Annotated in this window: 49 protein-coding genes, 1 pseudogene and 1 other annotated feature (2 of these 51 only partly in view); of the genes and pseudogenes, 3 read left to right on the forward strand and 47 right to left on the reverse strand. The window is 48.5% G+C overall.

Translation table 11 applies throughout. The annotated features are described in order from the left end of the window. The 25 genes and pseudogenes from ACESON_RS01310 to ACESON_RS01430 all read right to left on the reverse strand — a co-directional run. On the reverse strand, positions 1–195 hold the beginning of the coding sequence (locus tag ACESON_RS01310; RefSeq protein WP_373108120.1) for an ABC transporter permease. It extends 654 nt beyond the left edge of the window; 195 of the gene's 849 nt are visible here — the first part of the coding sequence; its start codon is at positions 193–195; the stop codon falls past the left edge of the window. 23 nt (positions 196–218) lie between these two features. Next, the gene (locus ACESON_RS01315; protein ID WP_373108122.1) at positions 219–1,220 is read right to left on the reverse strand and encodes an ABC transporter permease; all 1,002 of its coding nucleotides are present in this window, start codon (positions 1,218–1,220) and stop codon (positions 219–221) included. Between the two features lie 59 nt (positions 1,221–1,279). Continuing rightward, positions 1,280–2,941 carry an ABC transporter substrate-binding protein gene (locus ACESON_RS01320; protein ID WP_373108125.1) on the reverse strand — a complete coding sequence of 554 codons (1,662 nt, stop codon included), beginning with the start codon at positions 2,939–2,941 and terminating at the stop codon, positions 1,280–1,282. Positions 2,942–3,252: 311 nt separating this feature from the next. Continuing rightward, on the reverse strand, positions 3,253–4,194 hold the full coding sequence (locus ACESON_RS01325) for a glycosyltransferase (RefSeq protein ID WP_177959467.1): 942 nt from the start codon (positions 4,192–4,194) through the stop codon (positions 3,253–3,255). A 14-nt stretch (positions 4,195–4,208) separates the two neighbouring features. Next, positions 4,209–5,054 carry a phosphorylcholine transferase LicD gene (locus ACESON_RS01330; protein ID WP_373108128.1) on the reverse strand — a complete coding sequence of 282 codons (846 nt, stop codon included), beginning with the start codon at positions 5,052–5,054 and terminating at the stop codon, positions 4,209–4,211. Positions 5,055–5,149: 95 nt separating this feature from the next. Then, positions 5,150–6,490: a lipopolysaccharide biosynthesis protein RfbH gene (gene rfbH, locus ACESON_RS01335; protein WP_373108130.1), complete on the reverse strand. Its 1,341-nt coding sequence runs from the start codon at positions 6,488–6,490 to the stop codon at positions 5,150–5,152. Between the two features lie 127 nt (positions 6,491–6,617). After that, positions 6,618–7,679, reverse strand: a complete 1,062-nt coding sequence (rfbG, locus tag ACESON_RS01340; RefSeq protein ID WP_373108131.1) for a CDP-glucose 4,6-dehydratase — start codon at positions 7,677–7,679, stop codon at positions 6,618–6,620. Positions 7,680–7,708: 29 nt separating this feature from the next. Continuing rightward, positions 7,709–8,482 (reverse strand): glucose-1-phosphate cytidylyltransferase, encoded by a 774-nt coding sequence (gene rfbF, locus ACESON_RS01345; RefSeq protein WP_177959471.1) that lies wholly within the window; start codon positions 8,480–8,482, stop codon positions 7,709–7,711. A gap of 13 nt (positions 8,483–8,495) precedes the next feature. Beyond that, the gene (locus ACESON_RS01350) at positions 8,496–10,373 is read right to left on the reverse strand and encodes a hypothetical protein (protein ID WP_177959472.1); all 1,878 of its coding nucleotides are present in this window, start codon (positions 10,371–10,373) and stop codon (positions 8,496–8,498) included. 49 nt (positions 10,374–10,422) lie between these two features. After that, entirely contained in the window at positions 10,423–11,205 is a 783-nt protein-coding gene (locus ACESON_RS01355; protein WP_373108135.1) for a glycosyltransferase family A protein, read from the reverse strand. Between the two features lie 117 nt (positions 11,206–11,322). Next, complete coding sequence (locus ACESON_RS01360) at positions 11,323–11,973, reverse strand: SIS domain-containing protein (protein ID WP_177959497.1); 651 nt, start codon at positions 11,971–11,973, stop codon at positions 11,323–11,325. A 12-nt stretch (positions 11,974–11,985) separates the two neighbouring features. After that, positions 11,986–12,546: pseudogene (gene gmhB, locus ACESON_RS01365) on the reverse strand (D-glycero-beta-D-manno-heptose 1,7-bisphosphate 7-phosphatase); the annotation flags it as partial. A 13-nt stretch (positions 12,547–12,559) separates the two neighbouring features. Further along, entirely contained in the window at positions 12,560–13,630 is a 1,071-nt protein-coding gene (locus ACESON_RS01370) for a GHMP kinase (protein ID WP_177959474.1), read from the reverse strand. Then, positions 13,624–14,349: a nucleotidyltransferase family protein gene (locus ACESON_RS01375; RefSeq protein WP_373108138.1), complete on the reverse strand. Its 726-nt coding sequence runs from the start codon at positions 14,347–14,349 to the stop codon at positions 13,624–13,626. The genes ACESON_RS01370 and ACESON_RS01375 overlap by 7 nt, the downstream gene beginning before the upstream one ends. A gap of 182 nt (positions 14,350–14,531) precedes the next feature. Then, the gene (locus tag ACESON_RS01380; protein ID WP_373108140.1) at positions 14,532–15,344 is read right to left on the reverse strand and encodes an ABC transporter permease; all 813 of its coding nucleotides are present in this window, start codon (positions 15,342–15,344) and stop codon (positions 14,532–14,534) included. Positions 15,345–15,362: 18 nt separating this feature from the next. After that, the gene (gene rfbC / locus ACESON_RS01385; protein ID WP_177959477.1) at positions 15,363–15,917 is read right to left on the reverse strand and encodes a dTDP-4-dehydrorhamnose 3,5-epimerase; all 555 of its coding nucleotides are present in this window, start codon (positions 15,915–15,917) and stop codon (positions 15,363–15,365) included. A gap of 148 nt (positions 15,918–16,065) precedes the next feature. After that, positions 16,066–17,760, reverse strand: coding sequence for a DUF2142 domain-containing protein (locus tag ACESON_RS01390; protein ID WP_373108142.1), 1,695 nt, complete (start codon positions 17,758–17,760; stop codon positions 16,066–16,068). Then, positions 17,750–18,127 carry a DUF2304 domain-containing protein gene (locus ACESON_RS01395; protein ID WP_373108143.1) on the reverse strand — a complete coding sequence of 126 codons (378 nt, stop codon included), beginning with the start codon at positions 18,125–18,127 and terminating at the stop codon, positions 17,750–17,752. Before ACESON_RS01395 ends, ACESON_RS01390 begins: the two co-directional genes overlap by 11 nt. Then, positions 18,124–19,068: a glycosyltransferase family 2 protein gene (locus tag ACESON_RS01400; RefSeq protein ID WP_373108145.1), complete on the reverse strand. Its 945-nt coding sequence runs from the start codon at positions 19,066–19,068 to the stop codon at positions 18,124–18,126. The genes ACESON_RS01395 and ACESON_RS01400 overlap by 4 nt, the downstream gene beginning before the upstream one ends. Next, positions 19,058–20,356, reverse strand: coding sequence for a lipopolysaccharide biosynthesis protein (locus tag ACESON_RS01405; protein WP_373108147.1), 1,299 nt, complete (start codon positions 20,354–20,356; stop codon positions 19,058–19,060). Before ACESON_RS01405 ends, ACESON_RS01400 begins: the two co-directional genes overlap by 11 nt. Positions 20,357–20,360: 4 nt before the next feature. Beyond that, positions 20,361–21,053 carry a glycosyltransferase gene (locus ACESON_RS01410; protein ID WP_177959482.1) on the reverse strand — a complete coding sequence of 231 codons (693 nt, stop codon included), beginning with the start codon at positions 21,051–21,053 and terminating at the stop codon, positions 20,361–20,363. Continuing rightward, positions 21,050–22,177: an aminotransferase class V-fold PLP-dependent enzyme gene (locus tag ACESON_RS01415; RefSeq protein WP_177959483.1), complete on the reverse strand. Its 1,128-nt coding sequence runs from the start codon at positions 22,175–22,177 to the stop codon at positions 21,050–21,052. Before ACESON_RS01415 ends, ACESON_RS01410 begins: the two co-directional genes overlap by 4 nt. Then, positions 22,170–23,207, reverse strand: coding sequence for an ATP-grasp domain-containing protein (locus tag ACESON_RS01420; protein ID WP_373108149.1), 1,038 nt, complete (start codon positions 23,205–23,207; stop codon positions 22,170–22,172). The genes ACESON_RS01415 and ACESON_RS01420 overlap by 8 nt, the downstream gene beginning before the upstream one ends. Before the next feature lies 1 nt (position 23,208). Then, entirely contained in the window at positions 23,209–24,654 is a 1,446-nt protein-coding gene (locus ACESON_RS01425; RefSeq protein WP_373108150.1) for a lipopolysaccharide biosynthesis protein, read from the reverse strand. A 23-nt stretch (positions 24,655–24,677) separates the two neighbouring features. Continuing rightward, positions 24,678–25,658 carry a glycosyltransferase gene (locus ACESON_RS01430; RefSeq protein WP_177959484.1) on the reverse strand — a complete coding sequence of 327 codons (981 nt, stop codon included), beginning with the start codon at positions 25,656–25,658 and terminating at the stop codon, positions 24,678–24,680. 161 nt (positions 25,659–25,819) lie between these two features. On the opposite strand from ACESON_RS01430, the gene ACESON_RS01435 reads away from it, so the two are divergent. Continuing rightward, complete coding sequence (locus ACESON_RS01435; protein ID WP_373108151.1) at positions 25,820–27,499, forward strand: L,D-transpeptidase family protein; 1,680 nt, start codon at positions 25,820–25,822, stop codon at positions 27,497–27,499. A 72-nt stretch (positions 27,500–27,571) separates the two neighbouring features. On the opposite strand, the gene ACESON_RS01440 is transcribed toward ACESON_RS01435, so the two are convergent. From ACESON_RS01440 to ACESON_RS01525, 18 genes are all read right to left on the reverse strand, one after another. Beyond that, a complete protein-coding gene (locus tag ACESON_RS01440) occupies positions 27,572–28,456 on the reverse strand; it encodes a glycosyltransferase (protein ID WP_177959485.1) in 885 nt (294 codons plus the stop codon). Beyond that, complete coding sequence (locus ACESON_RS01445; RefSeq protein WP_373108153.1) at positions 28,453–29,424, reverse strand: glycosyltransferase family 2 protein; 972 nt, start codon at positions 29,422–29,424, stop codon at positions 28,453–28,455. Before ACESON_RS01445 ends, ACESON_RS01440 begins: the two co-directional genes overlap by 4 nt. Before the next feature lie 19 nt (positions 29,425–29,443). Next, positions 29,444–30,442 (reverse strand): glycosyltransferase family 8 protein, encoded by a 999-nt coding sequence (locus ACESON_RS01450; RefSeq protein WP_373108295.1) that lies wholly within the window; start codon positions 30,440–30,442, stop codon positions 29,444–29,446. A 227-nt stretch (positions 30,443–30,669) separates the two neighbouring features. Continuing rightward, positions 30,670–31,020: an MmcQ/YjbR family DNA-binding protein gene (locus ACESON_RS01455; RefSeq protein WP_373108155.1), complete on the reverse strand. Its 351-nt coding sequence runs from the start codon at positions 31,018–31,020 to the stop codon at positions 30,670–30,672. A gap of 1,076 nt (positions 31,021–32,096) precedes the next feature. Next, complete coding sequence (locus ACESON_RS01460) at positions 32,097–34,211, reverse strand: glutamine synthetase III (RefSeq protein ID WP_177958552.1); 2,115 nt, start codon at positions 34,209–34,211, stop codon at positions 32,097–32,099. Between the two features lie 324 nt (positions 34,212–34,535). Next, a complete protein-coding gene (fba, locus tag ACESON_RS01465) occupies positions 34,536–35,399 on the reverse strand; it encodes a class II fructose-1,6-bisphosphate aldolase (RefSeq protein ID WP_177958551.1) in 864 nt (287 codons plus the stop codon). Between the two features lie 123 nt (positions 35,400–35,522). Further along, positions 35,523–37,010 carry a threonine synthase gene (thrC, locus tag ACESON_RS01470; RefSeq protein WP_373108159.1) on the reverse strand — a complete coding sequence of 496 codons (1,488 nt, stop codon included), beginning with the start codon at positions 37,008–37,010 and terminating at the stop codon, positions 35,523–35,525. Positions 37,011–37,249: 239 nt separating this feature from the next. Continuing rightward, the gene (locus ACESON_RS01475; protein WP_177958549.1) at positions 37,250–38,932 is read right to left on the reverse strand and encodes a phospho-sugar mutase; all 1,683 of its coding nucleotides are present in this window, start codon (positions 38,930–38,932) and stop codon (positions 37,250–37,252) included. Between the two features lie 180 nt (positions 38,933–39,112). Next, positions 39,113–39,577, reverse strand: coding sequence for a hypothetical protein (locus ACESON_RS01480; RefSeq protein ID WP_373108160.1), 465 nt, complete (start codon positions 39,575–39,577; stop codon positions 39,113–39,115). Between the two features lie 118 nt (positions 39,578–39,695). Next, on the reverse strand, positions 39,696–40,673 hold the full coding sequence (locus tag ACESON_RS01485) for a phosphotransferase (protein WP_177958547.1): 978 nt from the start codon (positions 40,671–40,673) through the stop codon (positions 39,696–39,698). 196 nt (positions 40,674–40,869) lie between these two features. Then, on the reverse strand, positions 40,870–42,387 hold the full coding sequence (garD, locus tag ACESON_RS01490) for a galactarate dehydratase (RefSeq protein WP_373108162.1): 1,518 nt from the start codon (positions 42,385–42,387) through the stop codon (positions 40,870–40,872). A 39-nt stretch (positions 42,388–42,426) separates the two neighbouring features. Further along, positions 42,427–43,272, reverse strand: coding sequence for a TIM barrel protein (locus ACESON_RS01495; protein WP_177958656.1), 846 nt, complete (start codon positions 43,270–43,272; stop codon positions 42,427–42,429). Further along, positions 43,260–44,387 (reverse strand): glycoside hydrolase family 105 protein, encoded by a 1,128-nt coding sequence (locus tag ACESON_RS01500; protein ID WP_373108164.1) that lies wholly within the window; start codon positions 44,385–44,387, stop codon positions 43,260–43,262. The genes ACESON_RS01495 and ACESON_RS01500 overlap by 13 nt, the downstream gene beginning before the upstream one ends. Before the next feature lie 21 nt (positions 44,388–44,408). Then, positions 44,409–46,475, reverse strand: coding sequence for a glycoside hydrolase family 28 protein (locus ACESON_RS01505; protein WP_373108166.1), 2,067 nt, complete (start codon positions 46,473–46,475; stop codon positions 44,409–44,411). Between the two features lie 10 nt (positions 46,476–46,485). Then, a complete protein-coding gene (locus ACESON_RS01510) occupies positions 46,486–47,577 on the reverse strand; it encodes a dienelactone hydrolase family protein (protein ID WP_373108169.1) in 1,092 nt (363 codons plus the stop codon). Further along, a complete protein-coding gene (locus tag ACESON_RS01515) occupies positions 47,567–49,090 on the reverse strand; it encodes a tripartite tricarboxylate transporter permease (protein ID WP_373108171.1) in 1,524 nt (507 codons plus the stop codon). Before ACESON_RS01515 ends, ACESON_RS01510 begins: the two co-directional genes overlap by 11 nt. Before the next feature lie 15 nt (positions 49,091–49,105). Beyond that, positions 49,106–49,573 (reverse strand): tripartite tricarboxylate transporter TctB family protein, encoded by a 468-nt coding sequence (locus ACESON_RS01520; RefSeq protein ID WP_177958652.1) that lies wholly within the window; start codon positions 49,571–49,573, stop codon positions 49,106–49,108. 85 nt (positions 49,574–49,658) lie between these two features. Beyond that, on the reverse strand, positions 49,659–50,726 hold the full coding sequence (locus ACESON_RS01525; protein WP_373108173.1) for a tripartite tricarboxylate transporter substrate binding protein: 1,068 nt from the start codon (positions 50,724–50,726) through the stop codon (positions 49,659–49,661). A gap of 319 nt (positions 50,727–51,045) precedes the next feature. Between ACESON_RS01525 and ACESON_RS01530 the strand changes: the two genes are divergently transcribed. Beyond that, positions 51,046–52,965 (forward strand): LysR substrate-binding domain-containing protein, encoded by a 1,920-nt coding sequence (locus ACESON_RS01530; RefSeq protein ID WP_177276122.1) that lies wholly within the window; start codon positions 51,046–51,048, stop codon positions 52,963–52,965. A 182-nt stretch (positions 52,966–53,147) separates the two neighbouring features. Here ACESON_RS01530 and ACESON_RS01535 read toward each other — a convergent pair whose 3' ends face one another. The 4 genes from ACESON_RS01535 to ACESON_RS01550 all read right to left on the reverse strand — a co-directional run bounded on the left by ACESON_RS01535 (position 53,148) and on the right by ACESON_RS01550 (position 57,035). Then, on the reverse strand, positions 53,148–54,398 hold the full coding sequence (locus ACESON_RS01535; RefSeq protein ID WP_373108176.1) for a CCA tRNA nucleotidyltransferase: 1,251 nt from the start codon (positions 54,396–54,398) through the stop codon (positions 53,148–53,150). A gap of 119 nt (positions 54,399–54,517) precedes the next feature. After that, a complete protein-coding gene (gene proS / locus ACESON_RS01540; RefSeq protein ID WP_177958649.1) occupies positions 54,518–55,951 on the reverse strand; it encodes a proline--tRNA ligase in 1,434 nt (477 codons plus the stop codon). Positions 55,952–56,163: 212 nt separating this feature from the next. Beyond that, positions 56,164–56,397: a binding site (T-box leader), on the reverse strand. An 83-nt stretch (positions 56,398–56,480) separates the two neighbouring features. Next, entirely contained in the window at positions 56,481–56,738 is a 258-nt protein-coding gene (locus ACESON_RS01545; RefSeq protein WP_177276125.1) for a TIGR03905 family TSCPD domain-containing protein, read from the reverse strand. Between the two features lie 21 nt (positions 56,739–56,759). After that, positions 56,760–57,035 (reverse strand): type II toxin-antitoxin system HicB family antitoxin, encoded by a 276-nt coding sequence (locus ACESON_RS01550; RefSeq protein WP_177276126.1) that lies wholly within the window; start codon positions 57,033–57,035, stop codon positions 56,760–56,762. 184 nt (positions 57,036–57,219) lie between these two features. On the opposite strand from ACESON_RS01550, the gene ACESON_RS01555 reads away from it, so the two are divergent. Further along, on the forward strand, positions 57,220–57,671 hold the 5' portion of the coding sequence (locus ACESON_RS01555; RefSeq protein ID WP_373108178.1) for a chromate transporter. The gene runs 127 nt beyond the window's last position; the window shows 452 of its 579 coding nt (coding positions 1–452); its start codon is at positions 57,220–57,222; its stop codon lies off the right edge, out of view.

Below are 57,671 nucleotides of genomic sequence, written 5' to 3' on the forward strand. Positions count from 1 at the left end.
CCAGTCTGTCCCAAAGGGATATTGAAGGCAGGGAGCCAGATTTTTTCTGGAAAAATCCACTGCCAGAGCTTCCTCCTGCCAACACCAGCCCCCCAGGGCTATGCCCCCCAAAAGCAGCAGACAAACTGCAGACAGGATCATCATAAGCTGCCTCCGGTTTCCTGATAATACACTGCTTTTTTTCGTTTTCTTCATGTCCTTCCTTCCCCGCTGCCTCTTTATTTTTTTTCCGCCATCCGCGGATCCACTGCTGCATACAGCAGATCGGCTGCAAGATTACCTGCAAACACAATCACCGCACTGATAAGAGTAATTCCCAGCAGCAGCGGAACATCTCCGCCCAGCCCCGCCGTTACTGCCGCCTGTCCCAGCCCTGGATAGGAAAATACCTGCTCCACAAGCACAGAACCGCCAAATATTTCACTGATAGAGGCAAACTGCAGAGTCATTGCCGGCAGAAGAATATTTCGAACTCCGTGCTGAACAAGAATCCGAAAATCTGACTCTCCTCTCGCTCTTGCAAACATTACATAATCGCTCTCCATAACCTGAATCATTTTTTCTCTTGTATGAAGAGCAATATTGGAAATCCCTGTAACTGACAAAGTTAAAACCGGAAGAACAGCATGAATCAGCCGATCCTGGATTGTTACTCCGGCCGTCTCCACGCCAATCGGCACACTCAGCCCAATCGGAAGCCATTTCAGCCACACAGCAAATACCATTAAAAATACCAGAGCCAGCCAAAAGGACGGTGTGCTGGCTGTTACAAGGGCATACCCGGAAATAATCCTGTCTGCAGCACTTCCCCGCCGGAATCCGGCGGCAATTCCCAGAAGAAATCCCACCAGGCCAGACAGAAGCCAGGCCGCTGCCATAAGCCACAGAGAGTTTGCCAGCTTTGTCTGAATGACTTCCATCACCGGACGGCGGTACAGCAGAGACATTCCCCAGTCGCCGCAAAGCAAATCTCCAAACCAGGAAAGGAAACGCTTCACCGGCGGAGTCCCTACTCCCCAGTATTCCTGAAGCTTTGCAATCTGTTCCTGGCTCATACTTCCAAGAGCCGCCTGCCCTATATTGGCTGAAAGAGGATCCAGAGGAGATATGGATACCAGCCAGAAGGTAGCAGCGCTGACCAGAAAAAGAAGCACTGCCATACGTATGCATTTTTTTCCTGCAAAAATGAAAAAACTCCTTCCTTTTTTGCTGCTTTCCATATGATGCTCCTCCTTCTCTCTGCTTTCTGCTTCTTTTCTGTCTCAGCTTTGTTTTCCAGTTACTCTGTTTTCCAGCTCCACTGATCTACATTATTTACAATCGACCAGCCATGACCATGGGGATGCAGCTTCTGCTCTGCCACCTGAAGATTTTCTTTTGCCCAGTAAAGATGATCAATATTAACCAGCCAGATCCAGGGGATATCTCCATCCTGGGTAATCCCTGTCCTTCCGTCCCACTGTGCCTTTTTCCACAGTTCATAGGATTCCTCCAGATCGCTGCAGCTCATAGCCTCATCCATATAACGATCAACATTCTCATTGGCATAGGGAGAATATCCTGCCAGCGCCTTTCCCGGAGCTGTGTGATAAATATTATAAAGCTCCATCGGAGTATGCGCTCCCCAGCCCCACATCAGCGGCTCACTCTGAGCTCTGTCATAGGCCTCATCCCAGCCAACGCCCTCAATGGTTACTTCAATGCCGATTCCTTTCAACTGGTTTGCTGTATCTGCTGCCAAAGCCTGACGCACCGAATCACTGGCCGGATACAGCAGCGGGAAGGCTGCCCGCACTCCGTTCTTTTCCCGAATCCCGTCTGCGCCGGTTTTCCATCCTGCCTTATCTAAAAGTTCTGCCGCCGTTTCTGGATCATAGGCGGTCTGAGACATTCCATTGTACCAGGGCATTTTGTCACAGACACTGTAAGCCGGACTTCCATATCCACTCAGTACATGCTCAATCATTGCATCCCGGTCAATGGCAAGATTAATGGCTCTTCGAACATTCACATCACTGGTAAAGTCATTGCCTATAGGAAGTCCGTCCTCTCCCGACACCTCTGCCCCTTCTTTCCGGGAAATGGCAGGAAGATTGAAGCCACGATTGTCCACCGTTGCAAAGCTTAAAAGCTCAAAGCCATCTATCTTCTGTTCTGCATAAGGCGCTGCCGTATAAGCCAGATCTACCTGTCCGGACTGGGCTGCAGCAAAGGCCGCATCCTCCTCCATAAACAGAATTGTCACCTTTTTCATTTTCGGTGCCTCTCCATAATAATCCGGATTGGCTTCCAGAATTACCTGCTGTCCTTTATCCCACTGCTTCAGCACATACCGGCCGGAGCCTATGGGATTTTCCCCATAATCCGGACCGTAGGCATGCTCTGGCACAATTCCCACGATCGCCATCGTGTAAGGCCAGATCGAATAGGGGCGGTTCATATGGAACACCACCGTGTCTCCATCTACTGCCTCTGCCTCCTTCAGCATCGTAAAATCATTGACGGAGCTGGTATCTCTCAGTGTATTGTAGGTAAAAGCCACATCTTCTGCTGTCAGCATCTCCCCATCTGTAAATTTCACATCATCACGAATATCTACAGTCCAAGTCAGCCCATCCTCGCTGGCCTCCATGGTTTTAGCCAAATCATAATCGATCTTCAAATCTGAGGTTGTTACAGTCAGCGTACTCTGAATCAGAGGCTCATGGACATGTTCTCCAGCTCCCCATCCATATGCCGGGTCAAAGCCTGCCTCTGGCTCTGAGGTGGGTCCCATCACTACAATAACATCTTCGCGGTTTTCCTGAACCGAACTGCTTTCTCCCTGAAGAATGTCAGCCTGACCGCTCTCTCCCTGTAAAACATTGGCCTCCTTCTGGCCACACCCTGTTGTCACTGCCGCTGCCATCAGCACAGCAAGCACCGGAATTTTTTTCTTCATCTTCTTTTCTCCTTTAATTTTCTATTCCTATGAAATCAAAACAGCCAGGAAAGATAAACGCGCTCCTTGGGAACACCTGTCACCTTCCTGGCTTTCTATTATCATAAGTCTTTCAAATAAGTTTTCATAATCCGGCGCTTCTGCACCCTCTGACCGCTTGTGCTGTCTTTTTTTAAGTATAATCGAAACCGTGTCTTCCGTCAAGACAGCTTTGCGCAAACGTTTGGGTAATTTTTGAGTAAACTTTTCCTGATTTTTATCAAACTTTTCTCAAAGCTCTCTTCTGCCCTCGCTTTGATCTTCCCGCAGAATTACTCCCTCCTCTGGCTTTCCAGATTCCAGGTTTTTTCCACAATATAAACCGGTCGATCCTTCAGCTCGCTGAACAAAATTGCAATATATTCTCCGATGATTCCTACAATCACAAACAGCATAGCAAACATAAAACAAATCAGAATTACAATGGTTGCATAGCCGCTGGGAGCCCCCTGTCTGGTACAGAGCGTGTAAATCATGACTGCCACCCCTAAGAGGGCCGCAAAAATCCCGGCATAAATTCCCAGTTTCAGGGGCAGGTTAGAAAAACACATAATCGTATTAATGGAAAAGGCAAGCAGCTTTTGAATACTGTATTTGCTCTCTCCGGCTACCCGATCGTGAGCCTCATACTCGATGCGGGCCTTTTGAAACCCGATGTTCTGCACATATCCTCTGAGAAACCGGATTTTCTCCCGATAGCTGGTCCGCAGCACATCAGCCGCCTGTCTGGAAACTGCAAAAAAATCCGATGCATTTACTTCAAATTTCACATCTGAAAGCGCATTGATGACGGCATAAAATCCTGCTGATGTAATATTCTTCAGAAGCCCCGCAGACGTATTTCTGGTTCTTACCATACTGATCACGCCGCAGCCCTGCTCCAGCTTTTCTACAATCTTTGGCAGACACTCCGGCGGATGCTGCAGATCCGCGTCCATGCAGACCACCCCGTCCCCGGATGCCCGATCCACACCGGCAATCATGGCTGCCTCATGTCCGAAATTTCTGGAAAAAGAAATCACCTTCACTCTGGAATTTTCTTCTGCCATTTTTTCCAGAATAGAAAGGCTCCTGTCTCTGCTTCCGTCATCTACAAACAGCAGCTCATAATCCCAGGGCAGACTTTCCAGAATCGGCCTGGTGGTCTCATAAAACGCCGGCAGCGCCTGTTCCTCATTATATACAGACACTACCACGGAAAGCACTTTTTTCATAGCTTCACTCCTGCCTACACTTCTTCGTCGAACACCTGAATCTGAATGGTGGAATGGGAGGGCACCCGTTTTTCCTTTGGAGGCAGAGTCATGTAATCTCCGTAAACCCAGGTCAGCACATCATGCCAGTATTTCGAGGCCATAAGCTTTGTATCGCAGAAGTCCAACTCTACCAGCTCCTCGCACCACTCCTTTTTCAGAGTCACATACAGATAATCCGGCTGATAATTACTGTAATACCGCAGATTGCTGCGTCCCTTTTTGTCTTTCTTTGCCACAAGCTGCTGAAGCCGGAACAAAAAATGCATGGGAATCAGCCTTCCCACAGTAGAACAGCACCCTACCGCCAGCTTATGGAAGGGACTGTATTTCTGATAATCCAGATGATATCTGTGCCCCATAGACAAAGCGTAAACTGCCTTATGCATCAGAAGTGTCAGCGCCGCTCCTCCCTTACTCTGAGGCAGTTCATCAATAATAAACAGATCGACCCACAGATGATTCAGCTTGCCTTCATAAAACTCCATCTCCTCTGTATTCTCATGGGTCCGGCTGTTTTTGTAAATAATTCTTGCCGTAAAATCAAAAAATACGCGGCCCTTCTGAAAGCTCCAGGGCATGATCAGCTCCATGGTATCCGGCAATTCCCGGCGCACTACCTTTAAAAACGCCTCATAATGATTTCTGGTAAATGCCACATCAGCATCATCGTCCCAGGGAATAAAGCCCTGGTGGCGCACAGCGCCCAGAAGCGTTCCGCCGTCTAACATATACTGAATTTTATATTTCCGGCAAATCCGGTCAATTTCCTTTAATATTTTTAGATTGGTCTCATGGACCCTGGTCAGATCGTATTCCATTCTTTTCCTCTTTTCCGCCGTCCGCACCGCCCTCCGGCGGACTCGTCCGTGCCGTTTCCCTTAAATCATCAGTCAGACCGCTCCTGTTTGATTCCTTATGAAAGGTTTACCGCCTCAAGAATTGTTTTGGCCATATAGTCAATCATTTCATCGCTCATACCCGGATATACTCCAACCCAGAAGGTATCCTGCATGATCTGATCTGCCACATGCAGATCTCCCACAATCCGGTATCCCTTCTTTTCTGCCCGCATCTGATCAAAGCAAGGATGCTTGGTCAGGTTTCCGGCAAACAGCATTCTCGTCTGGACACCCTTGTCCTCCAGATACTGAACCACCTGGTTTCTGTCAACACCGTCCCGGCAGGTAATCAAAAATCCGAACCAGCTGGGCCGTGAATTTTCACATGGCTCCGGAAGAATCAGTCTGCCCTCAGCCCCTGTGAGAGCTGCCTTCAGCCGGTCAAAATTGTGACGTCTGCGCTCTACAAAGCCCGGGAATTTATCCAGCTGAGCGCAGCCAACTGCCGCCTGCAGATCGGTTGCCTTTAAATTGTATCCAAAATGAGAGTATACATATTTGTGATCATACCCAAGAGGCAGCTCTCCGTACTGACGATCAAACCGGTGTCCGCAGAGATTGTCCCGTCCGGACGGACACACGCAGTCTCTTCCCCAATCACGGAAAGAGCGGATAATTCTGTTTAACAGCGGATTGTCTGTATAAACAGCGCCGCCCTCTCCCATAGTCATATGGTGAGGCGGATAAAAGCTGGAGGTTCCTATGTCGCCGACAGTTCCCGTAAACCGCTCTTCTCCGTCTATGGTATAGCGGCTTCCCAGAGCATCACAGTTATCCTCAACCAACCACAGCCCATGTCTGTCACAGAAATCCTTAACAGCCTTTAAATCAAAGGGATTTCCCAGAGTATGGGCAATCATCACTGCTTTTGTCTTTTCTGAAAGAGCTGCCTCCAGCTGGGTCACATCAATATTGTACTGGGGAATAGTCACATCCACAAATACCGGCACTGCCCCATACTGAATCATAGGCGTCACTGTGGTGGGAAATCCTGCAGCCACGGTAATCACCTCATCGCCCGGCCGTACCTGCCGCTCCTTGAGCAGAGGAGAGGTCAGAGCCATAAAGGCCACCAGATTGGCAGAAGAACCGGAATTGACCAGAGAACAATAACGGACTCCCAGATATTTTGCCAGCTTCTCTTCAAATTCATCGGTGTACCGCCCTGCTGTAAGCCAGAATTCCAGGGCACTGTCTACCAGATTTACCATTTCTTTTTCATCGTACACCCGGGATGCATAAGGAATTCTGTCTCCCGGCTCATAAGGCTTCTTATTCTCCAAATGATATTTTCTGCAGTAATCGGCAACCAGATCCAGAATCTGCTGACGGTCCTGCTCCTGTGATTTTTCCATATTTCTTCTCCGTTTCTATATAAACTTTCTTTTTTATTCCTGGCAACTATTCAGGACGGCGGGAGATCTGGCAGAAAAATTCTTGTAAAGCTTGCTTGTAAAGGAATTTTCCTGCCCTTAGACAGCTTTAATATTCCAGAATCTGTCGATCCGTCACTTTCTGCAGCTCCTGCCCCTCCAGGTATGCCTTAGACCATTCCACCGTCTTATCAAGCGCTTCCCGGATATGCCACCGGGGCCGCCATCCAAAAACGTGTTTGATTTTGGAACAGTCCAGTTTCAGGAAATTCGCTTCGTGGGGACCGTTCTCCGACTGATTCTCCCACGCTGCCCCGTCTCCCCAAAGTTCACAGAACATAGTCACCAGCTGGCCTGTGGTTACACAGTCACAGTCATCCGGTCCCACATTATAATATCCCTGGAATGCAGGATCCTCATACTGCTTCTGGGCAATCTGCAGGTATACAAACAGAGGCTCTAAAACATGCTGGAAGGGGCGGGTAGAATAAGGATTGCGCACCCCAATCTGTTTTCCCGCTTCCATCGCCCGAACACAGTCCGGAATAATCCGGTCATTGGCAAAATCACCGCCGCCAATCACATTGCCTGCTCTGGCTGTTGAGATGGCGCAGTCCCGTTCCTGGAAAAAGGACTTCTGGTAGCTGTGTGTCACCAGCTCCGAGCAGGATTTACTGTTAGAATAGGGATCATATCCGTCTAAGGGATCACACTCCCGGTAGCCATACTCCCACTCTCTGTTTTCATAAACCTTATCTGTCGTTACGTTAAGAACTGACTTCACAGAGGGAGTCAGACGCACGCACTCCAGCAGATTCACTGTTCCCATTACATTGGTTTCATAAGTATACACAGGCTCTCTGTAGGAATCCCGCACAATCGGCTGAGCTGCCAGATGAAGCACGATCTCCGGTTCTGTCTCCTCAAAAACCTTACGCAGCTGCGCCAGATCCCGTACATCGCCAATCACTGATGTCATTCCTGATGCCTCCATATCAAGAAGCCCGTACACTGACGGTTCTGTCGGCGGATTCAGGGAATATCCCGTAACCTTCGCCCCAGCCAGCATGAGAATCCTGCAAAGCCATGTTCCCTTAAATCCCGTATGGCCTGTTACCAGTACCCTTTTTCCGGCATAAAACTTTCTGCATTCTTCCAGATTATACCTCATCTTTTTTTCGCCTTCTTCCCGTCCGTTTTTTATTTCCAGATTTTCCAGGGCGCATTTCCTGACTGCCAGAGCGCCTCCAGCTTCTTCATTTCCCTTTGAGTATCCATACACTGCCAGAACCCGTCATGATAATAGGACATCAGCTGTCCCTCCTCTGCCAGCATCTGCATGGGACCCTGTTCAAAAATAGTAGTATCGTCCTTCAGGTATCCAAAAATTTCGGGATTCAGCACCATAAAGCCGCCGTTAATCACCGCGCCGTCATTGGCAGATTTTTCCCGGAAAGCATGAATCACATTGTCAGAGCCAATATCAAGGACTCCCTTCTGCTGTCCGATATTAACCGTGGTAATGGTCGCAATCTTTCCATGACTCTTGTGAAACTCCACCAGACCGTTTAAATCCACATTACATACCCCGTCTCCGTAGGTCAGCATAAAGGGCTCGTCTCCGATATACTGCTGAATCCGCTTCACCCTTCCTCCTGTCATGGTATACAGTCCCGTATCCACCAGAGTTACCTTCCACGGCTCTGAATAATTGTTCAGCACCTCCATCTGGTTGTTGGCCAAATCAAAGGTCACATCTGAGGTGTGAAGAAAATAATCTGCAAAATATTCTTTTACCACATACTGCTTATATCCAAGGCAGATCACAAATTCGTGAAATCCGAACTCAGAATAGTATTTCATAATGTGCCATAAAATCGGCCGCCCGCCAATCTCAATCATGGGCTTTGGCTTTAAATGACTTTCCTCACTGATTCTCGTTCCCAGCCCTCCGGCCAGAATTACAACCTTCATATTCTCTCCTCCGTTACTCCGCCTTCATCTCCAGCAGCAGCGCCAGTCTGGTAGTTCCTCTTTTTTCAAGTGCATTGGGCACATAAAAATTCGTCTCAAACCGAAGCATTACCGGCTCATAAGGGTCTGCCTTTATGGTTACTTCTTTTGTATTGGTATCAAAATTAATATATTCCCGGCCTTCTCCATTTACATAAACCGTCAGCCACTGATCCTCTGTCAGATCTCTGGGATAGTGGAAGGTCAGGTTAATCTCTCCGGTGCTTCCGGCCATCACCTGCACCTGCGCCCGCTCGTCAATCCATCCGTCATCGTAAAAGCCGTAAATAGGACGGCACTTCATGGTTTTCACCACATGGGTGATATCCTGATACCGGTTGTTGGCCGGATCCTCCTGAATCACCAGCATGTCATCTGTTACCAGACCAATATCCCGCACATCGTCAATGTGGACGATTTTCACACAGTCCTTCCGGCGCTGGCGGTCAAACACACGGAAGAAATGCTCTTCCGTAAACTCTTCCATTTCAAAATAATCCCCGATGATATACAGGGTTTTCCCGAAAATCTCATCTCCGTACTGGCCGTAGGTTTCCTCTGCCAGAGAATTGTAATGCTCCTGATCTGCCCAGTAATAGAGATTCGGGAACAGTCCCCGGTAATAATTTTCCACCGGCAGCATCAGTACTACATAAGCCGTAAACATAGCCAGGAAGGGAATTCCCTGCATCCAGTGTCCTCTCTGGGCTTCTCCGTCAATCAAAACACCGTACATCCAGGATAAAAACAGCAGGGCAGCGCCGTAAGACACATATACCCACCGCATTTCCACACGGATTGTTACGCTGGAGCAGACAATGCAGGCGCCGATAAACGCCACAAAGAGAAAGGCCGTCTGCAGATAACGGACACAGTTTTTTCTCAGCTGAATCAGCTTTAACAGAAAAGCCAGCACCAGAAGTAGAAGCATAAAATCCGCTACGCCAATGAGAATCATAATGCCCATAGGCGCTTCCCGGAAATTCTGTCCGTTTAAATGCTCCGGTCCCGCATTGATTCCAAACAGATAGGCAATCTGGCTCAGAACAAAATGAAGCACAGAAGCAGGGGACATGGTATCCACCACATCTGTACCGCCGGTTCCCGGCGGTGAAATGGTTCCAATGCTGATAAAACGCAGAAGCTGAACAAGAAGAAATCCCCCGGCAGGAGCTGCCCACAGCTTCCAGTCCTTTGTTTTCTTAAACAGCAGTACAAAGAAAAACAGCGGAAGCAGAACCATATAGCGTTCATGAACCAGACACACAGCCACATAGGTAACTGCTGCCAGGTAGAGGCGCTTTTCCTCTCTGCCATCCTCCTCATTCAAATATCCATAGAGCAGATATAAAATCACCAGAGCCATCCAGAGGGCCATGGACTCCATCAGTCCCAGAATCTGTCCAATCTGATAATAAGACATTCTGGAGGACAGAAAAATCACAGCGCAAAGCACTCCCACATAGATAGAGTGACTGAAGCGCCGGGACATTCTGTAAAGAGTGTAGGCGATCCCCACATTCAAAATAATATTAAAGGGCACATACCAGTTAATATGAATCCCGAACAGAGCCATCTCAATCCAGGAAACCAGGTTGTACAAAACCCGAAACCGGGTGCCTCCCATTGTAAATACTGCATCCCAGAAGGACTGATCATTGTAGCAGTACCACTGGTAAAGGTCATCCATATAAAGACATTCCAGCTTCATGTGGCGGTTAATAAAAAAAGCAAAGCCGGTCAGCATAAGAATAATAATTACTTCCATTTTCCAGAATGCAGCCCGCCTCATCCAGCCAGATTCCAGCTGTTTTGAGCCTTTCATTTTCGTATATTCAGACTTTTTTTCCATGTTCTCCTGAATCTCCTGTATCAATTTCTTTCTTCCTGTTTCACTCCGGTTACTGGTACGCCCTGTAGGCTTTCCTGTAAAACCACATAATCACCCGAACAACCGGCTCCGGCCAGATTTTCCGAAACATGGCCTCTTCCTCCTGTGCTCTTCTGTGATTTTCTATACACTCCTTGGTTGTCGCTCCGCTGTGAATCCGATAGCTGATCAAAGGCTTCTCCTCACAGATAAAACGTCCCGGCCTTTCGGCCAGCTTCCACATGGTATCCCAGTCCAGCGCAAATTTATAGGGAGAGTCAAACAGCGGTTCCCCCAGGGCCTCCTTATCATACGTACAGGACGGGCAGATAATGGGATTTCCCAGAATTAGAGGCAGACGCTTTATCCAGGTTCTGTCTGCCAGACCATGGAACCGCAGCGGCACCCGCAGCAAATGCTTCACAAACTGAACCATCCCCGGATTCACCGGATCCGAATTACGGAGAATTCCGCAGTCTGTTGTAAAAACCGTTGTATCCGGATACTGCTCCCAGCACTCCTGCACATACTTTCCGTAATTCTTATGATAACAGTCATCCTGATGGGCAATCGTCACCAGTCTTGTTTTTGCCTTGCTGTAGGCAAAATTCCAGTCTGCCTGAATATCACTTTCCCCGTCCCGCACATAAAGAGGCAGACCAAAAATCTCAGCCATAGCCTGAATATATTTGCTTGGCGTGGAGGTACACAGAATAATCTCTGACGGCACAGACTGCCGCTTCAGGGATCTGATACACTCCTCCAGCCAGGGAGAATCTTTATAAGCGCAGATCGCATATGTGTGACTCAGCATAAAAAACTCCTTCATTCTAAATAACAGCTCCGCCATGTTTCCCGTCCGCTGGATACAGACAAGAAACTCCATGGCCCAACGGCTGCATTTCTTATAACAACGTTCCGGTGCTTCTGTTTAGAAAAACCGCTCCTCCAGCATCAGGCAAAGAACATGATAGATAGGCAGATGCAGTTCCTGAATCTTAAAGGTTTCTCTCTCCGGCACAATCACAGCCACATCGGCCCTCTGTCCCAGACGTCCTCCATCTTTTCCCGTAAGCCCAATGACCTTCAGCCCCTTCGCCTTAGCCACCGTCACCGCGTAATCCACATTGCTGGAATTGCCGGAAGTAGATATCCCCAGAAATACATCTCCTGGCGCACCGTATCCACACAGCTGCTGGGCAAGAATCATTTCTCCGTCCACATCATTTAAAAACGCTGTAGACAGTCCCGGATGCCCGGTCAGGGCAATCGCCGGAAGACTTCCCTGGAGACCTTCTGCCAGTTTTCTTCCCTGTTCCCCGCCGATTTCCTCCATTCGCCGGCGCAGCTCTTCCGGAAGCCTGCGGCTTTTTATAAAGCCCTTCATCAGCTCTCCTACAATATGCTCTGCATCTGCGCAGCTTCCGCCGTTTCCGCCTACCAGAAGCTTACCGCCGCCTGCATAGCACTCCTCCATCATTCTGTAGGCGTCAAGAAGCTGCCCGCGGACAGCTTCCAGACAGGGGTATCGCAAAAACAGCTCATCAAAAATCTCCTGCTGCTTTTCTGTCAGTTCTGTCATCATATCTGCATCCTCCAAAATCAGTCTGACTGCTGTCTCCAGATCCTCTGCATAAAAATCAAAAGGCTTTTCTCTCTGAGCCTGGATTTTCTCTGCCTCAGCTCTTCCGTATCCGGTTCCCACCAGCACAGTTCTCACTCCGTAATTTCGTCCGGCCTCTGTGTCAATCAGCTTATCTCCAATCATCCAGGAGCTTTTCCGATCTACATCAAACAGAGCCTCCGCCTGCTCAAACATACCTGTTCCCGGTTTTCTGCAGAGGCAATTCTTTTTATAATCTCCGATTCCATGCTCCGGATGGTGAGGACAGTAAAAAAATGCGTCAATTTCCGCCCCATCTGCCGCCAGAATTTCATTCATATACCGGTGAAGAGTATCCACATCCGCTTCTTTATAGTATCCGCGGGCCACCCCCGCCTGGTTCGTTACCACAACAAGCTTATAGCCAGCCTCTTTCAGTCTCCGAAGAGCCTCCGGCACTCCGGGAAGCAGCTGCAGATCCTCCGGCCTGTGAAGGTAATTTACCTCCGCATTCAGTGTTCCGTCCCGATCCAGAAATATTACTTTTTCCATTGTCTTTTCATCCTCAGAGTGCAAAATGATAATCTCCATTGGGAAGATGCACCTTTACGCTGCTGTAATCCCAGCGGTTCTCATCTGCGATCCACGCCTGAGCGCCCCGCAGTTCAAAATTCCAGTCTGTCAGCTGGCCGCCTACCAGCTCCATCCGCGCTGCCACCTTATGCTTTACATTGTAGGGGCAGTACATCAGCAAATATCCTCCTCCGCCGGCGCCTAACAGCTTTCCGCCCAAAGCGCCCGCCTTCAAAGCTTCTTCATAAAGCTCATCAATCTGCGGATTAGTGATCTTGCTGCTCATCCGCTTCTTACTCTGCCAGCCATAATCCAGCAGCTTTCCAAAGCTGTGAAGATTTCCCCTTAAAAGCTCGTCCTTCATAGCATAGGCCAGGGCTTTTACCTCACACATGGCGTCAAAGGCATCCTTTTTCTCATAATTCTGAACCTGATCCTGGATAATATTCGCTGACACATGAATATTTCCCGTGTAGCAGAGAAGCAGATTATACTGAAGCTCATGAATAATATCCTTTTTGATTCGCAGAGGATTTACCACGACATTATTCCGACCATGGAATTCAATAAAATTAAAACCGCCAAAGGTAGCTGCATACTGATCCTGATAGCCTCCTGCAATCTTCAGATCCTCCCGCTCTACCTGATAGGCCAGGTCTGCCAGACGATAGCCGTCCATTTCCACGCCCTTCCACCGGGCCATAGCAATCAGAAGCGCCACCATCACCGTAGAAGAAGTACCCAGGCCCGATCCGGGAGGAGCATCACACTGCAGATAAACCTCACAGCCCCGGTCAATCTCCATAGCCTTCAAGGCTGCCTTTACCAGATCCAGCTTGCCGTCATAAACAAAATTTTCTCTGGTATTGTACTTTACCGTCATATCAAAGTCCAGAGAATGAACAATAATCTGATCATCCTCTCTGGGAACGATTGAGCAATAGGCGTACTTATTGATCGTACTTCCGATAATCGCTCCCCCCTGTTCCACACAGAAAGGCGCCACGTCCGTACCGCCGCCGCCAAAGCTGACCCGCAAAGGAGCCCGTCCTCTGATTACCATACAACAACTCCTTTCTGGACATCTTCAATAAACTGATAGTATGCCTCGGGAATCCCGATATCAATAAAATATCCGTCGTGAACAAAACCGCCCAGCCTTCTGTTTTCCTTCAGCCAGCGGGGAATCATCTCATTTTCCAGAGAAACCTTTCCCTCCGGAATCTCCTCAAGCAGCTTTCTTGTCATCAGATAAATTCCCCCATTGATAGAGCCGGGTCTTGCCTCTGCCGTTTTTTCATTAAAGCCAGTCAGACGCCCCTCTGTCAGCACAGCTTCCCCGTACCGGGAAATATCCGGCACCTGGCGAAGCACCAGGGCCATGTCTAACTCCTCCTTCTCCTGGAGAGCTGTCAAACGGCTGTAATCAATCTGATAAAAGGTATCTGCATTGAGAACAAAAAACCGATCCTCTGTTACAAATCTGCCCGCATTTTTGATGGCTCCCGCTGTCCCTAACAGCTCCTCCTCGTAGGCATAATGAACCGTCAGCGGCGTTCCGTCCGGCGCCGCAAAATTCCTTCCATCCTGGAAATACTCCTCTACCATGGTTCCCTTATATCCAACTGCAAAAATAATATCTGTCACGCCGTATCTGGACAGTTCGTGGACTACATACTCCATAAACGGCCTGTTTTCAATCAGCGCCATGGGCTTAGGCCGATCGCTTACTACGCTGCGAAGCCGCGTTCCCAGACCGCCTGCCAGTAAAATCGCCTGCATTTTTTCCTCCTGTCCTGCCCGTTTTCTAAAAGGGCAGAAAACTCCATAATCATGTTGCATTATACCATTTTCCATAGGATTCCGCTACTATCTTTATAAAATAGTAAGCAATCGCAAAGGAATGATCAGAAAAGGCGGCCACCGCCGCCATTTCTATCCTGATTCCGGCATCCGCCTCTCTCCTACAGAACGTCTGAGAAATGAGGGCGCAGCCGTTTAAACACCTTCAAACCTGCAAATCCTATCACAAGAGTTACCACCCAGAAATACACGGTCAGGGTTGGACGCTCCCAGAACCAGTTTCCTGTCAGAATACTGTCCCGGTATCCGGCAACTATATAATAGAAAGGATTCAGCTTCAAAACCGTAACAATCCATGGATAATCCGCAGAAAACATGGTTTCCTGATACATAATTGGTGACAGCCACATTCCGAACTGCAGGCAGATGCTGACAATCTGAGCCATGTCCTTAAAAAACACATGAATTGCGCTGGTCAGATAGCCAAAAGCCAAAGCCAGCATGGAAGCCGCAAAGGAATAATACAAAATCTGAATCCAGGTTGCCATAGGCAGCTTTCCAAAGCAAAGCGCCATGATCAGCATAATCAGAAGGAAAAAGCCGTGAACCAGAAGACAGGAAATCAGTTTAATCACGGGCAGAATCTCCACCTGAAACACTACCTTTTTTACCAGATAGCTGTACTCCTGAAGACAGCCTGTAATACAGTTTAAAGCCTCGCTGTAGAAAAACCAGGGCACAATTCCTGGCACCAGCCAGAGCACATAGGGCACTCCCGGCACAGGCGGAACACTTTTAAACCCCAGCTGAAAGATGAAGAAATAAATCAGCACCGTCACCAGAGGCTGGACAAACATCCATACCATTCCAAAATAAGAGCCTACAAACCGCTTCTTAAAATCTGCCTTTGCCAGATCCCATATCAGCTTCCTGCGTGTTACAATCTCCTTCAGAAGGGAAATTAAATCATTCATACTGTTCTTTTCCTCTCATCAGAATCGGAACGTGTCCTTTAAGCCGCTCCACTTTTTATCCTTATCGGAAATAATCAGCTCCACACCATCCTGCAGCGGCCACTCAATACCAATCTCCGGATCGTTCCAGGCCAGGCCGCCCTCATCGCCGGGATGATAGAAATCGGTACACTTATAGGCAAACTCTGCCTCATCTGACAGCACCAAAAATCCATGGGCAAAGCCCTCCGGAATATAAAACTGCTTTTTATTTTCTGCAGTCAGCTCCACACCAAACCATTTTCCGTAGGTTTTGGAATCTGCCCGCAGATCCACTGCCACATCAAATACAGAACCGCGGACAGCCCGTACCAGCTTTCCCTGAGGAAACTGCTTTTGAAAATGAAGTCCCCGCAGCACTCCGCGGACAGACATAGACTGGTTGTCCTGGACAAATACCATGTCCAGTCCCGCCTCTTTAAAATCATTCTGATTGTAGGTTTCCATAAAGTAGCCACGCTCGTCGTTAAATACAGCCGGCTCAATCACATACAATCCTTCAATATCACAGGCTGTTACTTTAATTTTTCCCATTTTTTATCTCCTCTTCTGCCGGCTGGCCTTCTGGCCCTGCCGACGGTTCTTTATCAAAACGTAACGATTCCGGAAGCTCCTCTTCCCAACTGATATCCCTTCAGGAAACAGCGGATGTCCCTGTCGTTACTGCCGTCTCAGGCTGCCTCTACAGCCGTATGCTGACAATGGCATACAGACGCAGCAGCTCATACCCATTCAGACAGCACATCAGATACAATATACTACGGTTTCTCTCCTTTGTCAAAACCACCCAGTCATTTTTCAACGCCAGAAGCAGCACTGGAAGGAAGGGCAGAAAATACCGTCCCTGCACACCATTAATGACCCGGGAGCTGAGAGGTGTCCAGGCAATCAGCATAGACAGCATCACTGCAGAAGCGCAGGCTGCACAGACTGCAAATACCCACATCCGTTTTCCTCCTGTGATGGAAAGACTCTCTCCTGGCTTTCGCAGAGCCAGCCCCAACAGGCACAAAGTAAAAAGAACTACCAGCACATAGGGAACATCCAGCACCGGATCCAGATTTCCCAGGTAGGCGCCGATCATAGTCAGATGATAATGCTGGGCCTGCCACAGCAGAGTCTGATAAAAAATCTTAATCAGGCGCATGGGCTGGTGAATCAAAAGGCTCAGACTGTAACCGCTTTCCCCTGCCCACTGGACATAGCTCTCTGTCTCTGTGGCATAGGAAACAATCACCTGACTGTTGACCAGATACATGGCCCCGGCCCAGGCTCCCGCCACACAGGCGGCAGAAATAAACCACCTTCCCCAGCCGCCGAATTTTTTCACAGGAATCAGCAGGCACAGCCCCATCATGACAGCGTACACCATTTTGCAGGGACCTGCCGCAGCCATAACAAGAGACAGGACAGCCACACCCTTCCACTCTGCCCGTTCCTTCTCATAAGCCAGATCCAGGCACACGGCAGTGAAATAAAACATACATCCCATAATCATCGCATCATAGGAAAAAGAGGATGACAGATGAAGGGTCATAGGCAGAAGGGCTGTTCCAAACAGCACCTCCTTTCCAAAGGGAAGCCGTTTCATGGCCAGCCAGGTCATAAATACAAAAAATACCAGATTACAAAGACGCCCCAGGTAAAGAAGAGGCAGAGTTCCCCAGTCCATGGCCCTTACCAGAGCCATTCCCAGGGCCTGGGGTCCATAGGCCACCGGCGTGGTTGTAACCGGCGGATACATGGAACCCACCATTTTTCCCTCCAACGCCTCAGCCCGTCCCGGTTCATACTGCTTATCCGGCGCCAGCTCCCAAATCAGATGGTACACAGACTGATCCAGAGGATCTCCCAGCTTTCTGCTGCCCTCAGAGCTTTCCAGAACCACTTTTAAATTGCCTGCCTCATCTGGTTCATATTCATAAACACCGTCCAGATCCTCCACCCACACATCCTGAGGTCTTAAAAGCACACGGCCATTCGGAGCATTGGAAGGCATTCCCAGGATTTTGCTGGAAAGCTGGTAGGCGCTGACATAATGGCTGATTTCATCCGGCGCTGACAATGGAGGAAGGACAAAAAGAAAGAGAAGTCCCAGAATCAAACCGGCTGCCGGATAAATCTGCTCCAGTCTCCAGCCCGCCTCTGTCTTCGACTTTTTCCGGAATATCCAGCTAAAAGATGCAGGGGATTTTCCTGAAAAAGCCAGTCCGGCTCCAGCCAGAAACACAAGCACTGCTGTAAGAAGCGCCAGATACCACCCCCTCATCCAGGCGTCCCCTACAGCCACAGCTCCTTCCTGCACCTCCAAAAAATGCCACAGACCTGCCCCGGCCACAGCCAGAAGGGCTACAGGCCAAATACACTTATTTTTCATGCGCCCCTCCCGTTTTCTCGGCTTCCTTCTCCTGACGCATTTTCTCATCCAGAGCAATTCTCTGAACCAGCTCCTTTACCTGGCTTTCCAGCTGAGAAATATGAACAGACATATAAAATACTTTTACAATCAAAACAAAAATCGCAAACAGAAACAAAAAGTTTGTGGTTGCATAAATTCCCAGAACGCCAGAGCAAAAATCTGCCACCTGGGGAAACAGACTGTATACTACCAGAACCAGAGAAAGCACAATCCAGAAAATGGCGCTTTCGATCTGCATTTTTGACTGACGGATTTTCCGCATAATCAGACAGCAGGTGCCCAGAGAAACGAAAATCAGAGCAGCCCGCAGAGTCGTTGTCATCATCCCCGCTTCCTCCATTTCTTCTCCCAGTAAACAGGACTCATGGAACACCAGAGAACCATTTTTCTGGGTAATTTTTCATACTGTTTTCCCAGACGGTAACCCAGATACTTACAGCCGCTGGTCACTGCCAGAGACGGAAGGAGCCAGAACCTGCCCTTTTTTAACAGCCACAAAGCGGTCTGCTTCACCAGGCGGATTCCCTCGCTCTCAGAACGGATTTCCGCAAATATCTCCGGATGCTCTGCCTGAGACACAGCCATATCAAAATTACGCCGAAACTGCTGCATGGGAGAAAGATTGTGAGAATGGATTACCCGCGCCTCCGGCACATAAGCAACTCCATAGCCAGCCTGAATGGCTCCCGCAGCGTAAATCATATCTTCGTTAAAAATGGTTCTTCCGGTAAAGCCTTCCAGCTTCTCGAAAATATCCTTTCGGTAGGCACAGCACACATTGGATGCGAAATACGTTTTAATCCCCAGCTTCGGCAGATCCTTTTTCGTCTTAATGCGCCCCTCCTCCGGATAATTAAAGCTTCTGGTATACCGCTCAATCAAACGGCAGTCCTTTGCCGGAAGCTGTCTTGCATAAGCCACAGCCACCGTCTCTCCCTCCGGCCCTTTTTTATCGAATGCTTCTGTCAGACGTTCAATCAGATGCTCATCCTGAGGAACCGCGTCATCTGTCATAAAAATCATAATATCTGCATCCGAATACCAGGCTGCCAGATTTCTCGTGCCGCCATGGTCAAATTCCTCTTTTTTTACGTGATACACCTTCAGTCCCGGAATCCCCTGATACCCTCCTGGATTCCAGTATTCCTTTTCTGTATTTACCACAATAATTCTGTCCGGTTTTCGCGTCTGCTGCTGCAGCATCTGAAGAAGTCTTGCAAAAACCCGATCCGGCTTGTACACCGGAATCAACACATCAACCGTCATGCTCCACACCTCGCTTTCCCTGACGCAGGCCAATCAGGGTCCAAAGGACAAAGCCCGCTGCCATAAACGCCATTAAAATCAGATACGAAAAAGCCGCGCCGGAAATTCCGTTTTGGATGACCGCCGCCGGCGCCAGAACAGCCGCCGCCCCTGTCATAACCACATAAATTCCCAAAATCGTTTTCTGCCGGCGCATGATTACCAAAGCGTAATAATAAAGATTTAAAAGCGCATAGAAGCCGCCTCCCAGCACAATCGCTGCAAATGCCCCCGAATAAGGCGTCAGCTTTCCGGCATACACTGGCCCCAGAATCCATTCCAGTACAGACAGCACTGGACGGCCCAGAATCAAAGTTCCCCCTACCGCAAGAATGCTGAGCGCTGCGATGACTGCCGTCAGCCGCCGAAGCTTCTGCGTAAACTCGGAAAATCTCTGGTTGTTCCAGCAATCGGTCAGGCTGGTCAGAAACGGCCGAATCACAAAGCCTGCCGCCAGATTGATCACTAAGGTCGGCATAAAAATCACATTAAAATACCCGGAAGCCGCATCATTCATATGGGCATCAATGGCATATTTCGATGCAGAAAAAATATAAAAGTCCAGGAATACAGACACAAACAGAAGAATCGTAGACATAGTCAGCTCCCGCAGGCTTCCCTTTCTTCTGCTGTAATCCACTCCCTCCAGGCAGCGCAGCACTATCACGTCAAACAGATACACACCCACAGCCTGTCCGCAGACTGCCGCCACACAGGCCACAGCCAGATTCTTTCCCACTGTCAGTGTTATCAGAAATACACCCACAGAAAGGATTGTTCGGAAGGTATTGGATTTTCCCGTCAGATACAAACGGCCATTTCTCTGAAATTCTGACTCATATACATCTGCAAAGCCGTCAATCACCTTATATCCAATCAGCAGAAAAATAATCGCTGCCTTTTCTGCCCGGTATCCGCTGACTGCCAGCCGCAGCAGTCCCAGCAGCATAGCTGCTGTGCAGGTCAGATACCGGTGATGCAGATAATCACCAAACCGGTACTGAACGGTACCATCCGTAATATGAAAGGGACGGATTCCAAAATACGCCAGCAGAAACATCTGCTGTCCTACTGTGCTGAACCCAAATGCAAAAATCCCTCCCTGTTCCTCTCCGGCCAGATGCATCACCAGAAAAGAGAGTACCATACTGGAAAAGGCATAGCAAAAGCTTCCTGCCATATTCCAGAGCATATTTGATTTTTCCCGGTTGGATCCGGTTTTTAACAGGGCCGCCGTCCACTGATTCATGGCTCTATCCTTTCTTCTTTCGGAAATTTTGTATCAGTAAAATGGAAATCATCATCCGCGCCATATAGCTGACTGCTACAGCAGGCTTCAGATAGCTTTCCCCGCCCAGACGATCCCCAATCACCACCGGAACCTCTGCCACCCGGGCTCCCTGCTTTAAAAGAAAGGATACGGTGTCCGGCTCTGGCCCGTAATTTAAGTTCAGAGCAAATTCCCGAATCATTTTCTGATTAAACATCCGCATACCAGATGTGGGATCCGCCACATGGACTCCCGTAGTCAGGCGAATGGCCGCTGCAATCATGCGGCTTCCAATCATACGCATGGAAAAGCTTTTTTTTTCATCAACAAAACGGCTTCCAATCACAATATCATAGCCCTCGTCCATTTTCTGCCTCATAGACTCTATATACTCCGGCCTGTGCTGTCCGTCTCCGTCAAACTGAATGGCATACTGATATCCCTTCAGGCAGGCATATTTCATCCCAGCCTGAAAGCATCCAGCCAGCCCCAGATTCACCGGCAAATCCAGAAGATGATATCCTCTGCTTCGGCATATTTCCGCAGTCTGGTCCTTGGAACCATCATTGATTATCAGATAATCCAGCTCCGGATAGTGCGTGATCAGCTCGTCCACCACCCGCTCAATATTTTCCGCTTCATTATAAGCTGGAATCACTACAAGCACCCTGTTCATTCATTCCTCCCGTTTCCCTGCGCCAGGATCACATCACAGATTTCATCTGCCACCTCCACCGGCATATCCGCATACAGGGGAAGCGTCAGTACCTGAGAGGCAATCCGTGCCGCCACCGGAGTATCCTCCGCCTGGAACTGTTCTCTGTAGCACTGATAGCTGTTGACACAGGGATAAAAATACTTTCGAGCAAAAATATTGTGCTCCTTCAAGGCCTCAAAAATCTGATCCCGATCTGCGCCATAGCCGTCAAATACCACAGGCATATAGGCATAGTTATATTTTATCCGGGGATTCTCCTCACAAAGCCGGATGCCCGGTATCCCGGAAAGCCGTTCCCGGTAATGTCTGGCCAGACGGCTCCGTTTCTCAATCTCTCCTTCAATGTGACGAAGATTGCACAGTCCCATAGCCGCCTGGAATTCATTCATTTTTCCATTGGCCCCCACATACTCCACGCTTTCATAGCCTGTAATTCCGAAATTTTTCAGCTGATACAGGAGATCCTTCAGCGCCTCGTCCTGAAACACGACTGCCCCGCCTTCAATACTGTGAAAAACCTTGGTGGCATGAAAGCTGAACATGGAAGCGTCGCCAAACTGCCCCACTCCCGTTCCATCCAATTCCTCTCCAAAGGCATGGGCTGCATCGTAAATCACTTTCAGACCATGCTTCTGAGCAATCTCATGGATCCGATCCACATCACAGATATTTCCATATACATGAACCGGCACAATGGCGCAGGTTTTCTCTGTAATCAGTCCTTCTATCTTCTCTGCATCCATGGTATAATCTCGGTCATTAATATCACAGAATACAGGAGTCAGACCATTTCGGACAATCGCATGGGTTGTCGATGCAAAAGTAAACGGGGTGGTAATCACCTCTCCCTGCAGATTCATGGCCTGCAGCGCCAGCTCCAAAGCCATATGACCATTGACAAAGAGCTCCAGCTCCGTTGCCTTCAAAAAGCGTTTCAGCTGACGCTTCAGTTCCTCATGATACTCGCCCATATTGGTCAGCCATGCGCTTTCCCAGATAGGCTTTAACATTTCCACATATTCCTCCAAAGGCGGCAGGGAAGACCTGGTCACCATAATTGGAGTCTCATGCTTCTTATTCATTGGTATCCTCCTTCATCCGGTACTCTGTATACCGTCTTGCAATATACTGACTCTGGATCCTCCCCGCAGGCTCAGGCTCCTCTCCCGCAAAGCACCGCAGATGATTTTTCACCATATCGTATCCAGCCATGCAGGAAAAAGCTACGCCCCCGGCAAACCGGGGATTGCACTCAAGAAAATACCACAAGACCTCTCCCTGCTCTGTGTGATGCTCAATAAATTCAAAATTGACACAGCCCTTTACGTTCAAAGCGCCTGCAATCGCTTCACAGATTTTTTCCAGAACCGGATCCCGAAATACCTGTACAGAGGTTCCAGCTCCGTTTAGTGTACGCAGAAGTTCTCTTCGAGGAAGGCACACACATCTTCCTGTTTCCGGGCTCCTTACTACATCTACTGTAGTAATCCCTCCAGAAATCATCGGCTGCACCAGATAATGTTCTGCCTGTTCCCTCAGCTGGCTGACTGCCAGCTCCATTTCCCGAAAATCAAAAATCCGCCGCAGACCCTGGCTGCTGCGTCCATCCTCCGGCTTGATAACCAGCGGATAAGAAAGCCCGGCAAGTCCCTCCTGCCCAGAATTTTCCAAAGTCTCTAAAAGCTCGGAAAGCCGTTTTCCCGGAATGGTCCGGCATATTTTCTGCGCATCCAAAAGCTGTGCCGCTCTTCTTTTGTTCCGGCATAGATGAATGGTTTCCCGATCAGACATACAGACCACAGCCCTTCCTCCCGGGCAATTCTGATCCTCCTGTCTCCACTGCTGAAACACATCGATCTCTATATCGGTCAGAGGAAGCACATAATCTATCTGCTCCGTTTCACATATCTGTCTGATAAAGCTCCGGTAGGCCTCTGTATCTGTGGCATAGGGCGCCCGGTAAAACACATCTACATCCATGGAGCTGACCACCCACTCTGCCGGATAAATATCACAGCCCACAATCCGAAAGCCCTCTCTGCGGCAGGACTGAATCACTGCATCTGCAGAAAAAGAACCGATAGCTGTCACAAGCACTGTATTTTTCATCATCCTACTTTTCTCCTCTCACCATTCCCACCAGATAGCAAAAGCTCTCCAGCCGGAATATCCACGCCAGCCCCGCATAAACGCCGCAGCCACATACAATCTGCACAGCCAGCTTCAGCCACACGGACATCTCAGGAAGCAATCTCCCCGCTGCCATAACAGCTACACACATAACAGCTGATAAAAAGGCCGGCGGAGCCACATCTCTCCACTGCTGAGCAATGCTGTAGCCCAGCAGTTTCTGATTGGGTGCTGCATTGACAAAGGTGCACAGAAAATCCTGAAAAGCCTTGATACATACCATAATAAACACATTAAACTGTATTCCCACCAGCAGAGCAGCCAGGCTCAGCCCTTTCTTCACCAGCTCCAGCTTCAGAAAAATATCACTTCTTCCCACCGCGTTAATAGCCTGAAGATTGGTAATATGAATCGGCCAGAAACAGTAGGAGATACACATAATCCGCAAAAACGGCACACAAACCATCCATTGCTCTCCCAAAAGAGCTAAAACCAGGGTATCTGCCACAGCAAATAACCCCATCAGCATAGGAAGCACAGCAAAGGAGCTTAAACGGATTGCACGGCGAACCATATCACGAACCGTTTCCCGGCTGTCCTGACTGGCAGAAAAAGCCGGAAGAAGCACTGCCTGAATCGCCGCCCCCAGATTCGATGCAATCAGCTTTGGAAACTGCTCCCCTCTGGTATAGCTTCCCAATAATTCTTCATTATATATCTTTCCAATTAAAAGTCCATAGAGATTATTAAAAACTGTATCCAAAAGGGAGGCACACAAAAGCTTCCAGCCAAAGGAAAACATTCCTCCCACCCGTTCCATGGAAAAACATCTGCGCGGCTTCCAGGAAACCGTCAAAAACAGCACTGCCATCAGACTGATATAATAGCTGATCTGCTGTCCCACCATTGCCCACACGCCCCAGCCTGCAGCCGCCATGGCAATACTCAGCCCTCCGGACACCAGGGACGCTGCCAGGGTGGAAAAAAACAGGCCCCGGAATTCCATGTTCCGGGACACATAAGCTGTCTGTACGGAAATAACTGCTCCGGGAAAAAGAACCACTCCCAAAACCCGTACAATATCACAAAGCACTGGAAGTCCATAAAAATCTGCTATCGATGGCGCCGCTCCATACAAAAGACCGTACACTCCAAGCGCTGCTGCCAGTTCAAAATAGCAGACAGAGGAAAAATCCACCTCATCTGCCTTCCGTTTCTGCACCAGAGCCGTAGAAAAGCCGCTCTGTACAAATACATTTGCAATCGTAATGAAAATCATAATAATTCCCACTACACCATATTCTGCCGGGGTCAGAAGCCGCGCCAGCAAAATGGCAATCACAAACTGCACTCCCTGGGCTCCGCCATTTTCCAGAAGCTTCCAAAACAGCCCCTTTGCCACCTTTTGTTTCATCTCTGTCTCTGCCACAATTTCACTCCTGTCATCTTCTGTTATCCATTTTTGTGAAACCAGCTCTGAAGCCTCCGGTAAATCCCCGGCGCGCCTGCCTCAAAACGGATAAAAAACCTGGTCCGCAGATTCAGCTCCCGGAAAAATTCCCGGTTCCGCGGATCCAGAACCTCTTCGTATTTCTTTGTATTTACCCTGGTCAGAAAAACAAGCCGCAAAATCGCACGCTCCACAGTTTCCTGAAACCGACCGCCTGTTTCCCGGTCAAAGCCCCGATACATCTTCTCCATGGCTTTGGCGTAATCTGCCTGCTTCTGCTCATAATTCCCCTGCTTCATAAGCGTTGTCCAGGAAGACGCTCCGCCCAGACGATACACACACATGGGCTTATCCAGATAATACCCCCATCCTCTGGCAGCAGCCAGAAGCTGAAGGGGAATATCCGCAATCGGCGCCTCTACATAAAATTCCGGCAAATGGTCTACCATTTCCCGGCGAAACAAAAGGGAAGCCGTCGGATAACCGGAGGTTTTGTCAATAATCTCCTCCGGCGTCACCCGCCTGTTTCCCCGGTATGGGCGCATCATGCGCTCTGTTACTGCCTTTCCCTGTACCTCTACAGCTGCGCTGTGAAAACAGATGGAACAGTCCGGATGGGCCTCCATAAAATCCACCTGCTGCTGCAGCTTATTCTCATCAGTCCAATAGTCATCTCCCTCGCACATAGCAATATAGCGGCCTCTGGCTCTGGGGAAATTAAAGGTTCCGCTGATATTGGTCAGCCCTTTGGAATACTGATTTTCCGTCTGAAGAATAGGAAAAATCCGTTCCGGAAAACGCTGCACATACTCCCGGATAATCTCTCCGGTTCCGTCTCCAGAGGCGTCATCATGGATCAGAATTTCATAAGAAAAATCCGTTTTCTGTTTTAAAAATCCCTCCAGTGCATCCCGGATATAATCTTTTTGATTAAAGGTAATACAGCAGATGCTGACCATCACCTCTGGTTGTTTCTTTTCCATCTTAATCTCCATTCATTTCCAAATCCATAACGATATTCTTACATTTTTCTTGCCATTACCTTTTATTTTACAATAATGGCCTGAAAATGTAAATCTCATATGGTATTTTTCACCGTATTGTGATAGATTAACAATAGAATGATCACAGGAGGATTTATTTTATGCACAGACATACAAAAGCAGGCATGATCATGCTTCTTTCAGGAGCCATGATGCTTAACACAGTCACCTGTGCGTTTGCAGCAGGCAATACAGACGGCTCCCCTACCGTTCTTCTTCAGGGACCTGGAGCAGCTTCTCCCGCTCCGGAAACATCTGTTTCAGACAATTCCCCGGATGGCAGCCCCGTCATTCACGTCGGCCAGACTGAGCAGGATGAAACCTCTGCCGGGGGTCCAGGCGTTTCTTCTTCCGGCACCATAGAACAGGGAACCGGCTCTCCCGCTCCTTCTGGAGGCGGTGCTGCAGCACCGGGTGGCAATACCGCCATGCCCGAGGGTACCCAGACTCCTTCCGGTGAAACGGCACCTGGAGCAGGAACCGGAGAATTGACCGAGGAGCAAGGCGCACAGCTGGAGGCCGAGCAGCAGGCAGCGCAGCAGGAAGCACAGCAGGAAAGCAATCCCCTGACTGTTCCTGGCAGAGAGCCCCGGCTTCAGACAACAGCTCTTCTTCTGAGCCAGCAGAACTGGTCTGTTCCTTATGTCAACGATCAGGAGATTACCAGTGAGGGAACTGGCTTCAGCGCCATCTCTACCTTCCTGGAAAATATTCACGGAGATCTGCTTTACCGTACCTACTCTGCCGCCAATGGCTGGTCTGACTGGGCGCTCAATGGTCAGCAGACCTCTCATGCAGCCACTATGGTTCCGGTGGAAGCCATTCAGTACCGGTTCAAGGGTCCGGTTGCTGATAAGTATGATATTTACTACATGACTACATTAAGCGACGGCACTCAGACCGGCTGGGCCAAAAATGGACAGACAGCAGGTACCATGGGCCGCGGTCTTCACCTGACCGGGTACCGTCTGGCATTCTTCGTTAAAGGAACTGCCGGAAACCTGAATACCTCCAATCCTCTGGCTGCTGCCACTGCAGACGGAATTCAGAATATTGACGGTGTGATGCGCTATATCCACGGTGCTGACGGCTCCAATTATACTGGCTGGGGCTGGCAGGAAAACAACCAGTATTACTTTAAGGATTCCTATCCAGTAACAGGCTGGCAGTACATTGACGGCTATAAATATTACTTCGGCGAGGACGGACGTTTGGTGACTGATGTAGAAGCTCTCCTTCCGGCAGGAGGTCCCTATCTTCTGAAAATCAACAAGGAGATGAACTGCCTGACTGTTTACGCCCAAGACGGCGGCAACGGATTTATCATTCCTGTTAAATCCTTCCTGACCTCCGTAGGCGATGATACACCTGTAGGAACCTTCAAAACTCCGGAGAAATACCGCTGGCGTCTGATGATTCACGATCTGTATACCCAGTACGCAACCCGCCTTCATGCTGGAATGCCCATTCTGCTGCATTCTATTATCTATGACCGGCAGAATCCGTTCAGCGTATGGGCCAGCACCTACAACAATCTGGGCATTGCCCGTTCCGCCGGATGCATCCGGCTGGCAACCATTGATTCCAAGTGGATCTACGACAACTGTGCGATTGGAACAACCGTAGTCGTTTACAACAGTCCGGATCCGGGCCCCTTTGAGCGTCCTACCATCCTGTACGAGATCCCCTTCGAACAAACCTGGGATCCTACCGATCCCAACCTGACCCAGGAGCAGATAGCAGCAGAAACCCAGCGGCTGATTGCACAGCTAGGGCAGTAATTAACAGAATTTATCCAAATTGAAAAAAGCCAAGCCGCTTGAATACGGCTTTGGCTTTTTTCTTCTTAAAAATCATATCTTTTTTAGGAGCGCCTCTGCTATCCTGACTGCCCGAATCTCCATCCGAATTCCCCAGAACCAGCATTTCGCAACCCTGATTTTCCATACACCTGCTGACAGATAATTCTTCATATAATAGAGCACGCTTTTCTCCCGCAAACGCTGCCTCTCCAGCTCTCCCTGAAAGGATTTACTGATAGACACAGAATGCTCATGGCGGTAGTGACAGTTTAACAAAAGTACGCTTCGGTATCCGGCCTTCCGAAAACGCTGTGCCAGCACTGCCTCCTCCTGATAAAGGAAAATTCCCTCGTCATATCCACCGCAATCCAGAAATTTCTTCCCGTCAACCATGAAAAGAGAGCCATGAACTGCATCGGTATACACAGCCTTTTTTCCCTGAAAGCGTCGATCCGGATATTCAAGAAAAGGCCGGAGCAAACGTCTGCTTACAGGTCCCATGGAAAACAGTTCTCCCCAGAAGCCTCTCAGCGGCCAGCCATTTTTCTGGGTTCCGTACTGGGCGTCCTCCATCCGGGCCGTCACCGCTGCCACATCTTTGTGAGTTTCAAAAATACGAAGCATTTTCTTCAGACACTCCTCAGAAAACACCACATCCGGATTGGATATAAGAACATAATCAGCCTGGTTTTCTTCTGCTGCAAAACGAACTCCTGCATTGTTTCCCTTTCCATAGCCTCCGTTTTCCTCCAGAAATACCAGCTGGATTTTTTCATGTTCACAGGCCAGCTGCTGAAGTTTCTGCCTGGAATCATCCTGAGAATGATTATCCACAAGGATTATATATTCTAAAACCTCATATCCACAAATACTGCGAACCAAAGTCTCGACGGTATCCGCGTCATTGTAATTTAAAATTACTGCGTTGACCTTCATTTTTTCTCTGTCCTTTTCTCCCCTGCATGAGGCATTGTCACGCACATTGCCGCAGTCTGTACCCGGGAGCTTTTGAAAAAACGATTTCTAACAATATTCTGACATCGTCCAGCCACAGACTGATAAGGAAGAGCCAGATAAGCCCGAAGAATCATTCTCTGCCGTCCGTCCAGCTTCTGCCAGAACATCTTTCCAAAGGCCCGGGCCTGCTCTATCATTTTCCGGTAATTTTCCTCTACCTCTTTCTGGCGGTTTATCCGCTCTCTGCAGTCCTTCAGACTTCCAGACGCCCTGGCTCCCAGTACATTATCCCCATGCTGACGATACTGAGAAAGAGACTCTGGCACAAAATCAATCACGCCAAAACAGGATGCAGTCAATGCTATCCACCAGTCATGCATAAAGCAGGCTGCCGGTTCCTTTTCCAGAAGCTTAAGCAACGCCCGGTTCATCATCAGGGCGCCTCCTGTTACCGGATTTTCCACCAGAATCTCTCCAAATGTACTTCTGGTCGGATTGATATGAGAATAGTGGAAAAAGCTGGGATCCAGTACATTCAGCTGGCTGTCTGTCACTTCCATATCGGAATGAACAAGAATCGGACAGGCCTCTCCCAGTCCCTTTTCCAGCTGCTTCATTCTTCGCAGAAGAGTTTTCACCTTATGATGGAACCATACATCATCCTGATCACTCAGCATGACATAATCACTTTTTCCTTCCTTCGCTGCCAGAGACAGCAGCCAAAAAAAATTTCCAGCAGCGCCATTTTCTCCGGAATTCTCTCTGGAATGTAAAAAAACCTGCTTCGGATACCATTCACAATACTGCTCCAAAAGCTCCCTTGTACCATCATCTGAGCCATCGTCAGACACCCAGATCCGCACAGGAACCGTCTGGGCCAAAATGGAGTCCAGCTGCTGCTCCAAATACTTTTTTCCCTGCCAGGCTGCCATTAATACTGTAATCATTTTTTCTCCTCCAAGCGTATTATTTTCTGTCCTTCTTTCTATTCTCTACAAAACGCATTCCCATGCTCTGGCTGATCGCAAACCTGGCCGACGGGCACAGCACCGTCAAATAATCCAGCCCATGATATGCCAGCATATACAGTCGTTTTCCTTTTTCCTTTGGAGTTTTGGCCCATTCTGTCTGAGCCAGATACCGTTCATAGGCCTTTCGGTAATGGTTCAGATTTCCTGCAATCCACGGCCTTTCATCCCCCATATAATGGATGATAAAGGGATGATGCTTTGCCTCCCGAAATTCAGCCCCGGTAACTGCCCGATAGGAAGGAGATACCCGAAGCAGACTCCGATAGAAAAAATACCGATAATTAGTAAAAAAGTTATATCTGGGAGGAAGCGGCAGAATTCTTCCCTTTAAAGTCCCATTGATCACATCCTGATCGCTGGCAAACAGCTTTCCTCCCTTTTCCTTCCAGAATTCCAGAAGTTTTTCCTGAATGTTCTCTTCCCGCCATTTCTTCAAATTCACCAGAAGCACACCGGAATTAAAATACCCGTCCTCCGGCCCCAGGCCAATCGATTCCTTTACTTCTTTATAAATCGTAGGCTCCATAACAGCGCCTGCGATCCTGTCTCCAAGACGTACATTCCACAAATGCTTTAAGGACTGAGCCACCACGGTATCACAGTCCAGATACAACACTCGATCCAGATCCTTTGGCAGCGCTTCTGCCATAAAAAGGCGCAGCATAATGCTGATATCATAGCCGCCCGTATCCACTGGGTGATCAAAACGGCCTTCCAACGCCTCTATTTCCACAAAAATCAATTTCCGCTCATATCTGTCTGCCAGCCTCTGCAGGCGGGCCTGGTTCTCCCTGGAAATTCCCATGCTTAAAATATGAACTCGAATTTCCTCCATATCCTGATTTCTGTCCAGCAACGAACAGAGAGATACCCCTAAATGTCTGGCGTAACCGTCATTTGAAGCATAAACTACTTCCAGAGCATTCTGTTTCATCAATCTCAATCATCTCCCGCACTTTGAATCTATGCAGCAGCATGTCTCCCTCTTCTGCTGCATTCTCATTATGAATACTTACAATATACTATAATCCCTGGGAAATGTAAACGCATCCCCCGGGCACACTTGATTTGAAGTAACAGCCATACGAAGATTCAGACAGAAAAAACGTTGAAAGCTTGTTTTCATAAGATTTTTCCTGTCTCTCATTTCTGGTAATGCTTTTATTCAATCAAATCATAACTCATATCCAAAAAATCTAAAACTTTTTCCTCACTCACAGTTCCATCCAACAGCATTGTAATCCAGTGCCTTTTATTCATATGATATCCCGGTAAAAATCCACAGATCTGTGTCAGCAGACCGACCATGTCAGGATTACATTTTACATCTATGATGTCTACTTTTGTATCTCCTTCTAATCCCAGCCTGGCTCTCTCAACCTCCATCAGCACCCCATACCATTTTCCATTCTTATGCCGAAGCACTGCACTTTTGGGAGAATCCTTCCAAAGGTATTCTGGCACTGTACCATATCGCTTTTTTACATATTCATAAATATCTTCCCTTTTCAAGTATTTCACTCCCCGGCTTTTCTATTTGAACATTCTGACAATGATGCATTTCTTGTCAGTAACAGGCAGGATATATGTCCTGCCTGCTTTCATATTATAACACTGTTCCTTTTCCCCTACAATCTAATCTGCGTTCTGTCTTTTGTACCTTTTGTATTCCGCATTTATTTCAACTCCTGCAAAACCTTGGCTGCAGTTGTGCAGGTTCCGTCTTCTCCCACCTTAAATGCAAAATCTCAACCTCGGATTGTGCAGGTTCCTCCTTTTTCCTCCTTAAATGCACAATTTCAACCCCGGATTGTGCAGAATTCGGCTTTTTCCTCCTTAAATGCACAATTTCAACCCCAGATTGTGCAGAATTCGGCTTTTCCCTCCTTAAATGCACAATTTCAACCCCAGATTGTGCAGAATTCGCTCTTTTCCTCCTTAAATGCACAATTTCAACCCCGGATTGTGCAGAATTCGCTCTTTTCCTCCTTAAATGCACAATTTCAACCGGATTGTGCAGGATTCGCTCTTTCCGGCTCTAAATGCATAATCAGTCCCTGGAATTATGCAAAGCAGAGAATGTCCCTCGGCATTTCCTCTCGCCAGAGCGCAGCTCTTGTCATTAGCCATTTTCCTCAGGCACACACGCCTCATCCTTGCGAAGTGTTTTTGCTTTACAAAAGAAGCTTGTCCTTTAAAACAAACAAGAAAGAAGCTCGCTCACAAGCTTCTTCGCCTGCGGCGGGTCGTCTCATCAGCCCAATTCTCTTCCAACCCATGGCGATCCTCGCGGAGCGTTTTTATGTCATAGGACGCACTGTCCTATGACATAAGAAAAAACGGCGAAGCCTGTCCTATACCAAGACATATTCCGCCGTTTTTTCATTAGATTGTAACTGTTCAGGACGAGGCATCTTGTCATCCGGCAAAGTCGAACAAGAAGCATCGGAAATTCCTCCGATGTGAGATTTGGCTGGACAATCCGCTTACAAGCAAGCTTGATACAGATTTTTCCGCCATATCTACTGCCGCCCTGAATAGTTGTATTAGATTATTCTATTTTCCTCTATGTTTCCTCTGATTTACAGTTATACCTCAAAAATCAAATCTCCATAGCTGGGGAAAGGCCACAGATCCTTATCCACGATCATTTCCAGACGATCTGCCGGAGCGCGAAGTGCATCCATTGCCGGAACTACCTTCTCATGGTATGCATGAGCCTGCTCTGCACTTTCCAGTCTGGAGCAATTCTCCAGGGCCTCTTCCAGAGAAGCCAGCGCAACCTTCATATCAGACAGCAGGGCAGAGGTTTCCACCAGAAGCTCTGTCTGAACACTGACATCAGCCTCCGGACAGGCATTTTTCACCGCCCCCAGAGAACCAGCCAGCTGCGTCGTATATTTTATCACAGCCGGAATAATCTGCTTGCTGGCCATATCAATCATGGTTTTTGCCTCAATATTAATTACCTTGGAGTAATTCTCATACTCAATCTCCGCACGGGATTCCAGCTCCGCTCTGGTAAACACACCAAACTGCTCATACAGTTTGACTGACTTCTCTGTTGTAATAGAAGGAATTGCATCTACCATAGAAACAATATTGGGAAGACCTCGTTTTTCTGCCTCAGCCACCCACGCGTCTGAATAGCCGTTGCCATTGAAAATAATTCTTCTGTGCTCCTTCAGAAGCTTCTTGATCATGTCATGAACTGCTTCAGAAAAATCCTCAGCATTTTCCAGCTCGTCGGCTGCTTCCTGGAATGCCTCTGCCACAATGGTATTCAGAACCACATTGGCTGGCGCAACAGAATCAGAAGCTCCCACCATGCGGAATTCAAACTTATTGCCTGTAAAAGCAAAGGGTGAAGTACGATTTCTGTCTGTAGCATCCAGATCCAAATCCGGAAGAGTTGCCACGCCGGTCCTTAAAGTCCCACCCTGCTTGGAATGAGTCGCCTCACCAGTGCTGCACAGCTGGTCAATCACGTCCTCCAGCTGATCTCCCAAAAATACAGAAATAATCGCCGGCGGTGCTTCATTCGCCCCCAGGCGGTGATCATTTCCTACATCTGCCGCAGACTCACGAAGCAGATCTGCATGAACATCCACAGCCTTTAAAATACAGGCCAGAACCAGCAGAAACTGGATATTTTCATGAGGAGTATCGCCAGGACTTAACAGATTAATGCCGTCATCGCTGATCAGAGACCAGTTGTTATGCTTTCCGGAGCCATTCACTCCAGCAAAGGGTTTCTCATGAAGAAGACAGGTCATTCCATGACGTCCCGCAACCTTTTTCATCGCCTCCATAGTCATCTGATTGTGATCCACAGCCAGATTTGCCTGCTCATAAATAGGTGCCAGCTCGTGCTGGGCCGGTGCTGCCTCATTGTGCTGTGTCTTGGCTGTCACGCCCAGCTTCCACAGTTCTATATTCAGATCTCTCATATAGGCGCCGATCCGTTCCCGGATAGCTCCGAAATAATGATCATCCAGCTCCTGTCCCTTGGGAGGCATGGCTCCAAACAGGGTTCTTCCTGCATAAATCAGATCCTTTCTCTGGAGATACTTGTCCCGGTCTACCATAAAATATTCCTGCTCTGATCCTACAGAAGGAACAACCCGCTTGGCTGTAGTATTCCCAAACAGGCGAAGAATCCGCAGAGCCTGCTTGTCAATAGCCTGCATGGAACGCAAAAGCGGTGTTTTCTGATCCAACGCCTCGCCCCGGTAGGAACAGAACGCGGTCGGAATACAGAGTGTCACTCCACAGGCATCCTCTCTCAAAAATGCCGGAGAAGTGCAGTCCCAGGCAGTATATCCTCTTGCCTCAAAGGTTGCCCGCAGTCCGCCAGAGGGGAATGAAGATGCATCCGGCTCACCCTTGATCAGTTCCTTGGCAGAAAACTCCATAATGACCTTTCCCGCAGCATCCGGTACAGAAATAAATGAGTCGTGCTTCTCAGCCGTAACACCTGTCAACGGCTGAAACCAGTGGGTATAATGAGTAGCGCCTCTCTCCATCGCCCATTCCTTCATTGCATGAGCCACTACACCTGCAATGGACGGATCCAGCTCTGCCCCGTCCTCCATGGTTTTCTTCATTTTTTTAAATACATCCTTTGGCAGACGCTGCCTCATAACAGATTCATTAAATACGTTTTTTCCGAAAATCTCTGCAGCATTCAATACTTCGCTCATAAATTTTTCTTCCTCTCCTCTGACTGAATTTTCCCTTTTTTGAATCCCTCTCCGCGCGTCTGTATCAGATGCTCTGTTCCCGCGCCTTTGTATTTTGGTGCTTTCTTACTGTGATTTCTCGTCTTTTAGTAACTGTTCAGGACGGTCATCTTCTTGTCTGGCAAAGCCGTTCAAGAAGCATCCTGCGTTTAACAGCTTCCGAGTATCTAAAACCTGAAAAACGATGGTGCTTCTCCTGCCGAAAAAACACCATCGCTCCGTATGAAAATTCATTCGTAACCATTCAAAGCGGCATACCGCCCTGTATGCTACGTCCGTTCAGGCTCACGCTTTGCCAACAGAACCGAACAGCTCCATCTTTTCTTTTACAGTTGCCTTAATTGCCTCTGCGCCGGGAGCCAGCAGCTTACGCGGGTCAAAGCCCTTGCCCTGCTGATCCTTGCCAGCCTCAATGTACTCACGGGTTGCAGCTGCGAAGGACAGCTGGCACTCGGTATTTACATTGATCTTTGCTACGCCCAGATCAATAGCCTTCTTAATCATATCAGCCGGGATTCCGGTACCGCCGTGCAGAACTAACGGCATAGCGCCAGTCTTCTGCTGAATAGCATCCAGAGTCTCAAAGCTTAAGCCCTGCCAGTTCTCCGGATATTTTCCGTGAATATTGCCGATACCTGCTGCCAGGAAATCGATACCCAGATCAGAAATAGCCTTACACTCATCCGGATCTGCACACTCACCCATACCAACAACGCCGTCTTCCTCGCCGCCGATGGAACCAACCTCAGCCTCGATAGACAGACCCATAGCATGTGCAACTTTTACCAGTTCTTTGGTCTTCTCTACGTTCTCCTCGATCGGATAGTGAGAACCATCAAACATGATGGAAGAGAAACCTGCCTTAATGCACTTATAGCATCCGTCATAAGAACCATGATCCAGATGCAGAGCTACCGGAACGGTAATATTCATCTCTTCGATCATAGCCTTTACCATAGCTGCTACGGTCTTAAAGCCGGTCATGTATTTTCCTGCCCCCTCAGATACGCCCAGGATAACCGGGGAGTTCAGCTCCTGCGCTGTTGCCAGGATTGCCTTGGTCCACTCCAGGTTATTAATGTTAAACTGACCTACTGCGTAATGCCCCTCTTTTGCCTTTTTCAGCATTTCTGTTGCAGATACTAACATGTCAAAATCCTCCGTTTTCCTTTATATTCGGGATTATCCCCCAATGCGCGGACTGAGAACCTGTCCACCCCGCATTTCTGTATAACAGTATAATACATTTTCCGAAATTTGGGAAGTAGTTTGTTACAGTCCCAGAATCTCCGCTACGGTCTTCTCCATATCCTCCACATCGCTTTCCCGCTTATGGCGAATCTCAGCATTCCGGATCTCCTCCACTGCTGCCGGAATCTTCACACCAGACACAGAGCACAGCTCATCAATAATGGCAAACTCATCCTTACTGCCCTCATCTCCCCGAATAGCCTCCATCACGCTGTGAGAAAACTTATAGGGGCTGGCAGTCGATGCAATAACTGTAGGTGTCGTATCTCCAGTTTTTTCCGCATAAGCCCGATAAACGGCAGAAGCCACGCCAGTATGGGTATCAATCACATATCCCGTGTCTTCATAAACCTTCTTAATCTCAGCTGCATTCTCAGCCTCTGTAGCAAATCCGCCTGTAAAATCCTTCATGGCTTCCTTCATGGTTTCCGTAACCTCGTAAGAGCCCTGTGTATTTAGCTGCTCCATCAGGCTGCGGTTTGCTTCCGCGTCACAGCCTGTGCTCAGATAAATCAGACGTTCCAGGTTGCTGGAAATCAGAATATCCATAGAAGGAGAACTGGTAAGAATAAATTCCCTCTTCTTATCATAGATTCCTGTCCGGAAGAAATCATAGAGAACCTTATTGTCATTGGAAGCACAAATCAGGGTTTTCACCGGAATTCCCATCTGTTTTGCAAAATAGGCAGCCAGTATATTGCCAAAATTTCCGGTAGGAACGGTAATATTAATCGGATCTCCGTTCTGAATCTCTCCGTTTTCCACCAGCTTTGCATAGGCATATACATAATACACGACCTGAGGAACCAGACGTCCGATATTAATGGAGTTGGCAGAAGAAAGCTGGAAGCCCTTCTTAGCCAGCCGCTCGCCAAAGGCTCTGTCTCCAAAAATCTTCTTCACGCCAGTCTGAGCATCGTCAAAATTGCCGTGAATCGCAACAACTGCCGTATTGTCTCCCTTCTGAGTTACCATCTGCAGCTCCTGAACGCGGCTGACTCCTCCCTTGGGATAAAAAACAATAATCCGGGTGCCTGGCACATCAGCAAAGCCTGCCATAGCTGCCTTTCCCGTATCGCCGGATGTGGCTGTAAGAATTACAATTTCATTCTCCACATGATTCTTCTTCGCAGAGGTTGTCATCAGATACGGCAGAATGGAAAGTGCCATATCCTTAAATGCAATGGTGCTTCCATGGAAAAGCTCCAGATAATAGGCGCCGTCCGCCTTTACCAGAGGAGCGATTTCCTCTGTATCAAACTTACTGTCATACGCGCTGTTAATGCAGTAACGCAGCTCCTCCTCCGTAAAATCACTGAGAAACAGCTTCATTACCTGATATGCTGTTTCCTGATAAGACATCTTGGCCAGCTGCTCCATGGGAACCTCCAGCTTCGGGATATAAGTGGGCATAAACAATCCGCCGTCATCAGCCAGCCCTTTTAAAATAGCTTGGGATGCTGTCAGGCCACTTTCTGTGCCTCTTGTACTCTGATAGGATAAATTCATCTTTTTTCTCCCTCTCTTTCCTGTCTGCGCCTGCAGCAGATGCCTCCGGCAATTTCTGCTGCCTGTGTTTTCGTTGATTGTAGCATACTTTAAATCCCTGCGCAATTATAAATCGCAAAAAGAAGCGGCCGCCTCCTGATGTCCTCAGACATTTTGGAAGCGGCCGCCTTTTATCTTTTTATGTTTTTTCGTTCAGACCTTTTTCGCATTCGTTATTTTATGTCTGAGCCCTTTGACTTTTATGCCAGAATCGGCTTCATTGCCTCTGCCAGCTTGTCCTTCTGAGCCTGAGCCTCTGCCAGGTCCTTGCCCAGAGTTGTAAAGTAGGTCTTGATCTTCGGCTCTGTACCAGAAGGACGAACTACAACCGTTGCTCCGCCCTCCAGAGCATAAATCAGTACATTGGCTGCCGGAAGACCGGTTTCCTCAGGCTTCTGATAATCTGTTACCTTCTCTACCTTATAGCCAGCGAACTCAGTGGGAGGATTGTCCCGCAGTCCCTGCATGATTCCAGCCATCTTATCCATACCGGTCAGACCCGGGAATTCAAAGCTGTCAACCTTGTTCAGGTAACGGCCATACTCTGCGTAAATCTCCTCCAGACGCTGCTTAATAGAACTTCCAATGCTGCGGTAGTAGGCTGCCATCTCGCAGATCAGCATGGAGCCGATAACTGCGTCCTTATCACGAACATAAGGACCTGCCAGATATCCGTAGCTCTCCTCGAAGCCAAAGATAAACCGCTCAACTTCACCTGCTGCCTCCAGACCTGCAATCTGATCTCCAATCCACTTAAAGCCTGTAAGCACGTTTCTCATCTCAACACCATAGTGAGCTGCAATCGCGTCTGCCAGAGGAGTGGAAACAATAGATTTTACAGCAACCGGACGCTCAGGCATAGTTCCCTTCTCGATTCGTCCTGCACAGATATAATCAAGCAGCAAAGCGCCCATCTCATTGCCGCTTACCAGCTCATAGGAACCGTCCGGACATTTCATGGCAATACCCACACGGTCAGCATCCGGATCTGTTGCCAGCATCAGATCGGCATCTGTCTCCTTAGCCAGATTCAGTCCCAGCTCCAGAGCTGCAAAAATCTCAGGATTCGGATAACTGCAGGTGGTAAAGTAGCCGTTCGGGTACTCCTGCTCCGGAACAATGGTAATGTCCGTAATTCCCATGTCATTTAAGACTGTGGTAACAGGAACCAGTCCGGAACCATTTAAGGGGCTGTAAACCAGCTTCAGTCCGGCAGTTTTGCACAGACCCGGACGAACCTGGCGGGCTTCAATTGCCTCATAAAAAGCCTTCTTACAATCATCGCCAACAAAACGGATCATTCCGTTTTCCACTCCTTCTGCAAAGGAGATGTACTTTGCGCCCTCCAGAATATCCGTCTTTAAAATCTCATCATACACAATGGCAGCCGCATCATCTGTCATCTGGCAGCCGTCAGGACCATATGCCTTGTAGCCGTTATACTTGGCCGGATTGTGGGATGCAGTCACCATAATACCCGCATTACACTGGTAATAACGGGTTGCAAAGGACAGAGCCGGTACCGGCATCAGAGCATCGTAAATACGTACCTTAATACCATTGGCAGCAAGAACTCCTGCTGCGGTCTTTGCAAATACATCGCTCTTTAAGCGGCTGTCATAGCTGATTGCAACTGTCTGGTTGCCGCCCTGAGTCTTCACCCAGTTTGCCAGTCCCTGTGTTGCCTGACGAACCACATAAATGTTCATTCTGTTGGTACCGGCTCCCAGCACGCCGCGCAGGCCTGCTGTACCGAACTTCAGAGCTACCGCAAAGCGATCTTTGATTTCCTCGTCATTTCCTTCAATTTTTGCCAGTTCCGGCTTCAGATCTGCGTCTTCCAGATCTGCTGCAAGCCAGCGTTTGTAATCATCCAGATACATAACTGTCTCCCCCGAATTTCTTAGTAAAAATATGTGCAGGAACACAAATTTTCCTAACTTAAATATACACTTTTTTAAAAAATCTGTCAATCCGTATCATAGAAACCTGACCGTCGGCAATTCAGAAAAAGGGAGGGATAACACCATGACCCTAAGCGAAAAACAGACGCAGAGCAGCTTCTATTCTGCCAGAGAATATTTGATTCCCAGAAGATCTATTTCTCCAATCAGCTGTATTCCTACGGCCAGGAGCCACCAGAGGAAGCCCTGTATACAACTGCTGTTTATGTCCGACTCTCCCATGACAGAGCTGCTGTAATTGAACATTTTCGTATAAATGGCTTCTCCCCTCTGTGGCAGGACGGCTTTGCCCTTTTTCCAGATCCCATTCCCAATGAAGAAAACAGCCAGATTTCCGGTCAGCTCCTTTTTTCCAAAGGAAACACCGACTATACAGCTCCCATCTCCCGACTGCAAAAGGGCATACGTACAAGCGCCTCCCTGTTCGGCCCCAACTCCTCCTACTGTATTTCCGCCGCCTTCAGCTTTCCCTTCGGCTCCATCCATCAGAGAGGCTATATCCTGTATGAGACACAGCTTCCTGACCTTCAAAGTGTCTATCTGATGTCCTTTAACTACTATCACTCTGGACACCCGTTCCATATCCCCTACCGAAGAATGGATCAGGCGCTGATGAAGGGAGCCTCAGGCGGAATCGGAACACGGCAAATGCAGCATTACTCCACCTGCTGGACCGAAGATTTTACCGTATCTCCCGCAGAAACTGACGCCGCCCTGTCTCCTGCTCCTCCAGAAGTTTAAGCTTCTCCACATTTTTTTCAGGAATCCATGCCTTATTTGTATTCATATAATAATTCAACTGTTTCCAGTATTTCTCCGGATACAGAAACAGATAGTACAGGCAGGCCCGATCCTCCCGGCTGGTGGGAAGCACCCGATCATAGCTTTCCATCATAGACGCCCCCAGCCGCGGATCCCAGCCATGCTTTTCCATAGCCTTTCTCATAAAACGGTACAGATCCGTCATCTGATCTCCCAGGTGCATCTGATTAAATTCAATAAATGCTACATCCTGAGAACCTATCAAAATATGATGCTGATCCAGATCTCCATGGCACAAAAAAAGACGGCTTTGTCCCTGCTTCTTCTCAAGTAGTTCCAGTCCGTCCTGAGCCTCCAGCGCCTGTTCATAATAACAGTGAAAGTGCTGCATCACACACAGTTCAAACTCACTTTTCTTCCGTTTTTTCCGGATAAAGGCACTGGCCCGTTTCATTTCTCTGCTGTGTCTTTTCATCTCTTCATCCACCCCCGGCGGAACCATCGAACCAAGATCCCACTCCTCACGCCAGGAAATTTTCCGAAATGCCCGGTGCAGAGCCGCAATCCTGCTTACGGCTGTCAAGATTTCTCTGCTGTCCCGCAGACTGCATTCCCGATCCAGAAACCATTTTTTCAGAATGTATCTGCTTCCATCCTCCCCTGTGGCAATCAGCGCGCCTTCCCGGCTGCGCACATACTGATCCACCTGGTCGAATCCGGCGTTTTCCAATTCCGTTAACACCGCCTCCTCAAACTCCAGACGCCGCAGGGTTCCTCTGTATTCTTTTAACAGCCGGATCCCGTCGCTTTGCTCACAAATCCAGGCCCCGCGGCCTCTCCTCACATTGAGAGTTTCCCCCTCATACTGCTGCAAAACATCCATATAACTGTCGTTCACGCCCACCCCTCCGCTCTCTGCTTCATCATTTTGCAACAGTTCAGCCATGCATCTTCTTGCCCGCTTACAGCGGACAGGAAGCATTGTACGTTCGCCCTATGAACTGTTACATCATTTTGCCTGTCAGCTACTTCCAGAGTATGAAAAAAGGGAGGCGATTATGCCTCCCAATAAAAATCCTGTTTCAGACCATTTCTCAGGTAATCGGTGCCGGATTAAAAATGCACATATCATTATGAAATCCGTACTGATCACTATAGGGTGCCTTTACACCGCTGGCTACATCCAGGATCATGTCAAAAATCTCCTGCCCCACATCTGCAATGGTTTTCTCTCCTGTAGCCACTTCTCCAGCAGAAATATCAATTAAATCAAACCAGTGATTCTTCATCTCATTCCGGCTGCAGACCTTAATAACAGGACAGATATCAAGGCCGTAGGGTGTTCCCCGCCCTGTCATAAATACCTGTAAACCAATACCGCTGGCTACCTGGCTGGGACCGCATACAATGTCGCTGGCCGGAGTTGCCGCATAAATCAGGCCGTGTTTTGTCGGCTTTTCCGCCGGAGAAAGCACCTCCACAATCTGACTGGTTCCGCTTTTGGCGATACTTCCCATTGCCTTTTCTACAATATTGGCCAGTCCGCCCTTCTTATTTCCCGGGGTAGGGTTAGCGTCACGATCCACGCCCCCCTGCTCTAAATAATCATCATACCATTTCATCTCTTCTGCCAGACGATCTCTAGTATGAGCATCCGGACACCGTGCTGCCAGCATATGTACGCCGTCGCGGACCTCTGTCACCTCACTGAACATCACAGTAGCGCCGCCCCGCACCAGCATATCTGCTGCATAGCCCGCGCTGGGATTGGCTGAAATACCGGAAAAAGCATCGCTTCCTCCGCACTGCATGCCAATTAGAAGATCCTTTAACGGAAGCTCCTCTCTAGTTCTCTGATTCAGTCTCTGAAGCTTTTTCTCTGCCATTTCCAGAATCGCATTCATCATGGCATCATGTCCGGCATAGTCCTGCAGCGTCAGAACGTTTTCCGGAGTAATATCCTCCGGCGGAAGAACCCGGTCGTAGGTCAGCTTCTCACATCCCAGTCCAACCACCATAATCTCTCCGCCAAAATTTGGATGACGAATCACATTGGTAATTGCACGAATTGGGATGCAGGCCAGAGGCGCATTAATGGCAACTCCGCAGCCGTAGGGATGAGTTACTGCAACAACTCCATCCACATTGGGATATTTAGGAAGCAGCTCCTTTTTTATCCGCTCAACAGCTACCTTCAAGACCCCTGCGGCACACTGAACGGTTGTCACAATTCCCAGAAGATTTCTGGTTCCTGCCGGCCCCTCTGCATTCCGGTAGCCCATCCAGGTTGTTCTGGTGGGCACAGGAAGATCCTCCATTTTTACCAGATTGGTTCCGTATTCCATATTTTCCAGTGACGGGCTTTCTGGAAGTTCCAGCATATGCTCATTAATCCAGTCTCCCCGTTTGATGTCATGGATTGCATATCCAAGAACCACTCCGTACCGGATAACTGCTTCTCCTGCCGGTATATCGCACAGGGCAATTTTATGAGCCTGGGGAATGTCCTGATTCACAGTTAATCCCTCCATAATTTCTGTTCCTGCCTTCAATTCTTCAACAGCAACTGCCACATTATCCTGATCTTTGATTTTCACGTATAAACGTGCCATAAGGTTTCCTCCCTTTCTCCCTTCCGGGTTTTCAAACACTTAAACAGATTCGTAAAGCTCCCGCATCTTCTCTCCACAGAGCTTTGCATTTTCTGGCGTCGTATTTTCCAGGGTTCCGTAGATAAACGGTTTTTCTCTCTTAATATACCGCATAATCGGCGTAAAATCCATCTCTCCCGTACCTGCGCCCACGGCCTTTAAACCATAGCCCTCTTGGACACGGACAAAGTCCTTAAAATGAACCATCGCAATATCCGGCCCCAGCAGCTCTATCGCCTCTGCAAACACCTCGTCCCGGTGATCCACATTTTCCAAATCCAGAAGATTAACCGGATCAAACAGAATCTGAAGATTGTGAGAACCAACTTCATCCAGGACAATCCTGGCCCTCTTCGCATTATACACAATATGCCGCGCTACTGGTTCAATAGCAAGAATCACTCCAAACTGCTCTGCACACCGAACCACCGGCTTCAGATTGCGGATAAAGAGGGCAAGAGCCTCCTCAGAACGGCATTCCGGACAATATCGATATTCCGCATTAGGAGCTCCTGTCTCAGTTCCCACCATGCCGCAGCCCAACAGGGAAGCAAAGCGGATATGGGAATAGTATTTTTCCAGAGAAGCGCGAATCACGGCTTCGTCCGGATGAGCCAGATTCAGATAATTGCCAAGAACAGCAATATCCATCTCATTTTTCTCAAACAGCCGGCGCAGGTAATGAGCATATCCTGGTGTCAGCGCTTCCGGACCGCAGGGATAATCCTTCATGGCCTTGCTCAGTGCCAGATGGGCACATGTATATCCCTTTTTTCTGATAACAGGAAGCAGCTCCTCCATGGGAAGCTTCTCTGCATCGTGAAGACGAAGACCTAACTGCAGCATACCGATTCTCCTTTCTTCTTCCATCTCAGCTGTTCGCTGACAGCCATCATACAGGCACCTGTTCCGTGCTGATTATCTGTCATCTGCGCTTCACTGACGTAATACCGGGCAGTACCGTCCCGATCCTGACGGTTATGAGGATCTGGTCCCTTTCCCAGTCCTGCGCTGGCGCAGATTCCATGTAAATGAAATCCATCCTCTTCCTTTTTCAGATAGGTATCACGGATTCCGTCCAGAATCCGGCTTCCCTCTTCTCCCAAAGCTCTGTCCAGAACTCCAAGGCGCGCTCCTTTCATCAGAGCATACGCAATCATGGCACTTCCGGAGGTTTCCAGGTAATTTCCTGGATATTCTTTCTGCTCTACCACCTGATAAATCATTCCTGTTTCCGGATCCTGATAAGGCAGCAGTCCGCGAACCGCATTTTTCAGCAGTTCTCCCAGCTCCTTTGCACGGGGTGTATGATCTACAGCCAGCTCATACACATCAATCAATGCCATTAAAAACCATCCCTCTGCACGGCTCCACACACACTCGCTTCTTCCCGTTTCCGGGTCGGCCCAGTCTGCCTGACGGCTTACATCGCAGCCGTGAACATAAAGCCCCAGATTCTCATCCCACAGAAGACGGTGGGCACTCTGAAACTGATCCAGAATATCATCCCACCGTTCTTCTCCGTTTTCTATCAGGGTTTTTGCATAAAACGGCATTGCCATGTAAAGACCATCCAGCCATACTTGGTTAGGGTAAATATCCTTATGCCAGAAATTGCCTGATTCTGTTCTGGGATACTGTTTTAAAAAATCATATGCCTTTTCCACTGCCGCAGCATACCTGGCATCTCCCGTCAAATCTCTGAGAATTCGAAGAGACTTTCCAAAGCTTACTTTATCAATATTATTCTCTCCCTCTTTCCAGTTGGCAACTGTTCCATCTTCAGCCATCAGCCAGTGAGCATTTTTCGTAATATACCGGTTCCACTCTGGATTTCCTGTGGCATCAGACAGATCTGCCGCGCCAATCACACAAAGATCATCCTTGTAATTCCATACCTTTTCTTTTAAAAATTTTGGAAATGCATTTTCCAGATATTGAGCAAAATACTCTAACCACATAGATACAACTCTCCCTTTCCCTTACATTCCTGCAAAATCTGCTACTCTGTTTATAATCCGGACTGTTTCCTTCATTGTTACTGGAGCTGTTGGCCGGAATCTTCCAGCCTCATCTAATGTCATAAATCCAAAATACAAAGCTCTCGCCACATTAGTTCCGTAATTATTGCTCACCTCGGCGGAATCGGCACATACAGGCATGGTACTGGATGCATTTCTGTAATTCACACCGCATGCCTGCATCGCTACCGTAGCCATTTCCTGCCTGCTGACAGTTCTTTCCGGATGAAGGCCTCCATCCTCGGCTCGGGCCAGAAGCCCCTTTTGAATAGCCCGCTCTACCCATGATTCTTCAGCCGTATTTTTCTCCATCCCCTCATGGTTGCTTCCAAACGCAAGAAGAATTTTTGCCAGGGCTCCGCGGCTGAGCATCTGCTCCTCCCCTGTGTTATCATCCGTTTGTAGAAATCCGCGGCATATCATGCGTGCCCTCTCTGTATCTTCTTCAGGGTCTTTGTTATACTCCAGAACCCGGTATTCCCTGCTGTACTCGCAGTTTCCATAAGCGTCCCTGGCAGACACGCGGACTGCTGTACAATCAGAAGGAACCGTAAAGACGGCTTCTCCTCCGGCCTGCTCCCACCGCCCACAGGTAGTTTTCATTTCCCAGCAATAGTTGCACTCTGTCCTCTCTCCACAGAACTCTACCAGAGCCTTCAGGCTGGCGCCCTTATACGGAACGCCGGCAATCCGCAGCTTACCAATTCTTGGAAAGAATTTTCCGTTAATTACTACATTTTCAATTACCGGCTCCTTCCAGTTCATGCTTCTCATACACTGCTCTGCCCCGTCAATCCTGATATTTCTCAGAATCAGACCGGTAATGGGAACCTCTTCAAAGGCTTCCAGAAAAATTCCGTAATCCCCTCCGTGGGCCGTTACATTTTCAATCGTAATGTTCCGGAACACCGGCAGATCATCTCCATTTCTTCCATCCTCATAAAGCATGGTTCCATGAACCGCTGCACCGTGAACATGTTCCATTACGCTGTCTGCCAGAATGACATCCTCCACTTTTCCTCCGCGGCGGGCGTTGGTTTTCAAACGAAGAGCGTAGGTCAAGTTCGGGCTGCTGAAGCGGTTAAATTCTGCCAGTACACACCGAATTCCTCCGCTCATCTCACTTCCCAGAGCTATCCCGCCATGTCCATCTGCAAATTCGTTATTCTCAATCAGTATATACTCGCATGCCTTGTTTGCCTCCCGGCCATCCCGATCCCGACCTGATTTCAGGCTGATGCAGTCATCTCCTGTATCAAACCGGCAGTTCCGGATATAAACTCCATGGCAGCTTTCCGGATCACATCCGTCATTATTGGATCCGTGGCTGGAAAGCGTCACTCCATCTACCGTAATACTCTCACACATTACCGGATTCAGCTGCCACATGGGACTGTGTTTCAAAGTAAAACCCTCAAACAGCACACGTTTGCACCGAATCGGCTGAACAAAATTGGGTCGAAGATAATGGCCCGGCCCGAATACCCTCTTTTCAACCGCAACGCCTTCCTGGTTCATTTTTCTCAGCAGTTTTCTGTCCTCAAGCTGAAGATCCGGCAAATCCTCAGACCAGGCATTTTCAACCTGATGATGCCAGTTCCACCAGTGTGCTACATCTGCGCCTCCGTCAAATACACCCGGGCCTGTTACTGCAATGTCATGGGCATCGCAGGCATAAATCAGCGGAGAATAATTATAGCAGGGCGTTGCCTCCCAATGAGAAAACACCAGCGGATAATGCTTTTCTAGTTCTTCATTTACAAATTGAATCAAAGTATCCGCGCTTTCCAGATGAAGCTCCACCCGGCTCCTTAAGGTAATCGCTCCTGTCAGATACTTTCCCGCCGGAACACAGACAATTCCTCCTCCTGTTTCGCTGATATGGTCGATAGCAAATTGAAATGCTTCCGTCTGAATCCTGCTGCTGTCCGGCTCTGCTCCAAACTCCAGGACAGAATACCTTTTATCTGGTATCACCGGCTTTTCAATTTTCCTTAAAATTGTTTCACGCAACTTCAATCTGTCCATGAAATTCTTCCTACTTTCCTATATATTCCAGATATTTATCCAACCGTTCTCCATGCCACTGATGCCCGCCCTCACAGATATCATGGAAAGGCAGCTTTTCCGCGTGACAGAGCCGATAAGCCTTTTCAATGACTGCAACCTGCTCCACCGCATTGACAATTCCTCTCGGCCCGTTCAGTCTGTCCTGCCTGCAGGACTGAATCACCAGAGGCCGCGGCGCAATCAGAGAAGCAATATCCCCCATATCCAGGTACTCCCACAGACGGGGAATATAATTGCAGGAGCAATTGCGGTTCAGCTTCAGAAGCGCATCGCGGAATCCATACATATAACCGCTGATAACTGCATACTGAACGCGTTCGTCCAAAGCAGCCAGATACAAGGTCTGCATTCCTCCTCCGGAAAATCCGAGACATCCCAGATGTTCCATATCCCACTCACCGCGTAATTCCAGATAATCAATCAGACGCATCAGATCCCAGACCAGCATTCCTGCGACCGGGATCCCCAAAGGCTCTCCCATATGAGCCAGCCAATAACAGTCTCCCTTTAATCCTAAAACCGGATCCTGCGTGTCCTCTTTTGCCTCCCGCCGTTCTCCGAAGCCCCGGCAATCCGGACAAACTGCAGCAAATCCCCTCCGTGCCAGCTGCAGACCATAGTCATACTGATACTGGGTTATTTTTTCCTGAACTGCTCCGTATTTCGCCAGACCTGCCACAGTATATTTTCCTGCTCCATTATGGCCGGGAGGGCATAAAAAGAGCCGGGTGTTCGGACCGGCATCTGCCGGAACCAACAGATACATGGTCATCCAAACATCCGGCTCTGTCTGAATCCTGATATGCTCTCTGCGAATCCCTTCCGGAAGCATTTTCGTCTCCATAATCACAGGATTTAAATCACAGACTTCCATTTTTTCCAGTCCTAAAAGTTCTGAAAGAAGTATGCGTTCCCTTTTTCTCCACTCCTCAAATTCTTCCGCTGAATGCCCGCGGAAATAATCACGGCGGGCAAAGCGGTCAAATTTACGAAGCATAGACGGAAGTGTTCCATAACAGGTCTGTATCTTCGGAAGCCGTTCTTCTGGATCAGTCATCATTGACATCCTGATTCACAGATACAGCAGCTGCTGCTTTTTTCTTCTTCATATGCTCGGAGAACAGCGGCCATACAACACAGAACACTGCAATTGCCAGCAGGGCGGCAGACAGCGGTCTGGTGAAAAATTCCTTGTAGCTTCCATGCGCATAGCTGATTCCCTGACGGAAGTAGCGCTCCAGCTTACTGGACAGGATAAAGGCCAGCACCAGCGGAGAAGTAGGCAGTCCTGCAATGCTCATAAAGATTGCCAGCAGGCACAGAGCAAGCATCACATAGATATTGAACATGGTATTGGAAATTCCATAACCTCCGATATAGCAAATAACCAGGATTACTGTATACAGGTAATGATACGGCACCTTCAAAATGTACGGGAACCAGCGCTTTGTCGCAATCTGGATAATATAGGTAACAATCGCTGCTACCAGTACGCAGGCAAAAATCAGCATAGCCAGATCCGGCTGCTCTGTCATAAACAGGGGACCTGCCTGCAGTCCGTGAATCGTCAGTCCGGCAATCAACATCGCTGTAATACCATCTCCGGGGATACCAAGTGCCATCATCGGAATCAGAGCTCCACCAAGAGAAGCGTTGTTTGCTGTCTCAGAAGCCCATACACCAGCCGGATTTCCTTTTCCGAAGCTTTCCGGATCCTTGTTGATGCTTTTTGCATAGCCGTATGCAACCATATTGGAAATACCTGAGCCCATACCGGGAAGGAAACCGATCCAGAGTCCGCTTGCAAATGCAAAAACAATGGTTTTGATATTTTCAATAATATCCTTGAAACCAATTCCAAGCCCCTTGTTTGTTACCGTATCCACATCCGGCATTTTTGCCTCGCCCTTTGCAGAGTCCCGGATAATCTGGCACATTGCAAACATACCAAGCATCTGGGCTACCGTACTGATACCTGCAGTCAGATATACGTTTCCAAAAGTAAAACGGGTTGCTCCGTTAATCGGATCCATTCCGATGCATCCCATCAGAAGACCAATACCTGCCGCCATGACGCCTTTAAAAATATTTCCCTTAGACAGAGAAGCCACAAGAGTAATGGCGCAGAAGCAGAGAGAGAAATACTCCCAGGGGCCCAGATGCAGGGCAAATTCAGCAATAACCGGAGACAGCAAAGTAGCCAGAATAACAGAACCTACTGTTCCAATAAAGGATGCTGTCATACCAATGCCCAGAGCTTTTCCTGCCTGTCCCTTCTGAGTCATGGGGAAGCCGTCAAAGCAGGTAGCAATTGCAGAAGAAGAACCGGGAATACCAATCAGCACTGCAGAAATAAAGGTTCCGGATACGCCTCCGATCCAGATTGCCAGCAGCAGCACAAATGAGGTTTCCGTAGAAAGGCCAAAGGTAACAGGAAGTAGCAGGGCAATACCCAGCGTTGCAGAAAGTCCGGGAATCGCTCCAAACACAATACCCAGAGATACCATTGCCACAATCAGAAGAAGATTGATAGGCTCCAGGCATGTCATCAATGCACTTATGTATTCACTCATTTTGTCGTTTCCCCCTTATTCAAACAGAATTCCGGCCGGCAGCTTAATCTGGAAGCCATAGACAAACATGGCGTACAGCACTCCCGTCACCAGAAGAGCAATGATAATGGACGGAATCAGTTTTACTTTGCTGTTGCCTCTTAAGTCATAGATAAAAGCTACTGTTGCAAACGGCGTTGTAATCAAAAAGCCCAGCCAGGTCATGGCAATGGAATAAAGTACAAGCATCAGAAAACTCTTGCTGATTTTCAGAATACCGCCCTTGGGGAAATACGGTTTTTCTTCAATTTCCCTTTCTTTGATTCCTTTTATAATCAAAGCCACAGAGCTTACGGCAATCAGAAAAATCGCCACATAGGGGAACAGTCTTGGCCCTGGCTCCAGAAGCTTGGCCGGCTGTTTGATGGACTGGCTTGCAAATAAGAAAAACGCACAACCAAGCAGGCCTACAATTCCTGTTTTTGTATCTCTACGCATTTTCATCTTCAGAAATCTCCTCCTTATTTAAGATGTCCCGGAAAACTTATGTTTTCCAGGACATGCTGTTAAACCATTTTCTTCTGGCTGCCTATTCCTGTACGTACAGGTCCAGCTCCTTTGCAATCTCTACGAAAGAAGCATACTCTTCGTCACGAATCTTTTTGGACTCTTCCAGGTCATGCCATCCGGGAATATTACCGATAGAAGCAATCCCTTCACTTACAGTTTCGTCCACACACACTGCCTGCATTGCTGCATTCATTTCTTTCACCATTGTCTCGTCCATTCCAGCCGGTCCGTACAGATAGTGGTTTACATACAGAACGCAATCCTCAAAGCCCTGCTCCTGCAGAGTCTTGTAGTTATCCGGCAGCTCCTCCGGATACATGGAAATGGTATTGCCGTCAGAAGATACGGTACCGATTACTTTCAGCTTTCCAGCCTTCTCATATTCCAGAGCATTTCCCACACCTACAACACCGATATCAATGAATCCCCCTGCCAGGTTAGTCAGGCGATCAGACTCAGAAGCGCACTCAACAGAGTTTAACTCAATGCCTGTAGCAGATGTAAGCATACCAAACAGGAAGGTGTTCGCTCCGGCTGCCGGCATACCTGCATTCAGTTCTCCTGGATGAGCCTTTGCATACTCTACAAATCCGGCAAAATCATCATACGGGGCATCGGCCGGTACTGCCAGTGTAGAGAAGCCGTTGTCCTGCAGACATGCAATCAGAGTCAGATCCTTGGTGGGATTAACTTCTGCGTTTCCGGTAATATACTGAATGTTCAGTGCGGAAGTTGCCACTGTCAAAGTCGTTCCATCCGGCTTTGCGTTTGCCACGGTCTGATGTCCTACCGTATTGCTGTCATAGTTGGTTACGGTTGTCTTTAAGCCATACAGACGATTCAGCCCTTCGCTGTAGTACCGGATGCCAAGATCCGAACCGCCGCCTGCCTTGCCGGGAACTACCAGAGTAATCGTCTCATCCTTTGGAAATCCGATTCCGTCAGCGGAAGCAACCGTCTCCTGGCTTCCTCCTGCTGTAGTTCCTGCTGCAGTTGCTTCCTCTTTCTTGGAGCTGCATGCAGTTGCACCTAATACTGCTGCTGCCAGAATTCCCGATAACAAAATACGGCTCATTGCTTTTCTCATAACATTTTTCTCCTTCTTCTTTCATGCTTCAGGGAAGACGCTCCCCCAACCCTCTTGGAATTACATTGTGACATTTTCTCATAAAACAAAGATTTTTCAGGATTAACCTGTTGATTTTATCCTGTTTTTTTGCTCCATGTCATCTGATAGTTGTATTATACCTATTTTATATTTTTTTTACAAATCCCAAATACTTATATTTTTCATATCAATTTAGTTATATTTTTGAAATTTATTGTTGACAGATTCATCAAAAGATTTATGATAACAGTAACAGAACTTATGGAACCTGCAGAACCTTCAAAGGAGGAAAGCCCATATGACCACCAGACAGCTTTACTATCTTGTAACCATTGCCGACCAGGGAAGCCTTTCCGGAGCGTCCCGGGTACTTGGCATATCTCAGCCTGCGCTCAGCAAATTTCTTTCTGAATATGAATCGTCTCTGGGCTTTCTGCTGTTTCTACGCTATCACCGTCAGCTTACCCCAACTGCAGTGGGGCGTTATGTCATCGATGCTGCCCAGAAAATCCTGGATGAGCAGACAAGAATGCTTCAGAGTATGAGAGCTGTTACCGATTCCGATCATACCTTAATCCGGCTGGCTACCGCACCGAACCGGGGGGCTATTATCTACAGTCAGGTTTATAACCCCTTCTCCCGCCGTTACCCGGACATTACCCTGTCCCTGACAGAGCTTTATGCCAGCGAACAGCCGGGAGCTATCCAGCACGGTCAGATTGATCTTGCCATTGGTTCCGGAAAAACCTCTGACAAAACCACGGATCTTCCCTTTGCCCGTGAAGAACTGCTGATCTCTCTTCCAGTTTCTCACCCTCTATCTGGCCAAGAAAGCATTCGTCTGTCTGACCTGCGTGATACTCCATTTGTGCTTCAGGGACATAGGCACAGTATTCGTATTCTCGCAGAGGAGTTGTTTGAACAAGCGGGCTTCAGCCCCGTTGTAACCTTCGAATCCAATGATGTTATGCTGGTAGACTCCATGCTTCATCAGGCAGTTGGCGTTGGTCTTGTTTCCCAGGCTCATGTTTTCCCATGCGAGGAGCTTGTTTACCGTCCCCTCACCCCACCTGTTTATCAGACCCTGCACATCCGTTACCCGGCAGAGCATACGCTTACAGAGCCAGAACGATATCTTGCCGGACTTTTGATGAGAGAACGCCTTGCCGACAAACGTTACCAGCCGATTCCCAGTCCGGAAGCTGAAGAAATGATCCGCCTGACGGAGCATCCCCTCACTAAGGAACCTACAGGCTCCTACGAAATACCAGGTGAATCCCCAGCCGCTGCCCTGTCAGAGACTTATCCCCACAAATCCAGGCAGACCTATCACAGTGCTCCGCAGATTAGCCTGAATCCGCAGCTTCTCCGTTATATTATCGCCATTGTTGATGAAAAAAGCCTCAGCAAAGCTGCGGAGCGTTTTTATCTGACACAGCCTGCACTTTCCCGCTGCCTCCGCAATGCAGAGGATATGCTTTGTACCAGGCTTTTTACGCGGATTCACAACCGGCTTCAGCCTACCAATGCCGGAAAAATATTTGTAAACTTTGCCCGCAACATGCTTTTGATTGATTCTGAAATGGAAGAGCATATTCTTGCCTACCGCCAGGGGCATGGAGGCCACCTTCATCTGCAGTGCGATTCCTCTGTCGCTCCCATGATCCGGAATCAAATCTGCAATTCCTTCTCCCTTCTCTGCCCTAATGTCAGTCTGTCTGTCAGCGAAAACAGCAGAGATAAAATTGAAGAATCCCTGCTTAATGCATCTGCAGATCTGGGCATCTATTTTTCCAGCCAGGAAGTTCATCCTATTCTGGAGAGCAGAATCCTGGCCAGAACAAACCTGGTCTACTGCTGCGGCAACACAAGAGAAAACCCCTTAAGGATCATGACTGCCCTGCCAAATACCGCCTTTTATCAGGAACAGATGAGACTCTTTGACGAACAAAGTGAAGGTTCCCGAAGCATTGTGTGTGAATCGGAGCTTTCTATTTTGAGATTTCTTGCCGCCGTAGGAGCAGCCGACACGATTCTCCCTGCAGATCTGGTTCCGGAGGAAGCGAAGGAACGCTGTATGGATTTTTCACAGCCTCAGAACTACTATCTCCTCATGGTCTCACACCCAGGGCGTACCCTTCCCCCATCCGTCAGGGATCTGACTCATCTCCTGTATGATACCTTTGAAAACTGGTTTTTTCACTGTACTGCCAGATAAAAAGGGACTCTCTCGCGGGGTTCTCCGCCTGCGGCGGATCGTCTCATCAGCCCAATTCTCTTCCAACCCATGGCGATCCTCGCGGCCCGTTTTTATGTCATAGGACGCACTTTCCTATGACAAAACATAGGACTGCCGCAAAACAATTTTTCCTGTTTTGCGGCAGTCCCATTGGTTATCTCTTATTTCACAAACATAGACATCAGAATCTCTTTCTGGTTATTTTCAGGACGCTCCAAAACCTCCTGAAGCATCTTGTTCAGGATTTCTCCCATATCCTTTCCCGGCCGGACACCGGCGCTCATCAAATCCCGGCCATTCACAGCCAAATGCTTCAGATCCAGGCAGTCCCCGGCTGCGCGAATCTCTTTTGTCAGACAAAGAATCTCGTCCCCGTACTGATTCAGCTCCACCAGCGCATCCCAGACCTCCGGCTCCATTTTGCTCATAGCACGACGGACAGACGGCGCCTCTGGAAGAAGTTTTTCTCCGCACCAGGATGTCAGCGTTTTCACCCGTCCAATCGTTTCATTGTCCAGCTTCAGATCCCGGAGAATTTTTCCTCCAGCTCGAACTGCCTTTTCCCGTTCTTCGCAAAAATTTTTCCCTGCTGCTTTCTCACAGGATAAATCGGTCTGCCAGGAATCCTGCTCCGTCGGACATGCGCACCGGAGAAATGCCGCCCAGCGCACATACTTTTCTTTGGGCAGAGCAGGGGAAATCTCCGCCTTCTCCCAGGGAAGGCAGGAAAATTCTTCTGACACATACCGGCTGATTTCAGTCTCATATACCTGACGAATCTGCTCCGGATGATCCGAACACAAAAGCTTAGTCAGTTCCATCTGAACCCGCTCCCGGCTGACCTTAGCCAGATTCGGCGCAATCCGGGTAATCGCTTCTCTGGTTTTTTCCTCTATGGAAAAATCAAGCTGGGCAGAAAAACGAATCGCACGGAGGATCCGCAGCGCGTCCTCTTCGAACCGCTCCATAGGCTCTCCTACACAGCGAATCACTCGCTTTTTCAGATCCTCCATTCCGCCGAATGCATCCACAATTCCTGTTTCATGGCTGTATGCCATAGCATTGATAGTAAAATCACGGCGTTTCAGATCCTCCAGAAGATCTGAGGTGAATTCCACCTGTCTGGGATGACGTCCATCCTCATACTCGCCGTCAATCCGGTAAGTTGTTACTTCATAACCTGTTCTCTCCAGCATAACCGTCACAGTTCCATGCTGAATTCCCGTATCAATGGTCCGGCGAAACAGAGCCTTCACCTGCTCCGGTCTGGCAGAGGTGGTAATATCCCAGTCCCCTGGCGTTCTTCCCAGAAGGGTATCCCGGACACACCCGCCTACGGCAAAAGCCTCATACCCGTTCTGATTCAGTTTTCCAATAATATACTCCACATGGGAGGGAATCTGTATCCGCATAATCCTCCATTGCAACAGTTCAGAACGGCTTATATTTCACATTGGAGGAATCTCCAATGCTTCTTGTTCGGCAAAGCTGAATAATAAGCTGCCCCGTCCTAAACAATTATGATTCTTTATTAATATGCGCGTCCCCAGTAAACCATCTTTGTTGCCGGCTTACCGCAGCAAACACATTTATCAGACAGCTGCTCCTGCTTAAAGGGAATGCAGCGGGAGGTTGCTGCCGTAGCTTCCTTAATCTTATCCTCGCACTCCTTGCAGCCGCACCACATAGCCTTTACAAAGCCCGGCTTTTCATTGATGGTCTCTACAAACTCATCAAAATTGGTTGCCACATAGGTGTGAGCATCCCGGTGAGCTCTTGCTCTCTCCAGCATATCATGCTGAATAGTATCCAAAAGCTCTCCCACCTTCTCAGCAAGCTCATCCAGAGAAACCGTCAGCTTTTCATGGGTGTCACGGCGAACCAGAACAGCCACATTATTTTCAATATCTCTCGGTCCAATCTCTACACGAACCGGAATTCCGCGCATTTCAGACTCAGAGAACTTCCAGCCCGGGCTCTTATCAGAATCATCTACCTTTACACGGAAGCCAGAAAGAACGTCACAAAGCTCAAAGGCCTTATCGAGAACGCCTTCCTTCTGCTGCTGAACCGGAACGATCATAACCTGAACCGGCGCAATTCTCGGCGGCAGAACAAGGCCATTATTGTCACCGTGTACCATGATCAGAGCGCCAATCATACGGGTAGTCATACCCCAGGAGGTCTGGTGCACATACTGCAGAGTATTGTCCTTTGCTGCATACTGAATACCAAATGCCTTTGCAAATCCGTCGCCAAAGTTATGGCTGGTACCGGACTGCAGAGCCTTTCCGTCATGCATCAGGGACTCAATGGTATAGGTTGCCTCTGCTCCTGCAAATTTTTCCTTCTCTGTCTTCTGACCCTTAATTACCGGAATTGCCAGAACCTCTTCACAGAAATCTGCATAGAGATTCAGCATCTGAATGGTACGCTCCTCTGCTTCCTCAGCAGTCGCATGAGCAGTGTGACCCTCCTGCCATAAGAATTCTCTGGAACGCAGGAAGGGACGGGTTGTCTTCTCCCAGCGAACAACAGAGCACCACTGATTATAAACCTTTGGCAGATCCCGATAGGAATGAATATCCTTTGCATAAAAATCGCAGAACAGAGTTTCAGAGGTCGGACGTACACACATCCGCTCCTGCAGCGGATCCAGACCGCCATGAGTTACCCAGGCTACCTCCGGGGCAAAGCCTTCCACATGATCCTTTTCCTTCTGAAGCAGGCTTTCCGGGATAAACAGAGGCATATATACGTTCTGCACACCTGTCTCCTTAAAACGGCGATCCAGCTCCTTCTGAATATTTTCCCAAATTGCATAGCCAGCTGGCTTAATTACCATACAGCCCTTTACACTTGCATAGTCACACAGCTCTGCTTTCTTCACCACATCGGTATACCACTGGGCAAAATCTACGTCCATAGATGTGATGGCTTCTACCAGTTTCTTTTCCTTTGCCATAATTTCCTCCTAATGAATAAAAAGATGCTCCCTGCGAATTTCCTATAAAACAAGAAAGAAGCTCCCTGCGAGCTTCCCCGCCTGCGGCGGGTTGCTTCTGCGACAAAATTCCCTTCCGCCGCATGGCGATCCCCGCGGAGCGTTTTTATGTCATAGGATGAACTTTCCTATGACATAAAAAATCATCCGATCCTCTGCCGTCTGACCTGACGACAAGGGACCGAATGATCAGATAAATTCGGCGGTACCACCCTGCTTAGTATTCCGAAATCCGGGAAAATCCGTTTCGGATACTCTCTCTTTTTCCATTAACGCCGGAATCCGCGCCGCAGTTCACTGCGGAACTCCAGGGCCGGTTCAGCTTCCAGTGACACAAGAGCCTTCCACCATATAGCTCTCTCTCTGAATGTGTATGCAGGCCTACTAATCCCCTTCACAGTCGATTTTTTCCTTTTGTATGGGCAGCTCTTTCTGCCCGTGTATGCTTGATTCTACGCCATTTTTTAGTGCTTGTCAAGCAGTTCTCGTCCTATTTCCGGCTTTCCTCATAACACTTGCGCACAGCCTGAGCCAGCTGATCTGCGCAAGAGGTATTCCGGAAACCGCAAGTATTTCCCTTTAAATATCCTTCAATCTGCTCCACCGTCATTCCATCTACCAGCTTGCTGACAGCCTTCAGATTTCCGTTGCAGCCTCCGGTAAAGGCCACATTTTTAACCACATCCCCTTCCAAATCAAACGTAATCATTCTTGCACAAACATTTTGGGGTCTTACTTCGTATCTCATAATTTTGTCTCCTCTGTATTCTTAGTCATTGTCCGGCAGCAGCTTGATCCGAACCATAATATTTTTCACTACCGCACCTTCCGGCAGATCCATATCCTCCACATGAGTCTGGCCTGGAAAATCTCCGCCGTCCTCCAGCTCTACCAGAAGCCAGTTGTAGGCTGCGTCTCTCGCATCCTCGATAGCGTCCTCCAAATCCGGTCCATCTGCTTCGCAGCACTCCAAATCCGGAAATACTGCATGATATCCTTTTCCATCCTTATGGGGTGTAAACACCGCCGGGTAAGTAAATGTCATCTCATTTTGCCTCCTGTTCTATCTGATTCTATCTTATTTTCAGTATTCTTCCGCTTCCTGCCGTTTTTCTGTGTTTTCTCCGTTCCTCATTATACGACAAATTTCGTCATCTGTAAACGTCCCCAAAACTATGCTATAATAAAAAGAACAAACTACCAAACAAGAAAAGGAGTGTGAAGCCCCTATGAAGCTTTTGGCTGATCTGTTTTTGACCTTTACAAACATCGGTCTGTTTACCTTCGGTGGCGGATATGCCATGCTTTCTATGATTGAACATCACTGTGTAGAACAGAAAAAATGGATCACCCATGATGAAATGATGAATATTACTGTCATTGCAGAATCCACCCCCGGCCCCATTGCCATTAACTGCGCAACCTTTACCGGATACCGGCAGGCCGGTTTATTGGGCGCTCTTGCCGCTACCCTGGGCATTGTTTTTCCATCCTTTGCCATAATCTATATTATTTCCCAATTTCTGGATCACTTTCTGGAAATTCCCCTCATTGCCCACGCCTTTCAGGGAATTAAAATAGGCGCAGGACTTTTGATTCTGGATGCAGCCGCTGTTATGATTCAGAAAATGCCTAAAAAGCTGCTTCCCAGAGCCATCATGGTCTTCTCAGCGGCAGCCAT

The organism is Lachnoclostridium sp. Marseille-P6806, from assembly GCF_964238185.1.
In the GTDB taxonomy this organism is placed as follows: domain Bacteria; phylum Bacillota; class Clostridia; order Lachnospirales; family Lachnospiraceae; genus Brotaphodocola.

Excerpts from the sequence above, each read along its gene's own strand:
- ACESON_RS01380 (WP_373108140.1), bottom strand. The coding sequence starts at position 15,344 with ATGAATGATTTAATTTCCCTTCTGAAGGAGATTGTAACACGCAGGAAG.
- thrC (WP_373108159.1), bottom strand. The coding sequence starts at position 37,010 with ATGAATTTATCCTATCAGAGTACAAGAGGCACAGAAAGTGGCCTGACA.
- ACESON_RS01525 (WP_373108173.1), bottom strand. The coding sequence starts at position 50,726 with ATGAGAAAAGCAATGAGCCGTATTTTGTTATCGGGAATTCTGGCAGCA.
- ACESON_RS01460 (WP_177958552.1), bottom strand. The coding sequence starts at position 34,211 with ATGAGCGAAGTATTGAATGCTGCAGAGATTTTCGGAAAAAACGTATTT.
- ACESON_RS01545 (WP_177276125.1), bottom strand. The coding sequence starts at position 56,738 with ATGAGATACGAAGTAAGACCCCAAAATGTTTGTGCAAGAATGATTACG.
- ACESON_RS01495 (WP_177958656.1), bottom strand. The coding sequence starts at position 43,272 with ATGCTGCAGTTAGGTCTTCGTCTTCACGATGCAGAGAAGCTTCCCATG.
- garD (WP_373108162.1), bottom strand. The coding sequence starts at position 42,387 with ATGGCACGTTTATACGTGAAAATCAAAGATCAGGATAATGTGGCAGTT.
- ACESON_RS01450 (WP_373108295.1), bottom strand. The coding sequence starts at position 30,442 with ATGAAACAGAATGCTCTGGAAGTAGTTTATGCTTCAAATGACGGTTAC.
- ACESON_RS01500 (WP_373108164.1), bottom strand. The coding sequence starts at position 44,387 with ATGTGGTTAGAGTATTTTGCTCAATATCTGGAAAATGCATTTCCAAAA.
- ACESON_RS01550 (WP_177276126.1), bottom strand. The coding sequence starts at position 57,035 with ATGACATTTACTTACCCGGCGGTGTTTACACCCCATAAGGATGGAAAA.
- ACESON_RS01475 (WP_177958549.1), bottom strand. The coding sequence starts at position 38,932 with ATGTATCTGGATGATTACAAACGCTGGCTTGCAGCAGATCTGGAAGAC.
- ACESON_RS01400 (WP_373108145.1), bottom strand. The coding sequence starts at position 19,068 with ATGACGGTTGATGTGTTGATTCCGGTGTACAAGCCGGATCGGGTTTTT.
- ACESON_RS01440 (WP_177959485.1), bottom strand. The coding sequence starts at position 28,456 with ATGAAGGTCAACGCAGTAATTTTAAATTACAATGACGCGGATACCGTC.
- rfbH (WP_373108130.1), bottom strand. The coding sequence starts at position 6,490 with ATGGAAAAATCACAGGAGCAGGACCGTCAGCAGATTCTGGATCTGGTT.
- ACESON_RS01320 (WP_373108125.1), bottom strand. The coding sequence starts at position 2,941 with ATGAAGAAAAAAATTCCGGTGCTTGCTGTGCTGATGGCAGCGGCAGTG.
- ACESON_RS01420 (WP_373108149.1), bottom strand. The coding sequence starts at position 23,207 with ATGATGAAAAATACAGTGCTTGTGACAGCTATCGGTTCTTTTTCTGCA.
- ACESON_RS01535 (WP_373108176.1), bottom strand. The coding sequence starts at position 54,398 with ATGCGGATACAGATTCCCTCCCATGTGGAGTATATTATTGGAAAACTG.
- ACESON_RS01325 (WP_177959467.1), bottom strand. The coding sequence starts at position 4,194 with ATGAAAAAAGTGCTTTCCGTGGTAGTGTCTGTATATAATGAGGAACAG.
- proS (WP_177958649.1), bottom strand. The coding sequence starts at position 55,951 with ATGGCAAAGGAAAAGAAACTGGTAGAAGCCATCACATCTATGGACGTA.
- ACESON_RS01360 (WP_177959497.1), bottom strand. The coding sequence starts at position 11,973 with ATGACAGAACTGACAGAAAAGCAGCAGGAGATTTTTGATGAGCTGTTT.
- ACESON_RS01505 (WP_373108166.1), bottom strand. The coding sequence starts at position 46,475 with ATGGACAGATTGAAGTTGCGTGAAACAATTTTAAGGAAAATTGAAAAG.
- fba (WP_177958551.1), bottom strand. The coding sequence starts at position 35,399 with ATGTTAGTATCTGCAACAGAAATGCTGAAAAAGGCAAAAGAGGGGCAT.
- ACESON_RS01375 (WP_373108138.1), bottom strand. The coding sequence starts at position 14,349 with ATGCAGGCGATTTTACTGGCAGGCGGTCTGGGAACGCGGCTTCGCAGC.
- ACESON_RS01395 (WP_373108143.1), bottom strand. The coding sequence starts at position 18,127 with ATGATGACAACGACTCTGCGGGCTGCTCTGATTTTCGTTTCTCTGGGC.
- ACESON_RS01415 (WP_177959483.1), bottom strand. The coding sequence starts at position 22,177 with ATGAATAAGAAGCATGAGACTCCAATTATGGTGACCAGGTCTTCCCTG.
- ACESON_RS01390 (WP_373108142.1), bottom strand. The coding sequence starts at position 17,760 with ATGAAAAATAAGTGTATTTGGCCTGTAGCCCTTCTGGCTGTGGCCGGG.
- rfbC (WP_177959477.1), bottom strand. The coding sequence starts at position 15,917 with ATGGGAAAAATTAAAGTAACAGCCTGTGATATTGAAGGATTGTATGTG.
- ACESON_RS01405 (WP_373108147.1), bottom strand. The coding sequence starts at position 20,356 with ATGAATCAGTGGACGGCGGCCCTGTTAAAAACCGGATCCAACCGGGAA.
- ACESON_RS01445 (WP_373108153.1), bottom strand. The coding sequence starts at position 29,424 with ATGATTACAGTATTAATGGCAGCCTGGCAGGGAAAAAAGTATTTGGAG.
- rfbG (WP_373108131.1), bottom strand. The coding sequence starts at position 7,679 with ATGAGGTATAATCTGGAAGAATGCAGAAAGTTTTATGCCGGAAAAAGG.
- ACESON_RS01330 (WP_373108128.1), bottom strand. The coding sequence starts at position 5,054 with ATGGAATACGATCTGACCAGGGTCCATGAGACCAATCTAAAAATATTA.
- ACESON_RS01435 (WP_373108151.1), top strand. The coding sequence starts at position 25,820 with ATGCACAGACATACAAAAGCAGGCATGATCATGCTTCTTTCAGGAGCC.
- ACESON_RS01350 (WP_177959472.1), bottom strand. The coding sequence starts at position 10,373 with ATGGAAAAAAAGTCTGAATATACGAAAATGAAAGGCTCAAAACAGCTG.
- ACESON_RS01430 (WP_177959484.1), bottom strand. The coding sequence starts at position 25,658 with ATGGAAAAGAAACAACCAGAGGTGATGGTCAGCATCTGCTGTATTACC.
- ACESON_RS01315 (WP_373108122.1), bottom strand. The coding sequence starts at position 1,220 with ATGGAAAGCAGCAAAAAAGGAAGGAGTTTTTTCATTTTTGCAGGAAAA.
- rfbF (WP_177959471.1), bottom strand. The coding sequence starts at position 8,482 with ATGAAGGTTGTAATTCTGGCCGGAGGGCTGGGAACGAGAATCAGTGAG.
- ACESON_RS01510 (WP_373108169.1), bottom strand. The coding sequence starts at position 47,577 with ATGATGACTGATCCAGAAGAACGGCTTCCGAAGATACAGACCTGTTAT.
- ACESON_RS01355 (WP_373108135.1), bottom strand. The coding sequence starts at position 11,205 with ATGCTGAGTCACACATATGCGATCTGCGCTTATAAAGATTCTCCCTGG.
- ACESON_RS01370 (WP_177959474.1), bottom strand. The coding sequence starts at position 13,630 with ATGGTAATCAGAGGACGGGCTCCTTTGCGGGTCAGCTTTGGCGGCGGC.
- ACESON_RS01530 (WP_177276122.1), top strand. The coding sequence starts at position 51,046 with ATGACCACCAGACAGCTTTACTATCTTGTAACCATTGCCGACCAGGGA.
- ACESON_RS01520 (WP_177958652.1), bottom strand. The coding sequence starts at position 49,573 with ATGAAAATGCGTAGAGATACAAAAACAGGAATTGTAGGCCTGCTTGGT.
- ACESON_RS01410 (WP_177959482.1), bottom strand. The coding sequence starts at position 21,053 with ATGAACAGGGTGCTTGTAGTGATTCCAGCTTATAATGAAGCGGAAAAT.
- ACESON_RS01515 (WP_373108171.1), bottom strand. The coding sequence starts at position 49,090 with ATGAGTGAATACATAAGTGCATTGATGACATGCCTGGAGCCTATCAAT.